40 protein-coding genes are annotated in these 42086 nt (G+C 73.4%); 17 read left to right on the top strand and 23 right to left on the bottom strand.

Translation table 11 applies throughout. From position 1 onward, the window contains the following. From E1289_RS16545 to E1289_RS16525, 5 genes are all read right to left on the bottom strand, one after another. Window positions 1–268, bottom strand: a 268-nt coding sequence (locus E1289_RS16545) for a hypothetical protein (RefSeq protein WP_207928999.1), incomplete at its 3' end; no start/stop codon positions are given. An 11-nt stretch (window positions 269–279) separates the two neighbouring features. Beyond that, entirely contained in the window at window positions 280–747 is a 468-nt protein-coding gene (locus E1289_RS16540) for a hypothetical protein (RefSeq protein WP_131981014.1), read from the bottom strand. A gap of 128 nt (window positions 748–875) precedes the next feature. Beyond that, a complete protein-coding gene (locus E1289_RS16535) occupies window positions 876–1061 on the bottom strand; it encodes a hypothetical protein (RefSeq protein WP_131981012.1) in 186 nt (61 codons plus the stop codon). Between the two features lie 78 nt (window positions 1062–1139). Further along, complete coding sequence (locus E1289_RS16530) at window positions 1140–1838, bottom strand: GPR1/FUN34/YaaH family transporter (RefSeq protein ID WP_165970500.1); 699 nt, start codon at window positions 1836–1838, stop codon at window positions 1140–1142. 295 nt (window positions 1839–2133) lie between these two features. Further along, window positions 2134–2547: an STAS domain-containing protein gene (locus E1289_RS16525; RefSeq protein WP_165970499.1), complete on the bottom strand. Its 414-nt coding sequence runs from the start codon at window positions 2545–2547 to the stop codon at window positions 2134–2136. Window positions 2548–2668: 121 nt separating this feature from the next. Between E1289_RS16525 and E1289_RS16520 the strand changes: the two genes are divergently transcribed. After that, entirely contained in the window at window positions 2669–2914 is a 246-nt protein-coding gene (locus E1289_RS16520; RefSeq protein WP_131981006.1) for a DUF2630 family protein, read from the top strand. A gap of 31 nt (window positions 2915–2945) precedes the next feature. Here E1289_RS16520 and E1289_RS16515 read toward each other — a convergent pair whose 3' ends face one another. The 4 genes from E1289_RS16515 to E1289_RS16500 all read right to left on the bottom strand — a co-directional run bounded on the left by E1289_RS16515 (window position 2946) and on the right by E1289_RS16500 (window position 6984). Continuing rightward, complete coding sequence (locus tag E1289_RS16515) at window positions 2946–5003, bottom strand: xanthine dehydrogenase family protein molybdopterin-binding subunit (RefSeq protein WP_131981004.1); 2058 nt, start codon at window positions 5001–5003, stop codon at window positions 2946–2948. Beyond that, window positions 5000–5989 carry a xanthine dehydrogenase family protein subunit M gene (locus tag E1289_RS16510; RefSeq protein ID WP_131981002.1) on the bottom strand — a complete coding sequence of 330 codons (990 nt, stop codon included), beginning with the start codon at window positions 5987–5989 and terminating at the stop codon, window positions 5000–5002. Before E1289_RS16510 ends, E1289_RS16515 begins: the two co-directional genes overlap by 4 nt. After that, window positions 5986–6525, bottom strand: coding sequence for a 2Fe-2S iron-sulfur cluster-binding protein (locus tag E1289_RS16505; RefSeq protein ID WP_131981000.1), 540 nt, complete (start codon window positions 6523–6525; stop codon window positions 5986–5988). Before E1289_RS16505 ends, E1289_RS16510 begins: the two co-directional genes overlap by 4 nt. Window positions 6526–6606: 81 nt before the next feature. Next, on the bottom strand, window positions 6607–6984 hold the full coding sequence (locus tag E1289_RS16500) for a phage holin family protein (RefSeq protein WP_131980998.1): 378 nt from the start codon (window positions 6982–6984) through the stop codon (window positions 6607–6609). A gap of 128 nt (window positions 6985–7112) precedes the next feature. On the opposite strand from E1289_RS16500, the gene E1289_RS16495 reads away from it, so the two are divergent. The 3 genes from E1289_RS16495 to E1289_RS16485 all read left to right on the top strand — a co-directional run bounded on the left by E1289_RS16495 (window position 7113) and on the right by E1289_RS16485 (window position 10145). Beyond that, a complete protein-coding gene (locus E1289_RS16495; RefSeq protein ID WP_131980996.1) occupies window positions 7113–9275 on the top strand; it encodes a germacradienol/geosmin synthase in 2163 nt (720 codons plus the stop codon). A gap of 64 nt (window positions 9276–9339) precedes the next feature. Beyond that, window positions 9340–9651 (top strand): hypothetical protein, encoded by a 312-nt coding sequence (locus E1289_RS16490; RefSeq protein ID WP_131980994.1) that lies wholly within the window; start codon window positions 9340–9342, stop codon window positions 9649–9651. A gap of 2 nt (window positions 9652–9653) precedes the next feature. Next, the gene (locus tag E1289_RS16485; protein ID WP_165970498.1) at window positions 9654–10145 is read left to right on the top strand and encodes a PIN domain-containing protein; all 492 of its coding nucleotides are present in this window, start codon (window positions 9654–9656) and stop codon (window positions 10143–10145) included. Window positions 10146–10213: 68 nt separating this feature from the next. Here E1289_RS16485 and E1289_RS16480 read toward each other — a convergent pair whose 3' ends face one another. Next, entirely contained in the window at window positions 10214–13723 is a 3510-nt protein-coding gene (locus E1289_RS16480; RefSeq protein ID WP_165970497.1) for an AAA family ATPase, read from the bottom strand. Between the two features lie 234 nt (window positions 13724–13957). Continuing rightward, a complete protein-coding gene (locus tag E1289_RS16475; protein ID WP_131980987.1) occupies window positions 13958–14485 on the bottom strand; it encodes an NADAR family protein in 528 nt (175 codons plus the stop codon). 156 nt (window positions 14486–14641) lie between these two features. Here E1289_RS16475 and E1289_RS40140 point away from each other — a divergent pair, with 156 nt between their 5' ends. Then, complete coding sequence (locus E1289_RS40140) at window positions 14642–14770, top strand: hypothetical protein (protein ID WP_279487349.1); 129 nt, start codon at window positions 14642–14644, stop codon at window positions 14768–14770. A gap of 127 nt (window positions 14771–14897) precedes the next feature. Here E1289_RS40140 and E1289_RS16470 read toward each other — a convergent pair whose 3' ends face one another. Beyond that, window positions 14898–15956 carry a LacI family DNA-binding transcriptional regulator gene (locus E1289_RS16470; protein WP_131980985.1) on the bottom strand — a complete coding sequence of 353 codons (1059 nt, stop codon included), beginning with the start codon at window positions 15954–15956 and terminating at the stop codon, window positions 14898–14900. A gap of 229 nt (window positions 15957–16185) precedes the next feature. Here E1289_RS16470 and E1289_RS16465 point away from each other — a divergent pair, with 229 nt between their 5' ends. The 4 genes from E1289_RS16465 to E1289_RS39620 are packed head-to-tail and all read left to right on the top strand — an operon-like array spanning window position 16186 to window position 20766. Then, complete coding sequence (locus tag E1289_RS16465; protein ID WP_131980983.1) at window positions 16186–17337, top strand: Gfo/Idh/MocA family oxidoreductase; 1152 nt, start codon at window positions 16186–16188, stop codon at window positions 17335–17337. Then, window positions 17334–18470, top strand: coding sequence for a dihydrodipicolinate synthase family protein (locus E1289_RS16460; protein WP_131980981.1), 1137 nt, complete (start codon window positions 17334–17336; stop codon window positions 18468–18470). The genes E1289_RS16465 and E1289_RS16460 overlap by 4 nt, the downstream gene beginning before the upstream one ends. After that, a complete protein-coding gene (locus E1289_RS16455; RefSeq protein ID WP_131980979.1) occupies window positions 18467–19267 on the top strand; it encodes a sugar phosphate isomerase/epimerase family protein in 801 nt (266 codons plus the stop codon). The genes E1289_RS16460 and E1289_RS16455 overlap by 4 nt, the downstream gene beginning before the upstream one ends. A gap of 38 nt (window positions 19268–19305) precedes the next feature. Beyond that, window positions 19306–20766, top strand: coding sequence for a membrane-associated oxidoreductase (locus tag E1289_RS39620; protein ID WP_131980977.1), 1461 nt, complete (start codon window positions 19306–19308; stop codon window positions 20764–20766). Here E1289_RS39620 and galT read toward each other — a convergent pair. From galT to E1289_RS16420, 6 genes are all read right to left on the bottom strand, one after another. Continuing rightward, window positions 20741–21874 carry a galactose-1-phosphate uridylyltransferase gene (gene galT, locus E1289_RS16445; RefSeq protein WP_131980975.1) on the bottom strand — a complete coding sequence of 378 codons (1134 nt, stop codon included), beginning with the start codon at window positions 21872–21874 and terminating at the stop codon, window positions 20741–20743. The genes E1289_RS39620 and galT overlap by 26 nt on opposite strands. 44 nt (window positions 21875–21918) lie before the next feature. Continuing rightward, window positions 21919–22152 (bottom strand): hypothetical protein, encoded by a 234-nt coding sequence (locus tag E1289_RS16440; RefSeq protein ID WP_131980973.1) that lies wholly within the window; start codon window positions 22150–22152, stop codon window positions 21919–21921. A gap of 65 nt (window positions 22153–22217) precedes the next feature. Beyond that, on the bottom strand, window positions 22218–23450 hold the full coding sequence (locus E1289_RS16435; RefSeq protein ID WP_165970496.1) for a family 2 encapsulin nanocompartment cargo protein polyprenyl transferase: 1233 nt from the start codon (window positions 23448–23450) through the stop codon (window positions 22218–22220). Window positions 23451–23464: 14 nt separating this feature from the next. After that, a complete protein-coding gene (locus E1289_RS16430; RefSeq protein ID WP_243712859.1) occupies window positions 23465–24868 on the bottom strand; it encodes a family 2B encapsulin nanocompartment shell protein in 1404 nt (467 codons plus the stop codon). After that, window positions 24865–26253 (bottom strand): family 2B encapsulin nanocompartment shell protein, encoded by a 1389-nt coding sequence (locus E1289_RS16425; RefSeq protein WP_131981020.1) that lies wholly within the window; start codon window positions 26251–26253, stop codon window positions 24865–24867. Before E1289_RS16425 ends, E1289_RS16430 begins: the two co-directional genes overlap by 4 nt. A gap of 251 nt (window positions 26254–26504) precedes the next feature. Next, a complete protein-coding gene (locus E1289_RS16420; RefSeq protein WP_131980971.1) occupies window positions 26505–27131 on the bottom strand; it encodes a hypothetical protein in 627 nt (208 codons plus the stop codon). Window positions 27132–27409: 278 nt separating this feature from the next. On the opposite strand from E1289_RS16420, the gene lpdA reads away from it, so the two are divergent. Further along, window positions 27410–28813 carry a dihydrolipoyl dehydrogenase gene (lpdA, locus tag E1289_RS16415; protein WP_131980969.1) on the top strand — a complete coding sequence of 468 codons (1404 nt, stop codon included), beginning with the start codon at window positions 27410–27412 and terminating at the stop codon, window positions 28811–28813. 67 nt (window positions 28814–28880) lie between these two features. Here the strand turns inward: lpdA and E1289_RS16410 are convergent, their stop codons facing one another. Then, window positions 28881–29840: a DUF2637 domain-containing protein gene (locus tag E1289_RS16410; RefSeq protein WP_131980967.1), complete on the bottom strand. Its 960-nt coding sequence runs from the start codon at window positions 29838–29840 to the stop codon at window positions 28881–28883. A 102-nt stretch (window positions 29841–29942) separates the two neighbouring features. Next, window positions 29943–31196 carry an FAD-dependent oxidoreductase gene (locus tag E1289_RS16405; RefSeq protein WP_131980965.1) on the bottom strand — a complete coding sequence of 418 codons (1254 nt, stop codon included), beginning with the start codon at window positions 31194–31196 and terminating at the stop codon, window positions 29943–29945. 136 nt (window positions 31197–31332) lie between these two features. Between E1289_RS16405 and E1289_RS16400 the strand changes: the two genes are divergently transcribed. From E1289_RS16400 to E1289_RS16385, 4 genes are all read left to right on the top strand, one after another. Next, on the top strand, window positions 31333–32901 hold the full coding sequence (locus tag E1289_RS16400; protein ID WP_131980963.1) for a PucR family transcriptional regulator: 1569 nt from the start codon (window positions 31333–31335) through the stop codon (window positions 32899–32901). Between the two features lie 134 nt (window positions 32902–33035). Further along, window positions 33036–33890: a dimethylargininase gene (gene ddaH / locus E1289_RS16395; protein ID WP_347813582.1), complete on the top strand. Its 855-nt coding sequence runs from the start codon at window positions 33036–33038 to the stop codon at window positions 33888–33890. A gap of 38 nt (window positions 33891–33928) precedes the next feature. Then, on the top strand, window positions 33929–35197 hold the full coding sequence (locus tag E1289_RS16390; protein WP_131980961.1) for a hypothetical protein: 1269 nt from the start codon (window positions 33929–33931) through the stop codon (window positions 35195–35197). Next, on the top strand, window positions 35194–35796 hold the full coding sequence (locus E1289_RS16385) for a hypothetical protein (RefSeq protein WP_131980959.1): 603 nt from the start codon (window positions 35194–35196) through the stop codon (window positions 35794–35796). Before E1289_RS16390 ends, E1289_RS16385 begins: the two co-directional genes overlap by 4 nt. Here the strand turns inward: E1289_RS16385 and E1289_RS16380 are convergent. Then, window positions 35756–37063, bottom strand: a complete 1308-nt coding sequence (locus tag E1289_RS16380) for an MFS transporter (protein WP_243712858.1) — start codon at window positions 37061–37063, stop codon at window positions 35756–35758. The two genes, E1289_RS16385 and E1289_RS16380, sit on opposite strands and share 41 nt — an antisense overlap. A 17-nt stretch (window positions 37064–37080) precedes the next feature. Beyond that, window positions 37081–37653: an XRE family transcriptional regulator gene (locus E1289_RS16375; RefSeq protein WP_131980957.1), complete on the bottom strand. Its 573-nt coding sequence runs from the start codon at window positions 37651–37653 to the stop codon at window positions 37081–37083. Between the two features lie 64 nt (window positions 37654–37717). Between E1289_RS16375 and E1289_RS16370 the strand changes: the two genes are divergently transcribed. Next, a complete protein-coding gene (locus tag E1289_RS16370) occupies window positions 37718–38641 on the top strand; it encodes an NAD(P)/FAD-dependent oxidoreductase (RefSeq protein ID WP_131980955.1) in 924 nt (307 codons plus the stop codon). 10 nt (window positions 38642–38651) lie between these two features. Next, window positions 38652–39689, top strand: a complete 1038-nt coding sequence (locus tag E1289_RS16365; protein WP_131980953.1) for a transcriptional regulator — start codon at window positions 38652–38654, stop codon at window positions 39687–39689. Here the strand turns inward: E1289_RS16365 and E1289_RS16360 are convergent. Further along, window positions 39661–41121 (bottom strand): wax ester/triacylglycerol synthase family O-acyltransferase, encoded by a 1461-nt coding sequence (locus E1289_RS16360; RefSeq protein WP_131980951.1) that lies wholly within the window; start codon window positions 41119–41121, stop codon window positions 39661–39663. The genes E1289_RS16365 and E1289_RS16360 overlap by 29 nt on opposite strands. 244 nt (window positions 41122–41365) lie before the next feature. Between E1289_RS16360 and E1289_RS16355 the strand changes: the two genes are divergently transcribed. After that, on the top strand, window positions 41366–42043 hold the full coding sequence (locus E1289_RS16355) for a uracil-DNA glycosylase (protein ID WP_131980949.1): 678 nt from the start codon (window positions 41366–41368) through the stop codon (window positions 42041–42043). The last annotated feature ends 43 nt before the right edge of the window (window positions 42044–42086 follow it).

Raw genomic sequence — 42086 nt, 5'->3', positions numbered from 1 at the left:
CCCCCGGTGACGCCCCCTCAAGCACCCGCACCATCGCGAGCTGGAACGGCTGGATGACCACGGCCAGCAGGGTTGTCCCCAGTGCGAGCAGGACCACCTCGGCCAGGCCGAGCCCGGAGGCCGTCTTCCACGCGTCCTCGAACCGGAGCCTCCCCCAGGCTCCCGCCCAGACGAGCGTCAGCAGCCACAGGGCCGCCGCGTAAGTCGGGAAGTATCCGACCAGGAAGAACCGCCGGCCGAACCCCGCTTCCGACGAGGATTTGATCATCGCGTCGAGCTTCACGCCACGACCCCGGCGAACGTCATCTCCCCGTGGGACCCGCACACCGGCCGGAGGCGGTCGTCGTAGAAGGACGCGTACGTCGTCGTCCCGCACATCCCGTCGGCGCACTGGAAGCGGAGCAGGCGGTAACGCGTCGACCGGCCCGGCAAGACGGAACGTTCCGCCGTCGCGAACCCGGCTCCGGCGGTCGCGGGCCTCCCCGGCTCGGCCCCGGTCCCGCACACCAGCGCCCTGGTGCTCACGGCCACGCGCTCTCCCTCGTGGAGGAGCAGCACGCGATTCAGCCGCGCATCGGTCCGGAACAGCCGCGACAGCTCGTCGGCGACCTCGTCGGTCCCGAGCGCCGGGTCCACCTCGAACTCGCGGTCGGCCGCGGCTTCGGCCAGGCCGTCCCGATCGAGGACCTCCTGGTCGATGAGGCCACCGAACCTCGCCTGGACGTCACGCAGAGCCTCGTCGTCCAAAGATCTCCCCCGGCTTCGACCACTCACGACCGGGACCAGCTTGCCATTCGCGGTGCGTCGCGGCAGGGGAGGCGATGCGATCGTGACCGGCCACTACCGGACGTTCCCCGGGCGGGGCGATCTGTGGGTCAGGGGTGTTCTGTGCGGACGTGCCGGAGGAGGGAGGAGAGTTCCAGGTGGGACTCGTGGCAGCGGTCGCAGGCCCAGACGCCGCTCGGCACCGTGAAGCCGTGCGTCACGGCGTCGTCCCGCGCGCACAGCCGGTGGTAGGTGTGGACGAGGCGCCGCCACGTCCGGCGGACCGCGGATGGCATTCCCGCTCCCTTCCCGAACCGATCACAAGGATCGGTCCAGGATAGGGCAACGGGAAAGTCAAGCCGACACGCCGGGGATCACTGGCCGCTGCGCACGCCGGGCTGGCCCTGCGCGTACTCCAGCGGCCGGGCCGCCTTGCGTCCCGGCACGTCCGTCCGGGCGCGGGTCTTGCCGAGCGGAAGGATCGTCCGCCCGAAACTGCCCTCGAACATCATCGCGGCGGCCGTGTACAGGGCGATGATCGCGGACGCGACGAACAGCCAGCCGCCGACGTTCAGCGACCAGTCCGACGGCGCGAACCAGCCCGCCGCGGTGAACCCGGCGCCCGCGGCCAGCGTCGCCAGGAGCGCGGTGATCGCCAGGTTCTGGCCGAGCGCGGCGATCGCGCCCAGGGCGGTGATCACCGCGAGGCCGACCCACCAGAAACCGAAGCCCTGGTTGACCGTCCCCGCCACGGGAGCCAGCGCCACCGGATAGACGCCGATGCTGATCAGCATGAACAGCAGGCCGAACGCCACCCAGAACGAGCCCCACATCCCGTGCATGGCGGTCGCGATCCCGTCCCGGGCCCGGTAGGACCAGACGGTGGCGACGAGCTGCGCGATGCCGCCGAACACCAGCGCGAACGGCCACAGGATCAGCGGGGTCAGGGCGTTGCCGTACCACTCGGCCTGCCACGCGCCGACCATCATGGTCGCGCCGGCGAACCCGAACAGCCCGAGGATGGACGGCGCGGCGATCGGTGCCAGGACGACCCGTGTCCGGTCCTCCCACATCGCGTGCTCGCTCCGTTCGGGGCCTCTCCCAGGCGCCGCCGGGGCGGCTCCCTCGGCGGGCGTCGCGGCCGCCTGAGCGCCGGGCTCCGGCGTTGCGGCACGCCCTCTACGCCTTACCATGAAATCCCCCTTTGTTCGGAGAGCCGTGTATTCGTGGTAACCGTGCCTGAGCAGGCCAAACGACCACAAGAACCACCATTTCCGGCGGGACGGCAGTCCTTTACGCGCAATTCGAGGGGGCATGGGAATTGCATTGCCGCCGCGCCTGCCCGGTCCGCGCGTCCTGTCCGCGTGCCTACGCCCGGGGGCGGCAGTGGACCCGCAGGCCGGGGGTCGCGCTCCAGCCGATCAGCCGGAACAGCCGCTCGATGTGGGACGACACCGAATGCAGGACGAGCATGCGGTCGCGGGCGTGCAGTTCCCGGGCCGCCAGGGTGAAGGCGCGCAACCCGGCGACGTCGACGAACTCGACGTCGGCCAGATCGACGTGGACGTCCCCGGGCACGCGGTCCCGGGCGCCGCCGAGGACGCGCGACACGTCGCGGGCGTTCGAGACGTCGATCTCCCCCGCCATCCGCAGCCAGGGCGAGGACGACCCGCCCGCGACGCGCAGCAGCGCGGTGTCGTGCTCGACGATGTCGTAGCGCGGGGAGGCCCGCCGCCCGGACTCCAGGCCGCCCTCACCGTCGGTGATCCGCCAGACCGTCATCCGCTCCTCGCCTATGGCCGGGGGCGCCGCTACCGGGGGCGGCCCCGTATATGCCAGGCTCTCATCTGTCGGCACCTTCTGAACCCCACCGGGCGGGAAAACCACCATCGGGAGCCCTTTTATGGACGAGAAGGCGATACTGCACCGCATCAGCGAGTTCATCGAGGAGGAGCACGCGCTGCGGGACGCGCACGAGCGCGCCGAGACGGACGGCGACGAGGCGCGGCAGCGGCTCCGGCAGCTCGAGGTGGCGCTCGACCAGTGCTGGGACCTGCTCCGGCAGCGCCGGGCGCGCATCGAGGCGGGGCAGAACCCGGACGAGGCGCGGGTGCGTCCCGCCTCCCAGGTCGAGGACTACCGCCAGTAGCCGGGCACGGGCGGCGGGGCCGTCCGGCGCGTCAGCGGTCCGGCAGCAGCCTGGCGGGCGTGATCGGCAGGTCGCGGACGCGGACCCCGGTCGCGTGGTGGACGGCGTTGCCGATCGCCGCGGCGGCGCCCACGATGCCGATCTCGCCGATGCCCTTGGCGCCCATCGGGTTCAGGTGCGGGTCCGACTCCTCCAGCCACACCGCCTCGATGTCGAGGACGTCCGCGCAGGCCGGGACGTGGTACTGGGCGAGGTCGCGGTTGAGGTAGTCGCCGAACCGCTCGTCCATGACGCTCTCCTCCATCAGCGCCATCCCGATCCCCATCGTCATTCCGCCGACGAACTGCGAGCGGGCGGTGACGGGATTGATGATCCGCCCGGCGGCGAACACGCCGAGCATGCGCGAGACACGGACCTCCCCGGTGTCGATGTCCACCTCGACCTCTGCGAAGTGGGCGCCGAAGGCGTGCCGGGCGTACTCCTCCTGCACCTTGACCTCGTCGGCGGTGTCGGCCGACGCCTCGACGCCCTCCGGCGGGACGGAGCCGTTCAGCCTCTCGCGCAGCGCCTCGCACGCCCGGACGACGGCGGTGCCCCAGCTTGCCGTCCCGCTCGATCCGCCCGCGACGGACGCGGCGGGGAGGGAGCTGTCGCCCACCTCCATGCGCACCCGGCCGAGGTCCGCCTTGAGCGTCTCGGCGGCGAGCACGGCGAGCGCGGTGCGGGCGCCGGTGCCGATGTCGGCGGCGGCGATCCGGACCGTGAACGTCCCGTCCGGCTCGGCCCGCGCCGTGGCCCGGCCGGGGTTGAGGCGCGCCGGATAGGTGGCGGCCGCGACGCCCGTCCCGAGCAGCCTGCGGCCCGCGCGCCGGGAGCGGGGCGCCGGGTCGCGGCCGGCCCAGCCGAACCGCCCCGCGCCCTCCCGCAGGCACGCGACGAGGTTGCGGGAGCTGAACGGCAGGCCGCTCTCCGGCTCCCGGTCGGTGTCGTTGCGGACGCGCAGCTCGACGGGGTCGATGCCGGCGGCGACGGCCAGCTCGTCCATCGCCGATTCGAGCGCGTACATGCCGGGGGTCTCGCCCGGCGCCCGCATCCACGACGGCGTCGGGACGTCCAGCCGGACGACCCGGTGCGTCGTGCGGCGGTGCGGGGCCCGGTACATGATCCGGGTGGGCGAGGCCGCCTGCTCCGCGAACTCGCGGACCGTGGACGTCTGCTCGACCACGTCGTGCACGATCGCGTTGAGCCTCCCGTCCGCGTCGGCGCCGAGCCTGAGCCGCTGGATGGTGGGCGTCCGGTAGCCGGTGGTCGCGTACATCTGCTGGCGCGGCACCGCGAACTTGACCGGGCGGCCGACCTCCCGCGCGGCCATCGCGGCCAGCACGGCGTTCGGACGGGGCGTGCCCTTGGCGCCGAACCCGCCGCCCACGTGCGGGGACACGACCCGCACCTGCTCCCGGTCAAGGCCGAAGATCCTGGCGAGCGTCCGCTGGTGCGAAGACGCGCCCTGGGTGGACTCGTAGAGCGTGAGAGAGCCGTCCTCGTTCCAGTGGGCGACGGTGGTGTGCGGCTCCATGGGGTTGTTGTGCTCGGCGGGGGTCGTGTAAGTGACGTCTACCTGCACGTCCGAGTCGCTGAACGCCGCCTCCGGGGCTCCCTGCTCGGTGTCGGCGGGCAGCCCGGCGTTGACCTCGTCGGGCCTGTAGAGGCCGGAGTGGTCGTCGCGGAACCGCACGTCCGGGGCCTCGGCCGCGTACTCGACCCGGAGCAGCCGGGCCGCCTCCCGCGCCGTCTCCAGCGTCTCGGCGACGACGGCGGCGACGAACTGGCCCCGGTAGGAGACCGTCCGGGACTGGAGGACGGCCAGCTCCCCGTTCGACCGCGACGCGAGCGGCGGCGCGTTCTCGCAGGACAGGACGGCGAGCACACCCGGAAGCCGCCGCGCGGACGCGGTGTCCACCGACACGATCTCGCCCCGTCCCGCCTCCGCCTGCACGGCCGCGAGATAGGCGGGGTCCTCCATCGGGTACTCGTAGGCGTAGCGGGCCTGACCGGTGACCTTCTCGCGGCCCTCCAGCCGGTACGTCATGTCCTCTCCCCCAGCTCGGTCTCCCCCAGTTCGGCCAGCGTGCGCACGATGAGGTTGCGCGCGAGCGGCACCTTGTAGGCGTTGTCGCGCAGCGGTTCCGCGGCGGCGAGCTCGGCGTCGGCGGCTCGGGTGAACGTCTCCTCGGTCGCCGGGGCGCCCCGCAGCACGTCCTCGGCGTTCCCGGCCCGCCACGGCTTGTGGGCGACGCCGCCGAGCGCCAGCCGCGCGTCCCGGACCGTCCCGTCGCGGACGTCCAGCGCCGCCGCGATCGACACCAGGGCGAACGCGAACGACGCGCGCTCGCGGACCTTGCGGTACGCGGCCGGCATCCGCAGCGGCGGCACCACGACCGCGGTGACGAGGTCGCCCGGTTCGAGCGTCGTGTCGCGCTGCGGCTCGTCGCCGGGGAGCCGGTGGAAGCCGCCGAGCGGGACGGTCCGCTCCCCGTCGCGGCCGACCACCCGGACCGACGCGCCGAGCGCCGCGAGCGCCACCGCCATGTCGGAGGGCTGGGTCGCGACGCACGCGTCCGAATGGCCGAGTATCGCCAGGTTGCGGTGCTCGCCGTCGCGTGCCGGGCAGCCGCTTCCGGGGTTCCGCTTGTTGCACGGCTTGGACGCGTCCTGGAAGTAGGAGCAACGCGTGCGCTGGAGGAGGTTGCCGCCGACCGTCGCGAGGTTGCGGAGCTGGCCGGACGCGCCCGCCAGGACCGCCTTCGCCAGCATCGGGAACTCCTCGCGCACGGTCCGGTCGGCGGCGAGGTCGCTGTTGGTGACGGCGGCGCCGACGACGAGGGTCCCGTCCGGGGTCCGCTCAATGCGGTCGTGGGCCAGGCCGGTGACGTCCACCAGCTTCGCGGGCTCCTCGACTCCGAGGCGCATCAGGTCTACGAGGTTGGTCCCGCCGCCGAGGTACCGGGCGCCGTCCTCGTGCCGGGCCAGCGCGTCCTCGGCGCTGGTCGCACGCTCGTACGCGAACGGCCTCACGTCCGCCTCCCCTCCCCGACCACCTCGCGGAGAGCCGCGACGATGCCGGGGTAGGCGCCGCACCGGCACAGGTTGCCGCTCATCCGCTCGCGGATCTCGGCGTCGTCGAGGACCGGCCCGGCCGCGACGTCCTCGGTGACGGCGCTGGGCCAGCCCTGTTCGGCCTCGTTCAGCATTCCCGTCGCGGAGCACAGCTGGCCGGGGGTGCAGTACCCGCACTGGAAGGCGTCCTGCTCGATGAACGCCTCCTGCAGGGCGCTGAGCCGACCGTCCCGCGCCAGCCCCTCGACGGTGACGATCTCGGCGCCGTCGTGCGCGACGGCCAGCGCGAGGCAGGCGTTCGCGCGGCGCCCATCGAGCAGGACGGTGCACGCGCCGCACTGCCCGTGGTCGCAGCCCTTCTTCGAGCCCGTCAGTCCGAGATCCTCCCGCAGGACGTCCAGCAGGGAGGCGCGGGTGTCGACGCTCAGCCGGTGCTCCGTCCCGTTCACGACCAGGGCGATGTCGGCGACGACCGGGGTCACTTCGCTGTCCATGCTCCGCCCCCTACCCCGGATCACCGGGGTGAGTCGGCGGCCGGGCGGCGCGGTCAGGGCGGCGCGGTCAGGCAGGCGCGCTCACTCGTCGTCGGAGCCGGAGAGGATCTCCACGAGCGTCCGGGCCGTGTCGGTGGGCAGCGGCGCGGGGAGCCCCCGCCACTTGCGGGACGCGGCCATCGCCGCGGCACCGGCCCCGCCCCCGTACACGGTGGCCGCGACGAACGACGCGAGCTCCGGCGGCAGCTTCTTCTCCAGCAGGATGACGTTCATCCGGTAGGTGGCGGCGGTGGCGAGCATCCCGAAGGCGCCCGCGACCGCGCCCAGCCGCAGCGCCGGGACGCGCTGCCGCATCTTGTCGATCATCTCCTGCTGGGCGGCGTCGACCACCCGCCGGGCGAGCAGCAGGTTTTGCTCCAGCGGGTCGTCCACCTCCGCGGGTTTACGCGACTCCGTCATGACCCACCTCCGTCATGACCCATCGGTACCCCAAGGAAGGCGAAAGAACCGGGAGAGCAATATGTCACCGTCGGTAACTTTGCCGGTGCTGTAAGTTGCCGACCGGACCCCGACAGAGAGGCCCGTCGATGCAACCGTTCGAGCTGCCCGACTTCTACGTCCCGCATCCCGCGCGCCTGAACCCCCACGTGGCGGGCGCGCGGGCGCACACCATGGCGTGGGCGCGCGAGATGAGGATGCTGGACGACGACCGAGATCCCGGTACGCCGGACATCTGGGACGAGCCGGCGCTCGAAGCGATGGACTACGCGCTCCTGTGCGGCTACACCCATCCCGACTGCGACGGCCCGGAGCTCGACCTCATCACCGACTGGTACGTCTGGGTGTTCTACTTCGACGACCATTTCCTGGAGGTCTTCAAGAAGACCCAGGACCAGGCGGGCGCGCGGGCCTACCTCGACCGGCTTCCGCTGTTCATGTCGCTGGACCCGCCGGAACCCGCCAACGCCGTCGAACGCGGCCTCGCCGACCTGTGGGCGCGCACGATCCCGGCCCGGTCGGACGCGTGGCGGGCGCGCTTCTCGGAAAGCACCGTGAACCTGCTCCGCGAGTCGCTGTGGGAGCTGTCCAACATCAGCACCGGCCGCATCCCCAACCCGGTCGAGTACATCGAGATGCGGCGCAAGGTCGGCGGCGCGCCCTGGTCGGCCGACCTCGCCGAGCACGCGGCGGGCGCCGAGATACCCGAGCGCGTCGTCGGGACACGGCCGCTGCGCGTCCTCAAGGACACCTTCTCCGACGGCGTCCACCTGCGGAACGACATCTTCTCCTACCAGCGGGAGACCGAGTCCGAAGGCGAGGTGAACAACGCCGTCCTGGTGATGGAGCATTTCCTGAACGTGGCTCCCCAGGCGGCCGCGGACACCGTCAACGACCTGCTGACCTCACGGTTGCGCCAGTACGAGAACACGGCCCTCACCGAACTCCCGCACGTGTTCGAGGACCACGCCCTCGACCCCGCCGAGCGGGCCGCCGTCGCCACCTACGTGAAAGCCCTCCAGGACTGGCAGTCCGGCGGCCACGAATGGCACATGCGCTCAAGCCGCTACATGAACGAGAAGTCAATCGGCATGTCGGCGGCCCGCATCCCCGCCCTGCTGAAATCCGCGCGGATCAGCCTGCCGCACGTCCCGTTCCAGAAGGTCGGGCGGACGCCGCTGCCGGAGTTCGACATCCCCTACCCCGCCCGCGTCAACCCGCACCGCGAGAGCGCCGGACGCAACGTCGTCGCATGGGCGCGCGAGATGGGCATGTTCTCCCCGCAGCCCCGGCTGCCCGTCCCGGTCTGGACGGCCGAGACGCTGACCGGCATGGCGCTGGAGATCTGCGCCGCGTCCCTGGACCCGGACGCCGGCCCGGAGGCGCTCGACCTCGCCACCCAGTGGCTCGCCTGCGGCACCTACGGCGACGACTACTTCCCCGCCCTCTACAACCGCGACCGCGACATGGCCGGCGCGAAGCTCTTCAACGCCCGCGTCCCCGCGTTCCTGCCGCTGGACTGCGGCGCCACCCCGCCCCCCGGGAACGCCTTCGAGGCCGCACTGGCCGACCTGTGGCACCGCACCGCCTCCCCCATGGACGACCGCGGCCGCCGCGAGTTCCGCGCCGCCGTCGAGCACATGGTCGAAAGCTGGGTCTGGGAACTGAACAACCACCTCCAGTCGCGCATCCCCGACCCCGTCGACTACATCGAGATGCGCCGCCACACGTTCGGCTCCGAGATGACGATGAGCCTCTCCCGGATCGAGCACTCGCACGCCATCCCGGCCCACGTCTTCCAGACCCGCACCCTCCGGGAGATCGACGCCTCCGCCATGGACGTCGCCTGCCTCCTCAACGACTGCTTCTCGTACCAGAAGGAGATCGAGTACGAGGGCGAGCTCAACAACGGCGTCCTGGCCATCGAGAACTTCTTCGGCTGCGGCCGGGACGAGGCCCTGCCCATCGTCAACGACCTCATCACGTCCCGCCGCCGCCAGTTCGAGCACCTGGCCACCCGCGAACTTCCGGCCCTGGCCGACGAACTCGACCTGGACGACACCGCCCGCACCGCCCTGACGGCCTACGTCGGCGAACTCCGCGACTGGCTCGCCGGCATCCTCAAATGGCACCGCGAAACCGACCGCTACGACGAGCGCGAGCCCCTCCCACGCATCCCGAAACCGACCGGCCTCGGTACCTCGGCCTTCTACCTGTTCGCCCGCGCGTCCCACACCGCAACACGTCCCTGACGACGGGCATCCACCGCAAATGCAAGAAGTTGCACTTCAAATGCAGGAGACTACACTTGACGGTATGGCTGCTGAGACCAGGAAGCGCAAGGGCAGGGCGGCGCGCGACCACGGCAAGGTACAGGCACAGACTCTCGGTTTCTCCGTGCACGCGGAGGACCGGCCGATCCTCGATGAACTCGTCGACTACTTCGGCGACGGGAACAGGTCGGCGTACCTGCGCGCCACCTACCGGGTCATGAAGTCGATCATGCTGGCGGAGCAGATGCGCGACCTCCAGTCCTACGGTCAGCAGCGCACCGCGGAACTCGGGATCGAGCCCGCCGACGTACCAGAGCGGATCCGGGAGTTCCTCAAGGGCGAGAAAGACGTCTGACCGTGTCGACCCCCGTGGTCTACGACATCAATGTGCTGGTGACGGCCGCGGCCACCGGCAACAGCCCGTTCCGGTCGTGGCCGTCGCCGCCCCCGACGTCCGGGAACGCCTCGGCCGACTGCCTGGGCGTCGCGAACGACGCCGCGGAATTCTCGCTGTGGCTGTCCCCGCACATTCTGCGGAACATCGAGCGGATTCTCGTGGAGCTGTTCAAGTGGGAGGAGGCGAAGGCCGGCGCCTACCTCACGGCACTCGTCGCGATCGCCGAGCACAGCGGCGGCGACGTGATCGACCCGCCGCGCACCGTGCACGACTGTCCCGATCATGAGGACAACCTGATCCTCGACCTCGCGGCCGAGGTCGGGGCACTGCTGGTCGTCAGCAACGACGCCGACCTGATCTCCATGTCGCCCTGGCGGGGAACGCCCATCCTCCCGCCAGACCTCTTCCGCCAGAAGGTGGACGGCATGCGCCGCCACGCCCGCCGCCGCTGACGCTCCCGGCTGCGCGCCGAGCCCCTCCCACGCATCCCGAAACCGACCGGCCTCGGTACCTCGGCCTTCTACCTGTTCGCCCGCTCAGGTCGCTGAGCGTCCTCCGTGCCCTCCGGTGCCGGGCGCGGGGCGGGGATCATGAGGGCGTGGCGCTCGTCGGGGGTGAGCCGCCGGAACACGCGGCTCCGGGCCCGCTCGACGAGCGCCGCGCCGTCGGTCACGGCCTCCCAGATCCGCACCGTCCGGTCCCCGGAGGCGGTGGCGATGCGGGTGCCGTCGGGCGACCAGGCCACGTCCCAGACCTCGTCGTCGTGGACGGCCGCGACGGCCAGTTCCCGGCCGGCCGGCGCGTCCCACAGCCGGACGGTCCGGTCGGTCGACGTGGTCGCGAGCACCCGGCCGTCCGGTGACCACGCCACCGACCACACCCACCCGTCGTGACCGGACAGCACGGACACCTCCGCCCCCTCCGCGGCGCTCCACACCCGGACCTCGTGGTCGCCGGAGAGCGCCGCGATGTGCGCGCCGTCCGGCGACCAGGCCAGGGCGCGGGCGGCTCCCCCCGGCACGGACAGCACCGTGAGCCGCAGGCCGGTCCCGGCCTCCCAGATGAGGACCGTCCCGTCCTGCGCCGCGGAGGCGAGGCGCGCGCCGTCGGGCGACCAGCAGACGGCGCGCACGGTGTCCTCGTGGCCGCGCAGGACGAGCGGCGCGGAGCCGTCGCGGTCCTGGAGCCGGATGGTGCGGTCGTCGGACGCGCTGGCCAGCCTGGTGCCGTCGGGCGACCAGGCCACGGCCCGCACCCAGTCGTCATGCCCGTCCAGGACGGCCTCCTCCGCGCCGTCCGCCGTCCAGACGCGCACCGTGCGGTCGCGGGAGGAGGTCGCGAGGCGGGTGCCGTCCGGCGACCACGCCACGTCCCATACCTCGTCGGTGTGCCCGCTCAGGACCCGCGGCCCGTCATCGGCCCAGACCCGCACCGTCCGGTCGTACGACGCCGAGGCGAGGACGCCCGCGGCGGACCAGTCGACCGCCGCGACCGTGCCTGCGTGCCCGCGCAGCACCGCGACCTCCGCGGCCCGCTCGGCGTCCCAGAAGCGGACGGTCCGGTCGTTGGAGCCCGTGGCCAGGCGGGAGCCGTCCGGCGACCAGGCCACCGCGCGCAGCGGCTCGCCGTGCCCGCGGAGCACCGCGAGCTCGGACCCCGCCACGGCCGGCCAGATCCGGATCGTCCGGTCATGCGAGGCGGTGGCCAGCCTGGTCCCGTCCGGCGACCACGAGACGGCCCACACCAGGCGCCCGTGCCCGTGCAGAACCCGGCCGCACGCGCCCGTCGCCGCGTCCCAGATCCGCACCGTCCGGTCGTAGGAGCAACTCGCCAGGCCGGTGCCGTCGGGCGACCAGGCCACCATCCGGACGGTTTCGTCGTGGCCTTCGAGCACGGCCGTGCACCGCCGGGTCACCGCGTCCCAGATCCGGACCGTGCGGTCGTCGGACGCGCTGGCCAGCCTGGTCCCGTCCGGTGACCAGGCCACGCCGCGAACCCATCCCCCGTGGCCGCTCAGCGTCGCCGTGGTCGCGCCGTCCGCCGGGTCCCAGATCCGGACGTCGCCGTCGCGTGACGCGGAGGCGAGGCGGGTGCCGTCCGGCGACCAGGCCACGCCCCACACCATGTCGCCGTGGCCGCGCAGCAGCGCCACCCGGGCGCGGGCGGCCACGTCCCACACGCGCACCGTACCGTCGTCGGACGCCGACGCGAGCCGCAGCCCGTCCGGCGACCAGGCCACCGACACGACCGCCGCCTCGTGGCCGCGCAGCACGGCGACCTCGGCGCCCGCGCCGTCCCAGAGGCGGATCGTCCGGTCCGAGGACGCCGTCGCGATCAGCCGGCCGTCCGGCGACCAGGCCACCGACCAGATCTGGTCGCCGTGGCCGCGCAGGACGCCGCGCACCCGGGACACCGCCAGCGCCGCCGACAGCGCCCGGCGGGCCAGCGGCGTCGGTGCGCACTCCTCGTGCGCGGCCAGGGCGAGCAGCAGGCTGTGCTCCGGGTCGGTCAGGTAGCCGGCGAGCGCCTGCCGTGCGATCGAGTCCGCCAGCCTGCGCATCGCCGCACCGTCGGAGCGGTGGGAGATCTCGACGAACTCCAGGGCGAGCGGCTCGATGGCGGCCAGCCCTTCCGCCTCGGCGACCCACTTGCGCGCCGCGGACAGCCGCTCACCGCGCAGCAGGTACGCCTCCTGGCGTCCGTAGCGGTCCCATTCGGCGGCCCACTGCTCCAGGTCGGCGATCCGGCGCAGCACCTCGGCGTGCAGGGCGATCGTCTGCCGCAGCGGCGCCCACGCGGAGAACAGCGCCTCGTGCGAGACCTCGAAGACGGCCTCGTCGCCGTCCCGCCCGCTGGTGCACAGCCGCTCGCGGACGAACGCGTCCACGACCTGCCGCCCGGCGTCGTCCAGTTCCCGGCTCGCCACCCGCCGCCGGGTCGGCCGCCCCTCGGTGAACTTGACGAACTTCACCAGGGTCTGCAGGACGGGCGGTGCCGGTTCCAGCGCCTCCAGCTCCCCCATCAGCCGGTCGGCACGCCGCGTCAGGGCGCCGTCGACCCCGCCCGCGCGGCGATAGTCCTCCAGCGTGATCGTGCCGTTCCGGCCCGCCCGCAGGTACAGCTCGTGCAGGAGGTAGGCGAGCAGCGGCAGCGCCGTCCCGTCCCCGGTGTCCTCGGCCATCTGCGCGACCAGTTCGGGCGGCTCGAACGTGACGCCCGCCCGCTCGGCGGGTTCCCGGATCACCGTCCGCAGCGCCGCCCGGTCGAGCGCCGTCACCGTGAACGGATGCCGGAACATGTCGGCGAACCCGCCGCTCAGGAACGTCGTCAGGAACTCCGCCCGGAACACGAGGACGACCCACAGTTTCGGATCGGCGTCCAGCGTGGCCCGGAGCATCCCGAGGAAGGCGTCCCGCTGATCGCCCTCCGTCAGCGTCAGCAGCTCCTCGGCCTGGTCCACGACGATCAGCACGGACCGGTTCCGCCGCCCCCGCCGCAGCCCGTCCACCCGCCGCCGGAGGCGCGCGGGCTCCCGCCGCAGCTCCCCGGCGATCTCCTCCGCGTCGGCACCGAGGACATCGGCGAGGCACTGGGCGAGACACCGGAACGGGTCGTCCTCGGGAGTCATCGACGGAACCACGATCCACCGCCGCTGCTGCACCAGCCGCGGCAGCAGCCCCGCGTGCAGCAGGGACGACTTGCCCACGCCGGACGGCCCGGTCACCGCGATCGACCGCGGCTCGCTCCCCGGCCGCAGCCGCTCGACCAGCTCCCGGATCTCACCGTCCCGCCCGAAGAAGACCCCGTCGTCGTCCTCGGTGAACGCGTCCAGCCCCGGATACGGCGACCGGTCGCCCCGCCACCCCGGCCGCGCGAGGTTCCGCCGCTCCTGCCCCTTCTCCCACGCCAGGACGAGCGGAATCAGCAGCATGCACACGACGATGACCGGCAGCGCCCAGTCCTGGACGACCTGCGTCGTCTGCGGCGATACCTGCAGCGCCAGCCCCAGCAGCGCCACCAGCAGGATCATCAAGTAACCGGGAAAGACCGGCCCCTGCCGCCGCCGCATACCCCGTCCCCCAGCCGCCAAAGCGAGATCACAAAGCCCATCTCATGCTACGTCCGGGCAAACCCGATGATCACCAAATCCGCCGGGCCGATCACGTGGCTCAGTCGCCGGAGCCGAAGACGGGCCGGCTCGCCGTCGGCGCCACCAGGTCGTCGTCGCGGACGCCGGTGTTCTGGCAGGCGTCCGCGCCCACCGTCAGGGGGTGAGGGCGTCGCGGGTGGTCATCAGGGCGAAGCCCAGGAGGTTCTGGCCCTGCCAGGCCGCGGGGTCCTCGGCGCGGGGGTCGTCGGCGGAGAGGCCGATGCCCCAGACGCGGTCAAGGGGGCTCGCCTCCACCAGGATTCGGGCGCGTGTGCCGAGGAGGTAGTCGCGCATGTCCTCGTGTTGCGCGAACTTGGCCTCGTTGCCTCTCGTGACAATGGTCGTTCGGTGCTCTTTCCATGTCCGTTCGTCGAAGTTTCTGACGCGGCGGCCGAGATCCTTCGCGCGGCGGGGATGTGGGGCGGCGAGGACGGCGGCGGCCGTTTCGCCGTCGCCGAATAGGCGGGCCTTTTCGGCCATCATGTAGTGCTCCGCGGTGGCGTAGGTCACGCCTTCCACGGTGAAAGGGGACGGCCACCACTGGCTCAGGTAGCCGGGCCCGGGGGTCTGGTGGCCCCAGAAGAACAGGAACTTCAGGCGGGTGCCCTGGTTCTGGAGGCGGATCAGCCCGGCTACGTCCATACGGGAAGGCTGCCACGAAGCGGGATCGGCGGCGACCGGGTTTCTCCCGTTCCGGAAAGGGGCGCGGCACGACGCGGTCTAGACCATTTTGCGGAAGCGGGTGGGTCGTCGGGAACATTTGCTTCGATCGGCCCGAACAGGAGGACGGCACCGAAGATGAGCACCCCTCTGGCGAACCCCCGCCGCACCAAGATCGTTGAGTGGCCCGAGCGGCGCCCCGCGGAAGCGGACTCCGAGCGCCCCGCGGAGGCCGAGGTCAGGCAAGACGATCTCGCGGCGCGTTGACCGGCCGTAGCCGGCCGATAGATGAGGACCCGTCCGGATCTCCGGGCGGGTTCTTCGTTTCCGGGCGGACGGGGAGGCGGCGCGCCCGGCGGCGTCCTGGACGGTAGGGCGGCGGGCGCGCCGCGGGTCAGCGGGGCGGGGCCGTGCTGGCGCGCAGGACGACCTCGCCGTCGACGCGGTCGATGCGGCTGCGGCGGGCGGAGGGCTCGCGGAGGGCGAGGCTCATGACGCGCTCGCCCATCGCGCCCAGCGGGAGCGCGACGGTGGTGAGCGGCGGGGTCAGGTCGCGGACGATCGGGATGTCGTCGAAGCCGGCGAGGGAGATGTCGTCCGGCACGGACACGCCGTGGTCGCGGAACGCGGCGAGCGCGCCGATCGCCATCACGTCGGTGACCGCGAACACGCAGGTCGGGCGGGTCTCCCGGCGGAGCAGGGCGGTCGCGGCCGCGTAGCCCCCGTCGCGGGTGAAGGCGGCCTCCACGATGTGCTCGGCGGGGACGGCGACGTCCGCCTCGGCGAGGGCGCCGGTGAAGCCGGCGAGGCGGTCGGAGACGGTGGTGAGGGCGCGCGGGCCGGTCAGGACGCCGAAGTCGCGGTGGCCGAGGTCGAGCAGGGCGCGGGCGAGGGCGGCGGCGCCCTCCCGGTTCTGCGGCAGGACGGCGTCGACCTTGAGGCTGCGGTGCCGGCTGAGGACGGCGACGCGGCCGCCGGTGCGCTGGTACGGGTCGAGTTCGGCGGCCATCGCGTGCTCCCAGTCGCGGTCCTCGAAGCCGGAGCCGATCAGCAGGATCGCGCGGGCCCGCTGCGCGCGGAGCATCGCCACGTACTCGACCTCGCGGGCGGGGTCGCGGAACGTGCTGGCGAGCATCACGAGCATGCCGTGCTCGGCGGCGGTGTGCATGACGCCGCGGGCGACGGCGGCGAAGTAGGGGTCGCTGACGTCGTGGCAGATCACCCCGACGGACTTGCTGGACGCGCTGGCCAGCGCCTGCGCGTGCGCGTTCGGGGTGTAGCTGAGCAGGGACGCGGCCTCCAGCACCCGCTCGCGCAGGTCGGCCCGGACCTGCGAGGTGCCGTTGAGGACGCGGGACGCGGTGGCGAGCGACACGCCGGCCTCCCGCGCGACGTCCTGCAGCGTCACGTAGGCCCGGCCGGCGGCCCGGTGCTCCTCCGCCGCTTCCGTCATCCCCGCCCCCTCGACGCGCCCCGCGCGGCGGGTCCGGCTGAACGACCCTCTTGACCGCGCGGGCGGCGGTTTCTACGGTACATCAGAAAGCGCTTTCTGAACGCGCTTTCCCGGGCACCGGCGGAGCACGCGCACGCCGCCGCCCCGGCACGCCGCGGTTCCGGTGCCCTCCGGTGGCCCGACACGGCGCGCCGACCAGGTGGAACACGACAGGTTGGGAAGGAACGGGATGGCACGCAGGTCCATCGGGATCGTGATGAACGGCGTCACCGGGCGGATGGGATACCGCCAGCACCTTCTCCGCTCGATCCTCGCGATCAGGGAGCAGGGCGGGGTCCGCACGGACGACGGCACCGTGCTGTGGCCCGAGCCCGTGCTCGTCGGGCGGAGCGAGGCCAAGCTGCGCGACCTCGCCGGACGGCACGGGCTGACGGCCTGGACGACCGATCTGGCCGAGGCGCTCGCGCGTCCGGAGACCGAGGTCTACTTCGACGCGCAGGTGACCGGCGCGCGGGCCGCCGCGATCCGCGCGGCGGTCGCGGCGGGCAAGCACGTCTACACCGAGAAGCCGCTGGCGGAGGACCTGGCGGGCGCGCTGGCGCTGGCGCGGCTCGCGGACGAGGCGGGCGTGCGGCACGGCGTCGTACAGGACAAGCTGTTCCTGCCGGGGCTGCTCAAGCTGAAGCGCCTGGTGGACGGCGGGTTCTTCGGCCGCATCCTGTCCGTGCGCGGCGAGTTCGGCTACTGGGTGTTCGAGGGCGGGTGGCAGGACGCGCAGCGTCCGAGCTGGAACTACCGGGCGGAGGACGGCGGCGGGATCATCCTCGACATGTTCTGCCACTGGCGGTACGTGCTGGACGGCGTGGTCGCGCCGGTGCGGTCCGTCCAGGTGCTGGGCGCGACGCACATCCCCGAGCGGGTCGACGAGGACGGCAAGCCGTACGCGGCCACCGCCGACGACGCCGCGTACGGGATCTTCGAGCTGGACGGCGGGATCGTCGCGCAGATCAACTCGTCGTGGGCGACCCGGGTGTTCCGCGACGAGCTGGTGGAGTTCCAGGTGGACGGGACGGAGGGTTCCGCGGTCGCGGGGCTGCGGCGCTGCCGCGTCCAGCACCGGGCGATGACGCCGAAGCCGGTGTGGAATCCCGACCTGCCGGCCACCGAGGACTTCCGGGCGCAGTGGCAGGAGATTCCCGACAACGCCGAGTTCGGCAACGGGTTCAAGGCGCAGTGGGAGATGTTCCTCCGGCATGTGGCCGGCGAGGGCGACTTCCCGTGGGACTTCTACGCGGGGGCGCGCGGGGTACAGCTCGCCGAGCTGGGGTTGCGGGCGTGGCGCGAGGGCCGCCGCCTGGAGGTTCCGGAGCTGACCCGATGAGGATCGAGCTCCCGGGAGCCGGCGGTTCGGCCGTCCCCCACACGATGGGCGAGCCGCGCGGCTACCCGCCGCCGCCCCGGCCGAGCACGTCGCGGGTGGCCTACGCGGCGGCGCACGTCGTGGCCGACCCGGACGGCGACTCGCTCGACTGGGACGCCACGCTGGCGTTCCGCCGCCACCTCTGGTCGTACGGGCTGGGCGTCGCGGAGGCGATGGACACCGCGCAGCGGGGCATGGGCCTGGACTGGGCGGCGACCCGGGAGCTGATCGCGCGGAGCGGCCGGGAAGCGCTTTCATCGGGTGGCCGGATCGTCTGCGGCGCCGGCACCGACCAGCTCCCCCCGGGCCCGGCCGCGCCGAAGGAGATCGTCGCCGCCTACGAGGAGCAGCTCGCGGTGGTCGAGTCGGCCGGCGCCGTCCCGGTGCTGATGGCGAGCCGTCACCTGGCCGCCGCGGCGCGCGGCCCGGACGACTACGCCTTCGTGTACGGGCGGCTGCTGTCGCAGGTCGCCCGGCCCGCGGTGCTGCACTGGCTGGGGCCGATGTTCGACCCGGCCCTGCGGGGCTACTGGGGTTCGGCCGATCTGGACGCGGCGGCCGACGCGCTGCTCACGCTGATCGCCGAGCACGCGCCCCGGGTCGACGGGGTGAAGATCTCGCTGCTGGACGCGGGACGCGAGATCGCTCTCCGCCGCCGCCTGCCGCCCGGTGTCCGGCTCTACACGGGCGACGACTTCCACTACCCGGAACTGATCATGGGGGACGCCGAGGGGCACAGCGACGCGCTGCTCGGCGTCTTCGACCCCATCGCGCCCGCCGCGGCCGCCGCCCTGCACGCGCTCGATGCCGGCGACACCGCGTCCTACCAGGAGATATTCGCCCCCACGGTGCCGCTCGCCCGCCACCTGTTCGAGACCCCGACCTTCCACTACAAGACCGGTGTGGTGTTCCTGGCCTGGCTGACCGGCCACCAGCGGCATTTCCGCATGGTCGGCGGGCTGGAGAGCGCGCGTTCCGTCCCGCACATGGTGCGTCTCTTCCGGCTCGCCGACGCGGCCGGTCTCTTCCCCGACCCCGGCCTCGCCGCGCACCGGATGCGCGCCTGGCTGACCGTCCAAGGAGCCGCCCGATGAGGTTCAGCCTCAACCAGTGGACGACCCGCGACTGGCGCCTGCCCGATCTGGCCATCGGCTGCGCGGCCGAAGGGGTCACGGGCGTCGGCCTGTGGCGGGAGCCCGTCGCCGAGCACGGCCTGGCCCGCACCGGCAGGCTCATGCGCGACCACGGCCTGACGGTCACGTCCCTGTGCCGGGGCGGCTTCTTCCAGGAGCGGGACGCCCTGGCCGACAACCGCCGCGCCATCGAGGAGGCCGCCGCGCTGGGCGCGCCGGTCCTGTGCCTGGTCGCCGGCGGCCTGCCGGACGGGTCCCGCGACCTCGACGGCGCCCGCTCCCGCGTCGCCGAGCTCATCGCCGAACTCGCCCCCTACGCCGGCGAGCACGGCGTGCGGCTCGCGATCGAACCGCTCCACCCGATGTACTGCTCCGACCGCTGCGTGGTCTCCACCCTGCGCCAGGCCCTGGACATCGCCGCGCCGCACCCGCCGTCCCAGGTCGGGGTCGTGGTCGACACCTACCACCTGTGGTGGGACCCGGACGTCTGGGACGGCATAGCCCGCGCGGGCGCCGCGGGCCGCCTCGCGCTGTTCCAGGTCGCCGACTGGGTGACCCCGCTCCCCGAAGGCGTGCTCACCGGCCGCGGCATGCTCGGCGACGGCCGGGTCGACCTGCGGCGCTTCCGCGCGGCCGTCGACGCCGCCGGCTACACCGGCCCGATCGAGGTGGAGATCTTCAACGACGAGCTGTGGGCCATGCCCGGCCCGGCCGCCCTCGAACTCACCCTGTCGCGCTTCGCCCAGCACGTCCTCTAGGGGGCGGGCGCGCCCGGTACAGGCTAGGTTCCTTGATCGTGGAGCCGATCGATCTGACGCCCGCCGAGCGCCGCGTGTGGCGGGCGTTCCCCACCGGAACGCCGGTCGACCTCCGGGACGGCACCGACGACGACCCCGAGGGCGGTGACGCGTGGCCCGCCCGGCGCACGCTGCGGGCCTGTGTACTGCGCAAGCTGCTGCTGAGCCCGCCGGTGGACGGCGAGGTCGCGGCGCTTCGCGTGGCGGGGGCGCGCGTCACCGGGGCGCTGGACCTGAAGTACGCGACGGTCGAGCACCCGATCGGGCTGTGGGGATGCCACTTCGAGGAGACACCCGTCCTGTACGGGGCGCGCGTCCGGCAGGTGAACCTGAGCGGGTCCCGCCTGCCGGGGCTGGACGCGGCGACACTGCGGGTGGACGGGGTGCTGCGCCTCACCGACTGCCGCGTCACGGGCCAGGTCCGGCTCGGCGGGGCGCGGCTGTCCGGTGTCCTCTTCCTTGAGCGGGCGCGGCTCGGGACGGCGGACGGGCGGGAGGAGGAGGTCCTGCACCTCAACCATTCCGTCCTTGAGGACGACGTCTGGGGCCCGGGGCTGGAGGCGCTCGGCGAGGTCCGGATGAACGGGGCGTCGGTGGCCGGGGTGGTGAACCTGGAGGGCGCCGTCCTGCGCAACCCGGGCGGGCTGGTCTTCGACGGCGCGAACCTCACCGTCGGCTCGGACCTGAACGCGACGCGGGCCCGCTTCGAGGGCGAGGTCAACGTGCGCGGCGCGACGATCCCGGGCCTGCTCGTCCTCACGCAGGCGCGGCTGTCGGCTCCGGACGGCTGCGCACTGCGGACGACGAGCGCCTCCATCGGGGAGGTGTGGTTCCGGGAGGGGCGGGTCGAGGGGACGGTGAACATGCTCCGCGGGCGCTTCGGCCTCCTCCACGTCCCGCCCGGCGCGATCGACGGCGAGGTGTGGCTCGACGGCCTGACCTACGGTTCGCTCACGCCGCGGCTTCCGGCGAAGGCGCGGATCGCGATGCTGGAGCGGGACGCGGAGGGGTACGTCCCGCACGCGTACGAGCAGCTCGCCGCCGCCTACCGGCAGGCCGGGGACGACAGGGCGGCGCGCAACGTCCTGCTCGCCAAGCAGCGGCAGCGCCGCGCGACGCGTCCCTGGTACGCGAGGCTGTGGGGCTACCTCCAGGACGTGACGGTCGGGTACGGTTTCCGGCCGGTGTGGGCCGCGGCGTGGCTCGCCGGCCTGCTCGTCGCCGGCACGACGGTGTTCGGGGCGCGGCATCCGGAGCCGCTGAAGCCCGGCGAGCAGCCCCCGTTCAACGCGCTCTTCTACACGCTCGACCTGCTGCTGCCCATCATCGACTTCGGGCAGGAGCGGGCGTTCAAGCCGGTCGGCGGGTACCAGTGGCTCGCCTACGTGCTGATCCTCACCGGATGGGTGCTCGCGACGACGATCGCGGCCGGGATCACCCGGACGCTTCGCCGGCAGTGACGCCGCGGAGCCGGGCGGCCGCGGCCTCGGGCGGGACGTCGTTGATCCAGGCCGCCATGCCCGACTCCGACCCCGCCAGGTACTTGATCTTGCCGGGGGCGCGGCGGACCGAGAACAGCTCCAGGTGCAGGCGGACGAGGTCGCGGCCCGCACCGGTGGGCGCCTGGTGCCAGCCGGCGACGTACGGGAGCGGGTCGTCGTACAGGGCGTCGCAGCGGCGGAGGAGGTCGCGGTAGAGGACGGCCAGTTCGGCGCGTTCGCCGTCGTCCAGCGCGGCGAGGTCCGGGACGTGGCGGTGCGGCATCAGGTGCACCTCGACGGGCCAGCGGGCGGCGGCGGGCACGTAGGCCGTCCAGTGCTCACCCGCGACGACGACGCGGGAGCCCGCTCGTTCGGCCTTCAGGACGTCGCCGAACAGGTCGCGGCCGGCGGCCATCGCGAGCATGCGCTCCGTCCGGGGCGTCACGAACGGGTAGGCGTAGATCTGCCCGTGCGGATGGTGCAGGGTCACGCCGATCTCGACACCGCGGTTCTCGAACACGAAGACCTGCCGGACGCCGGGGATCGCGGACAGTTCGGCGGTACGGTCCGCCCACGCGTCGATGACGGTGCGGACGCGGGAGACCGGCAGCAGCGCCATCGACGCGGCGTGGTCGTCGGTGAAGCACACGACCTCGCAGCGTCCGTCGCCGCGGGCGCGTGCCACGCCGCCGGCCGCGCCATCGGCCGCGCCATCGGCCGCGCCATCGGCCGCGCCATCGGCCGCGCCATCGGCCGCGCCATCGACCAAGGGCGGGACCGGCGGCGTGCGCACATCGAACGAGGGGAAGCGGTTCTCGAACACCGCCACCTCGTAGGACGGGTCGGGGATCTCCGAGGCGGGGCCGCCGGGGCACAGCGGGCACTGGTCGGCGGGCGGCAGGAACGTCCGCGCGTTGCGGTGCGCGGTGATGGTGACGTGGTCGCCGGTCAGCGGGTCGCGGCGGACCTCGCAGCGCGGCTCGACGGGCGGCAGCCCCCGCGGGTCGGGGACGGGCACCCGCCCCGGCGCCTCGTCGTAGTAGATGATCTCCCGGCCGTCCGACAGCCGCGCCCGTGTCCTGTGCATCTCGGGCAGACCCTACAGCGCCATCGCGGCGTGTCCGGCCACCGTCAGGGCCAGCGGTACTCGGCGTTCTCGGTGGGGACGTGGTGGGGGAGGTAGCACTTCGTCGTCACGTGCTCGTCCTTGCAGTCGAGGCACAGGTAGGTGCGGTGGCCGCGCAGGCCGCGCCCCCGCCCGTCGCAGGGCGGGCAGACGCACGGCGACCAGCCGACAATGACCCGCCCCGCGGCGAGCCGATGCCCCGCGGGGCACATGAACGGGACATGTTCACGAACCTCCACGGCTCCACCTTACTCGAACATACTGTCGATGTTCCCGGCGCCTCCTCGGGTACGGGTGGTGCCTCCTAGTGGCTGCGGTGGGTGATGAGGTGGGCGAGGGCCCGAAGTTCCGCGCCGGTGGCGGGATGGAGCCCGGCGGCGGTCAGGTCGGCCTCGGCCTCGGTGAGCAGGACGGCGGCCCGGGTGGCGGCCCAGGTGCGGCCACCGGCGGCGTCGACGAGGGCGGCGGCGCGGGACGCGTCGTCGCCGGTGAGGTCGCCGCCGCGGAAGTACAGCTCGGCCAGCTCGGCACCGGCGGGCGTTTGCGAGGTGAGGGCGGCGACGACCGGCAGGGACTTCTTCCGGCTGTGCAGGTCGGAGTGGACGGGTTTGCCGGTGACCCCGGGGTCGCCCCAGATACCGAGCAGGTCGTCCACGAGCTGGAACGCCAGGCCGATCCGTTCGCCGAAGGCGCCGAGGCGGGCGACCTGCCCGGTGGTGCCGCCGCCGTAGGCCGCGCCCAGCGCGCACGCGGCGCCCAGCAGCGCGCCGGTCTTGCGGCCCGCCATGGCCGCGCATTCGTCGAGCGTCACGTCCGAGCGTTCCTCGAACGCCAGGTCGGCGCTCTGCCCGGCGACCAGGTCGAGGACCGCCTGGGCGAGGGTGCGGACGGCGCGGGGGAGCAGCGGGGACGGCTCGTCGGCGAGGACCTCGAAGGCGGCGGCGAGCAGCGCGTCCCCGCCTAGGATCGCGGCGTTGGCGCCGAACACGGTCCACGCGGTGGGCCGGTGCCTGCGGGTGAGGTCGCCGTCCATGACGTCGTCGTGCAGGAGCGAGAAGTTGTGCGCCAGCTCGACCGCGACGGCGGCGGGCAGCGCGGCGGAGGCGGGCCCGCCGACCGCCTCCGCCGCCAGCAGGGTCAGCGCGGGGCGGATCGCCTTGCCGCCCCCGTCGGCGGCCGGCAGGCCCCGCTCGTCGCGCCAGCCGAAGTGGAACGCGGCGATGCCGCGCGCCGTGTCCGGCATCCGCTCGACCGCGTCCCGCAGCGCGGGGTCGAGCAGGCGGCGGCTCCAGCCGAGGACCTCGGCCGCCGTGCGGGCGCGGCCCGTCCGGGGCTCGTCCGGCTCCGGCCCCCGGCCGCCGTACGGACCCGGGTCGCCCGGACCCGGGTCGCCCGGACCCGGGTCGTCCTCCGGCCCCCGGTCACCCGTGTCCAGGCAGGGGTCCGAGCGAAGCTCGTCCTTTGACCGACGGTGGGTGGGGGTCGGCGGACGGTGGTCGCAGCGGAGCACGGCAGGGTCGTCTCCCCAGACGGGCATGTCGTCCCCTTTCCCTAGCGGGCGGTCTCGACGTTCTCCAGGACGCCGAGCGCGTCGGGCACCAGCACGGCGGCGGAGTAGTAGGCGCTGACCAGGTAGGTCAGGATCGCCCGCTCGTCGATGCCGGCGAACCGGACCGACAGCCCCGGGCGGACCTCGCCGGGCATCCCGGTGCGGTGCAGGCCGATGACGCCCTGGTCGTCCTCGCCGGTGCGCAGCACGAGGATGGAGCTCGTCCCGGACGGGCTGATCGGGATCTTGTCGCAGGGGTAGATCGGGACCCCGCGCCATGCCTGCACCCGCCGCCCGGACCCGCCGGGCCCGTCCACCCGCAGGACGGACGGGTACACCCCGCGGCGGGTGCACTCCCGGCCGAACGCGGCGATCGTCCTCGGGTGGGCGAGGAAGAACCGCGACTTGCGGCGCCGGGCCAGCAGCTCGTCCAGGTCGTCGGGGGTCGGCGGGCCCCCGCGGGTCTGGATGCGCTGCCGCAGGTCGGCGTTGTGCAGGAGCCCGAAGTCGCGGTTGTTGACGAGTTCGTGCTCCTGGCGTTCGCGCACGGCCTCGACGGTGAGCCTGAGCTGCTGCTCGACCTGGTCCATCGGCCCGTTGTAGAGGTCGGCGACGCGGGAGTGGACGCGCAGGAGCGTCTGGGTGGCGCTCAGGCCGTACTCGCGGGGCGACGCCTCGTAGTCGACGAACGTGCCGGGCAGGACGGGTTCGCCGGCGTGCCCGGACGCGAGCTCGATCGCCGCCTCGCCGTGCCCGGTCTGCGGCGGGGCGGGGGCGTCCCGGTACGCCTCCAGATGGGTGCGCAGCGTGTCGAACCTGCCGGTCAGCTCCTCGATCGCCGCCCGGGAGAGCGTGAGGACGGTGGTGGGGGTCAGCGCGCGGAACGTGCAGGGCCATTCCTCGCCGGGGCCGAGGAGGGCCCGGTCGCCGAAGAACCGGCCGTCGGCGAGGATGCCGGCCTCGGCTTCGCCGCCGTACTCCCCCGGGGTCCGCAGCGCGACCTTGCCGTGCGCGATCAGGTGGACCGCGTCGGCGGGGCGGCCCGCCGCCGCGATGGTCTCGCCGGGGCCGTACTCGCGCTGCTCGAACCGCCCGGCGAGCACGTCGAGGACGTCCCCGCCGGCGAGCCCGCGCAGCGGCGGCAGCTCGGCCAGTTCCGGCGGGACCACCCGGACCGCGGCGCCGTCGTTGACGAACGTGACCAGGCCGTCGCCGAGCCGGTAGGTGAGCCGCCGGTTCACCCGGTAGGTCCCCGCGTCCGCCCGCACCCACGGCAGCTGCCGCAGCAGCCACCGCGGGGTGATGCCCCGCATCTGCGGGACGGACTTGGTCGTCGTCGCGAGGTTGCGGGCGGCGCGCGTGCCGAGCGCGTGCCGCCCGCCCGGAGCCTCCTGCGGCGGTGTCACTCGCCGGCACCGCCGTGGGCGACCTCGACGGACTCCAGCATCCCGAGCGCGTCGGGGACCAGGACGGCGGCCGAGTAGTAGGCGCTGACGAGATAGGAGATGAGGGCCTTCTCGTCGATGCCCATGAAGCGGACGGACAGGCCGGGCTGGTACTCGTCCGGCAGCCCGACCTGGTGCAGGCCGATCACGCCCTGCGCCTGCTCGCCGGTGCGCATCAGCAGGATCGAGCTGGTCTTCGTCCTGCTGACGGGGATCTTGTTGCACGGGAAGATCGGCACGCCGCGCCACGCCGGGACCCGGTGGCCGCCCACGTCGATGCCCTCGGGGTAGACGCCGCGGGCGCTGCACTCGCGGCCGAAGGCGGCGATGGCCTTCGGGTGGGCGAGGAAGAACGCCGGGTCCTTCCAGACGAGGGTGAGCAGGTCGTCCATGTCGTCGGGGGTGGGCGGGCCGCCGCGCGTGTGGATGCGCTGCGACAGGTCGGCGTTGTGCAGCAGCCCGAAGTCGCGGTTGTTGACCAGCTCGTTCTCCTGGCGCTCGCGCAGCGCCTCGATGGTCAGCCTGAGCTGCTGCTCGACCTGGTCCATCGGCTCGTTGTAGAGGTCGGCGACGCGGCTGTGCACGCGCAGGACGGTCTGCGCGACGCTCAGCTCGTACTCGCGCGGCGCCGCCTCGTAGTCGACGAACGTGCCGGGCAGGACCGGCTCGCCGTCGTGCCCGGACGCGAGGTCGATCGCGGCCTCGCCGTACTCGTTGTGCTCCTGCCGGGGACTCGACCGGTACTCGTCCAGATGCGCCTGCAGGGAGGCGGACTGGCCGAGCGTCTCCTGGAAGTCGGTGTCGCTCATGCTGAGGATCGTGCAGGCGGTGACGGCCTTGACCGTGTACTCCCACTCCTCCCGGTCCTCGCCCTCCTCGGCGCCGAGCAGGGCCTGCGCGCCGAAGAAGTCGCCGTTGGCGAGCGTGCCGAGCACGGCGTCGGCGCCGAACTCGCCGGCGCCGATCCGGTTGAGCTTGCCGTGCGCGACGAGGATGACCCGGTCGACGGGGCGGCCGCGCTCCACGATGACGTCGCCGGGCTCGTACTCCTGCTGGGTGAACCGCCCGGCGATGGCGTCGAGCGTGAGGTCGTCGTCGTAGCCGCGCAGCGGCGGCAGCTCGCCCAGCTCGCGCGGGATGACCCGGACGTCGGCGCCGGTGGTCACGAACGTCACCCGCCCGTCCCCGAGGGTGTAGGTGAGCCGCCGGTTGACGCGGTAGGCGCCGCCGGCCGCCTGGACCCAGGGCAGCAGTTTCAGCAGCCACCGCGAGGTGATGCCCTGCATCTGGGGGACGGACTTCGTCGTCGTCGCGAGATTCCGTGCCGCCGCCGTGCCAAGGCTCATCTGCTGCTGGCGTTCCTGCTGTTCGGTCACGTGCACACCACCGATTCGTAGCCGTCGTGTCAGGAGGGCCGGTGTCCGGCCAACACGGAAGCTACAGACGGTAATCAAGTGATCGCAACGGGCCATGCTCCAGCTCTTCTTGACCATGGAGCCACACAAGTCGCACCAGTCCGTCACGTCCCACCGGGCTCAGCCGCGGGTAAGGCGCCACCGGGACGACGAAAGGGAACCTTCGATCACGGGGGCGGGGGTCACGCCCTCCGGTAGTTCTTCGCCGCTTCCTCGACGAGGCTGTCCGGCAGTTCGGTGAGGACGGTGGTGCGCTGCATGTCGTCATCGTCGCGCGGAGCCGCCTCCCCGTCCTTTTTCCCGTCTTCTCCGGCGGGGTCCGCCACGTCGCCGCCGGGCTCGTCCGCGATCTCGTCGGGCAGTTCGTCGGGCAGTTCGTCGGTGGCCTGCGGGTCGCCGTCCAGCAGCTCGTCGAGGGAGACGGTGCGCTGGGCGGCCTCGTCGGCCCCGGGCGGCTCGTCCTGGAGCAGGTCGTCCTCGGGGATGGACATGAGGGCCTGCGTCTCCTGCGCCTCGCGGGTGATCACACCGCTGGAGAGAACAGTGTTGCGGTGCCGGAGCGCGCCGTTCTCGCGGAGCAGGTTGTCGACCTCGGCGCGGGCCCGGCGCACGCGGCGGCTCGACCGTACGTGCACGGTGAAGCCGCCGAGGGCGAGGCCCAGCAGGAAGCAGGCGGCCGGGACGCCCACCGAGGACGGCAGGAGCAGCGCCACCACCGCGACGACGACCAGCGCGACGACCGCCCCGAGCGCGAGGGATTGCTGCTCCATCCGGTCCAGGACGGTGTTGACGCGCTTCGGGATCCGCACTCCGGTTACTCCTCCACTCGGCTCAGAACGAAGACAACGATCAGGCCAGGGTGCGATGTTCCATCACCGCGACAGGCTGCTGTTCCAGGGACGCCGCCGGCCTTCTCCGGCCGGGACGGCTCCGGGCTCGCGTCGTCCGCGCCGCCCCGCCTCCCCGGTTCACTGACCGGCGGGAGGCGTTCGAAACACTAACAGCACGTGACATCGGCCTCCCCCGCGGCACTCCGCCGCGCGACACGGGATGCGAGCACCTCCGGCGCCGAATATCGTCCATGGATATGAGCGAACATTTTGACGTCGTGGTCCTGGGCGCGGGCCCGGGTGGATATGTCGCCGCGATCCGGTCGGCACAGCTCGGGCTGAAGACGGCGATCGTCGAGGAGAAGTACTGGGGCGGCGTCTGCCTCAACGTCGGCTGCATCCCCTCGAAGGCGCTGCTGCGCAACGCCGAGCTGGCGCACATCTTCACCCAGGAGCAGAAGACCTTCGGCATCAACGTCGAGGGGCGGGTCTCGTTCGACTACGGCGTCGCCTACGAGCGCAGCCGCCAGGTCTCGGAGAAGCTGGTCAAGGGCGTCCAGTTCCTGATGAAGAAGAACAAGATCACGTCCTATGACGGGCGGGGCACGTTCACCGACCCGAACACGCTGCAGGTCGACCGGGCGGACGGCTCGAGCGAGACGGTGACCTTCGCCAACTGCATCATCGCGGCCGGGGCGCACACCAAGCTGCTGCCGGGCACGTCGCTGTCCGAGCGCGTCGTCACCTACGAGGAGCAGATCCTCAGCTCCGAGCTGCCCGGGAGCATCGTCATCGCGGGCGCGGGCGCGATCGGCGTCGAGTTCGCGTACGTCCTGCACAACTACGGGGTGCAGGTCACGATCGTCGAGTTCCTCGACCGGATGGTGCCGAACGAGGACGCCGACGTGTCCAAGGAGCTCGCCAAGCGGTACCGCAAGCTCGGCGTGGACGTGCTGACCTCCACCCGCGTGGACGCCATCGACGACTCCGGCGACAAGGTGAAGGTCACCGTCACCGGCAAGGACGGCGCCCAGCAGGTCATCGAGACCGACAAGGTGCTGCAGGCGATCGGCTTCCAGCCGAACGTGGAGGGCTACGGGCTGGACAAGACCGGCGTCCGGCTCACCGAGCGCGGCGCGATCGACGTGGACGGCCGCTGCCGGACGTCCGTCCCGCACATCTACGCCATCGGGGACGTCACCGCCAAGCTCATGCTCGCGCACGCCGCCGAGGCGATGGGCATCGTCGCGGCCGAGACCATCGGGGACGCCGAGACGATGGAGCTCGACTACGTGATGATCCCCCGCGCCACGTACTGCCAGCCGCAGGTCGCGAGCTTCGGCTGGACGGAGGCGCAGGCGAAGGAGCGGGGCTTCGACGTCAAGACCGCCAAGTTCCCCTACAGCGCGAACGGCAAGGCGCTCGGCATGGGCGAGGGCGACGGCTTCGTCAAGGTGATCAGCGACGCGAAGTACGGCGAGATCCTCGGCGCCCACATGATCGGCCCGGAGGTCACCGAGCTGCTGCCCGAGCTGACCCTGGCGCAGCAGTGGGACCTGACCGTCCACGAGGTGGCCCGCAACGTGCACGCCCACCCAACCCTGGGCGAGGCCATCAAGGAGTCCGTGCACGGCCTCGCCGGCCACATGATCAACCTCTGATCCGCGTCCCGGGCGTGCCCGCGGGTGCGGGCACGCCCGTCGCCGGCGCCGGCGGTCCGGCGGCCGGTCAGGACGCGCCGCCGGTGGAGGCCGGGGCGGGGCGGGTGAGGCGGCTCAGGAGGCGCTGGCCCTGGCGGGTGCTGATGTCGAGGCGGCGGCCCAGTTCGGTGCCGGTGATGTCGGGTTCGGCGTCGATGATGGCCAGGGCGCGGGCCTCGTTGTCGGTGGCGACGCTGCGCGGGGTCCGCGGGCGCGGGGGGTTGCGCCGCGGGGTCCTGCGCCGCGGCGGGGCCTTCTCCTTCTCGGGTTCCGGTGCCGTCAGCTCGGTGACGCGGGCGAGGGCCTCGTCGAGCATGACGCCGTCCGAGAGCATCCAGACGACGTCCGCGGGCGCCCTGGTCCGCCACTTGCGGCCGTAGTGCTCGCTCAGCAGTGCCAGGGCGTGCCGGCGGCGCTGCTCGGCGGCCAGGGCCCGCGGGTACGAGGTGATCTGCCACAGGACCATGCGGCGCCACAGCCGGAACGTGGACCAGGGGGCGAGGAGCCAGCGGGCGACGGGGACGCCCTCGCGGACGGTCCCGGCGGCGATGCCGGCGCGGCGGCGGATGGCGTGCCGGACGGCCTCGATGAACGTGATGAACAGGATCGGCATCGCGGCGTGCATCACCATGCCGGTCGCGTCGCCGTGGGCGGCCGACACGTTCAGCCACACGGTCGCGCCCGTGAAGGCGAACGCCATCCAGCGCAGGGCCGGCATCGGCATGGCCAGCCATTCCAGCAGCAGCGCCACGGAAACCAGGGCGAGGATGCCCAGGTCGACTCCGGCGGGGACGATCCACGCCTGGCCGCCGAACCACGGCTCGGCGACGTCGCGGACGGAGGCGAACGAGCCGTAGCCGCCCAGGCCGGCGAGCCCGGCGAAGAACAGCCCGCCGGTCCCGGCCAGGACCTTCTGCGCCCGGGTCAGCGGCACGGTGTTCGGCGGCACGGTGTTCAGCGGCGCGGGGGCCGTCCGCACCTCGTCCATCGGCGTTCCTCCCGCCACGGGGTCCAGATCACCCAGTGACGGTAGCGCGCCGGAACCGCCCGTCCGGACGAAAGTGCAGGAACCGCCCAAATGCCCAGGTCGTCAGCGCAGCGGGCTGAACGGCGCCAGCTCCGGCGGGCGTTCGCCGGTGACGATCTGCTCGGCGAGGAGGCGTCCCGTGGCGGGGCCGAGGGTGATGCCCCACATCCCGTGGCCGCCCGCGGCGAAGACGTGCGGCGACCGGGTCGCGCCGATCAGCGGCAGGCCGTCCCGGGTGCACGGGCGCGACCCGACCCACTCGTCGCGCCGGGCGTCCAGGTCCGCGCCGCGCAGCAGCGGGCGGACGGCCTCGACGATCGCCCTGATCCGGCGCGGGTCGAGCGGTGCCTCGGGCCGGCGGAACTCCATCATCCCGGCGACGCGCAGCCGGTCCCCCAGCGGCGTGCAGGCCACCCGCTGGGACGGGAAGTACACCGGGGCGTCCGGGACGCGGTCCACCGGCACGCTGAAGCTGTACCCGCGGCCCGCCTGGACGAGGGCGCGGACGCCGAACCGCCGGGCCAGCCCGCCCAGCCACACGCCGCTCGCGATCACGACCGCGTCGAACGACTCGAAGTCGCTGCCCGCGGTGCGGACGGCGGCGCCGCCGGACTCGTCGCGGATGTCGCGCACGGCCTCGCCCGGCCGGATCTTGCCGCCGCGGTCGCGGACCGAGTCGGCGAGCGCGTGCACGAACCGTCCCGGGTCGATGAAGCGCTGGCCGCGCAGCACGACCGCCGCGCCGATCTCGCCGGACAGCGCGGGCTCCGCCGCACGCGCCTCGTCCCCGCCGATGGCCTCGTACTCCAGTTCCTGCCCGGCCGCGCGGATGTGCTCGATCTCTTCGAGGAGGACGGTGCGCTCCTCGGCCGTCCGGTAGGCGGCGAGGAAGGACCCGGCGTCGCGGGTCTCCGCCTGCACCCCGCCCTCGATGAGCGCGTCGAAGCTCGGCAGCGCCCGGCCGTTGATCGGCACCAGGGACTCCATCGCGCGCCGCCACTTCGCGGCGGTGCTGTGCGCGGCGAAGCCCGCGAGGAACCTGAGCAGCCGCGGGCTGGCGCTCGGCGGCACGTAGACCGGCGACGACGGGCTGAGGACCGCCCGCACGCCGTAGGAGAGGACGGCCGGCTCGGGCAGCGGGGTCGCGAGACCGGGGGTCAGCCATCCGGCGTTGCCCCAGGACGCTCCCGCCGCCACGTCGTCCCTGTCGAATACCGTGACGTCGGCGCCGTGCTCCTGCAGGAACCAGGCCGTGGACAGACCGACCATGCCGGCGCCCACGACCGCGACGCTGCGCGGCCGCGTGTCGAGAGCCATGCCCTTTCATCTCCTCGTGTTCGGGGGGGATCACCTCGATGGTTACCCGGGATGTGACCGGCGTCTCTGTCCTGTTCGGCCAACCGGGGCGGGCGGCATAGTGTGAAGAGCACAAACCCCGGGTGAGGTGGACGTGATGATCAGCCTGACCGATCTCGTCGATTCCCTGGGGCCGGGACTGCTGCGGATGGTCGAGCACGGGAACGGCTCGCAGGTGCACGACGTCGTCCTGGCCGAACCGGGCGAGGCGGCCGGGCAGCCCGGCGACATCGTCCTGGGCGTGGGCGTGACCGGCCCGGCGGACGCGGTGGCGCTCCTCGAACGGGCCCACGCCGCGGGCGCGGACGGCGTCGTCCTGAAGGCCCCCCTGGCCGACGACCCCGGGGTCGTCGCCGCGGCACGGCGGCTCCGGCCCGCGCTCGTCGAACTCCAGCCGGACACCTCCTGGACGCACGTCGTGTGGCTCGTGCGCGGCGCGATCGACCGTGCCTACGCGCCGCTTCCCGGGCCGATCGGCGCGCAGGACGTCCACAACGACCTGTACGCGCTCGCCGACGCGGCCGCCGAGATCGCGGACGCCCCGGTGACCGTCGAGGACGCCCGCTCGCGGGTCCTCGCCTACTCCGGGCGCCAGGACACCACCGACCCGGCCCGCGTCTCCACGATCGTCGGCCGCCGCGTGCCGCCGCAGGTCATCGCCCATCTCCGCGCCTCCGGGGTGTTCCGCAGGCTCGCCCGGTCGAGCGACCCCGTCTTCGTCCCCGAGAGTCCCGACGGGATGCTGCCGCGCCTCGTCGTCCCGGTCCGGGCCGGGGGCGAATGGCTCGGCTCCATCTGGGTGGTGGCGCGGACGCCGATCCCGCCCGGCCGCGTGCAGCGCCTCACCGATCTCGCGTCCGTCCTCGCCCTGCACCTGCTGCGCCTGCGCGCGGAGGCCGGCGTCGCCCGCCGCGTGTCGGCCGACCAGCTGCGCGCCGCGCTCCGCGACGGCGCCCCGATCACCGCCCCCGCACCGCCGTGGCGGGTGGTGACCCTCGGCACGCTGGACGAGGCCGAGGACATCCGGCAGCGGCTCGACCTGTGGGACGCGATCACCTACCGGTTCGGCTGGCACCGTCCGCTCATCGGCGATCTCGACGGCGTGCTCTTCGCCGTCCTCACCGACCCGCCGCGCCCCCGGACCGAGGCCGACCCGGGGTCGCTGCCGTGGCTGCGCCACGTCCTGGACCGCGTCCGCTCCCACGACCACGCCCTGTACGCGGCGGCGGGCGGGGTCGCGCACTCCCGCACCGAACTCCCCCGTTCCCGCGCCGAGGCCGCCGAGCTTGACGCGCTCGTCGCCTCCGGCCACCTCCCCCCGGGGCTGATCCTGCTGGAGGACGCCTGGGACGCCGTGGTCGTCGAACGCGCCAGGACGGCGACCCGGGTCGGCGCCGGCCTGCTCGGCGGCCCGCTCCCCGGCCTCCGCGCCCACGACGAGCGCCACGGCACGGCGTTCCTGCCGACGCTCGCCGCCTGGCTCGACCACTTCGGCGACCCGAAGGGCACCGCGCAGGAGCTGGGCGTCCACCCCAACACCCTGCGCCACCGCCTCCGCAGGATGGCCGAGGTGTCCGCGCTGGACCTCGCGTCCCCCCGGGTCCGCATGGCCCTCCGCCTTCAGCTCAGCGCGCTCGGGCACCCGACGGGCCGACGCAACGAATGACGCGGCAACGGCCGTGAGACGCAACGAAATGCCTGGTCAACGCAAGGTTGGCGCATTGGATCGGGGGCGGTTCGATCCTAGGCTTTCGCTCAGTCGTTCCCTTCGGGTGTCCTCTGGAGAGATGCATGAGCGTCATGCCGGCGATGGAGCCGAACACCACCGTTTCCGAGCGCGCCGTTCCGGAACGGGCCGCGCTGCGGCGGCACTTCCTGATGTGCCGTCCGGAGCATTTCGCCGTCACCTACGCGATCAACCCGTGGATGGACCCGGCGCGCGGCGCCGACGCGGGGAAGGCCGTGGCGCAGTGGGAGGCACTGCGGTCCGCGTACGTGGCGCTCGGGCACGAGGTGAGCCTGATCGACCCGGTCGAGGGCCTGCCGGACATGGTGTTCGCGGCCAACGGCGCGCTGGTGGTCGGCGGGCGCGTGTACGGGGCGCGGTTCACGCACCCCGAGCGGCACGCGGAGGCGCCCGCGTACGCGGCGTGGCTCAGGGACAACGGGTTCCGCGACGTGCTGGAGCCGCGGCACACGAACGAGGGCGAGGGCGACTTCCTCACGCTGGACGACGTGATCCTGGCCGGGACGGGGTTCCGGACGGAGATCGCGGCGCACCAGGAGGCCCAGGAGTTCCTCGGGCGGCCCGTGGTGACGCTCCGGCTCGTCGACCCGCGGTTCTACCACCTGGACACCGCGCTGTTCCCGCTCGGCGGCGACAACGTCGCCTACTTCCCGGGGGCGTTCTCGCCCGGGAGCCGGGCGGTGCTGGAGCGGCTGTTCCCGGACGCGGTCATCGCGGGCGAGCGGGACGCGGCGGTCCTCGGGCTCAACGCCGTGTGCGACGGCCGGAACGTGGTCGTCAACGCGGAGGCGGCGGAGCTGATCGGCACGCTGCGGGACCGCGGTTTCGAGCCCATCCCGGTGGATTTGTCAGAATTGCGCAAAGCCGGCGGCGGCCCGAAGTGCTGCACGCTCGAACTCCGCGCCTGACATGCCGTGATATGGGGTTGAGCCACTAAGTTGTCCGGATGACCGACTTCCCGATCCCGGACTGGTGGCATGGGCTGACCGGTGCGCGACTCGGTGTCGACTGGCTGGACCCCGCCGACTGGGAGCCGGCCTGGCAGCACATCGAGGAGTCCGGGGCGATGAGCCCCGAGCACCTGGACGCCGAGGACGAACTGCTGCGCAAGGGCAAGCTGCTGGTCGGCACCGGCCCCGAGACGGTCCGCAGATGGACGCGGCAGCGGCTCGGCGCGGCCTGGTACGTCGACCCGGAGGAGCCGGGCGTGCTGTGGTGCGCGCCCGGCGGGTTCTACCCGGCGTGGCTGTGGGTTCCGGTGGAGCCGACCGCCGCGGGCGTCCGGGAGGCGCTGGGCGAGCCGTTCCCCGCGCCGGCGGCGGCCCGCGTGGAGCTGACCGGGTTCGTCCGCGGGTTCCTCGGCCTGCGCCACCTGGTGACGGTGCCGGACGTGCCGCCGGAGGAAGGCGTCCCGCCGTGGGAGGCCGCCGCCGCGGACGATCTCGTGGTGGCGGACGGCCCGTCCCTCGACCGGTACGCGAAGACCGTGAAGTTCCTCGACCCGCAGCCGTGGGGCAGCGCACGCCAGGAGGACCCCTACCCCGAGGAGTTCCCGGGCGGGAACGCGGCGCCCAGGCTGCTGGACCACGTGCCGACCCGGGACGGGCACCGCCTGCAGCGGCTCGGGCGCGTGCCGTCGATGACGTGGCGGACGGTGCACTCCCGCTCGCAGCTGTCCATCGAGATCCACACGCGGGAGGTCGTCTGCGCGGCCGTGCGGTACCGGCCGTCGCCCGCCGCGCACCGGGAGGTGGTGCGCCGGATCAACGAGGTGCACGACGAGCGGTACCCGGAGGACCTCCCGCTGGACGCGCTCGGCGTGCTGGCCGGCTGGGACTTCGGCGTCGAGGAGGACCTGGCCCGCAACCTCGACGACCCGGACGACCCCGATGCCGTCGGCGCCGGACTGCGCTGCCTCGCCGCGCTGTGGCACGGCGACCTGCGCCGCTGCCTGGAGCTGCGGGAGTGGGCGGCGCATCCCGACCCGGCCGTGCGGGCCAACCTTGCCGTGATCGCGCATTCGTACGGCCACCGGTTCCTGCTGCAGGAGCTCGCGCTGACCGAGCGGGACCCCGGGGAGCTGGCGGCGCTGGAGGGCCTGCTCGACCACTCGCCCGCCCCGGCCGCCCGCAACGCGTTCCGCGACGACTTCGGCGGCGCGGCGATCACGGTGGACGAGGCCGGCGACCCGGTGCCGACCTGGGAGGACGAATGAGCGGCGAGCACGAGCGGACGGTGCTCCTCGCCGAGCACGCCGACCGGGCCGCCCTGGAGTCGGCGGCGGCGCGGCACGGCTGGCCGCGGGCGGCGATCAGTACGGCCGGGTTCGCCGAGATGGAGCAGGTGGCCTGGCAGACCGCCGGCCTGTTCGTCCTCTACAGCGAGGTGCACCTGCTCGGGCACCGGGTCGTGCGCGTCACCGGCGAGAGCGAGGCCGTGGTGGAGGAGGCGCTCGGTGCCGTGCTGGAGGCGGTCCCGACCGTCGAGGTGGACGAGCTGCTCGGCGTCCTGCTGGCGATGCCGCCGGCGGAGTCGGCTCCGATGATCCGCGCGCTGAACGGGCTGCGGGCGGCCGACATCTGGAACTGCGCGAACGGCAGGCGCCCGCCCGAGGACCCGCGCTACACCGAAGCGGTGGAGCGGGCCGTGCGCCATCCCGAGCGGCAGGTGGTGCGGGCGCTGGTCGACGCGGTCGGCGACCTCATGGCGGTCCGGCCGGGGCTGGAGGTCCCGATCGTCGCGCTGCGCGACGCGGACGGCCCGGCCCGGGACGTCATCGAGGACTTCGCGGCCTTCTGCGACGCCGCCCGGTAGGCAGGCCGAGGTGGCGGCGGGCGTGGGCGCGGCTCCGCAGGACGCCCGCGACGCCGACGGCCCAGATCAGGGTCTGCACGGTCCACGCCGCCCGGAACGCCTCCGGTGTGAACTCCCCGGCCGGTGACATGGCGTCGAGGACCAGGCCGATCATCAGGATCGTGACGAGCGTGGCGAAGAAGCCGCCCACGTTGACGATGCCGGTGGCGGTGCCCTGCCGTCCGGGCGGGTTGAACGTCCGGGCGTAGTCGAACCCGATCATCGAGCCGGGGCCGCCGAGCGCGACGCACATGACGAGCACCACCAGGAGCCAGGCCGGGGCGGGCGGCGGCCAGGCGAGCACGGCCGCCCAGGCCGCGGCATTGAGCCCGACGATGCCGAGCACGAGCCACGAGCGGCGCAGCGGATAGGAGGCGACGAGCCGTCCGATGACGGGGCCGGACACGATGTTCACCAGCACGAACAGCGTCAGCAGCGTGGACGCCGTCGCGGGCCGCATCCCCTGCCCCGACACCAGGTACGGGTAGCCCCACATCAGCGCGAACGTGTTGGTGGTGAACTGGGTGACGAAGTGCGCCCACAGGCCGAGGCGGGTGCCGGGATGCCGCCAGGTCTCGGCCAGGTGGACGCCCGTCTCGCGCAGGGACGGGGCGTCGGTGCGGCCTGGACCGTTCCGGAGGACGGCGAAGGAGAGCACGGCGACGAGGACGCCGAGCGCGGCGGCCGACCCGAACGCCGTCCCCCAGCCGGGGCCGTGCAGGAGCGCGACGAGCGGGATCGCGCTGAGCACCTGGCCGAGCTGCCCGAGCTGCCCGGTGAGCTGCGTGACGACGGGGACGTACCGGTTCGGGAACCATGTCGCGACGATGCCGAGGACGCTGATGAACGTCATGGCGTCGCCCGCGCCGACCATGACGCGGGCGGCCACGGCGGTGCCGACGTCGGTCGAGACGGCCATGATCGCCTGCCCCGCCGCCATGAGCAGCGCGCCTCCCGCGACCATGCGGCGCGGCCCGATGCGGTCGAGCAGCAGCCCGACGGGGACCTGCATGCTCGCGTAGACGAGGAGTTGCAGGACGGTGAAGGACGCGAGGATGCCCGCGGAGGCGTCGAACCGGTGGACGGCGTCGAGCCCGACGACGCCGAAGGAGGTCCGGTGCAGGACGGCCACGGCGTAGGCGAGGACGCCGATTCCCCACAGGGCCCACGCGATGCGGGCGGGCTTCTGTTTCGCGGGATCGTCCAGGGGTTCCGGGAGGGTCTGCACGGATAGTCGAGTCTAGGTCATTTCTGGCGGGGTCTGGCTCGCAGGTGCATCCGCTCCCCCTGCGGCCCGAACAGGCTGAGCAGTTCGACCGGCCCGCCGGCGCCGCCGAACCAGTGCGGCAGCCGGGTGTCGAACTCGGCGGCCTCCCCCGGCTCCAGGATCAGGTCGCGACCGGCGAGGTGGAGGCGCAGCCTCCCGTTCAGGACATAGAGCCACTCGTAACCCTCGTGGACCCTCGGCTCGGTGTCGGCGGGACGCTCCGGGACGATCATCTTGAACGCCTGCACGCCGCCGGGCCGCCGGGTCAGCGGCAGCACGGTCATGTCGTTCATCCGGCGCGGGCGCGGCCTGATCCGCGGGTCGCCGACCTCCGGCGCGCCGACCAGCTCGTCCAGCGGGACGTGGTGGGCCTGCGCGAGCGGGAGCAGCAGTTCGAGGCTCGGCCGCCGCTTGCCCGACTCCAGCCGCGACAGCGTGCTCACCGAGATGCCGGTGGTCTCGGCGAGCGCGTTCAGCGTGACGCCGCGTTCCTGCCGCAGCCTCCTGAGCCGGGGTCCCACCGCGGCCAGGACGTCGTCCGTGGTCTCCATGCACATATTGCAGGATCGGCAAAGACATTTGTCAAATGCGCGGGTCGTCGCGCACGCTCGCGGCATGACGAGAACAGCGGAACGAGACGTACTGATCATCGGTGGCGGCCCGGCCGGGCTGAGCGCCGCCCTCGTGCTCGCCCGCGCCCGCCGCGCCGTCACCGTGGTGGACGCGGGCGAGCCGCGCAACGCGACGGCCGGGCACATGCACGGCTTCCTCACCCGCGACGGGATGCCGCCGGGGACCCTGCTGGAGACCGGCCGGACCGAGGTCCGCGGTTACGGCGCCGAGATCATCGACGGCCGGGTCGAGCACGCGGCCAAGGACGAGGCGGGTGAGGGCTTCGTCCTCACTCTGGACGACGGCACGCGGCTCAGGAGCCGCCAAGTGCTGGTCACCACGGGCGTCACCGACGTCCTCCCGGATGTCCCCGGCCTCCAGGAAAGGTGGGGCCGCGAGGTGCAGATGTGCCCGTACTGCCACGGATGGGAGGTCCGCGACAAGCGGATCGTGGTCCTGGCGACGTCCCCGCAGTCCGTCCACCAGGTGACGCTGCTGAGCCAGTGGTCGCCGGACGTGACGCTTCTCACCGGGAAGGCCCCGGAGGGCGAGGAGGCCGCGCGCCTGGACGTGCGCGGCGTCCGCGTCGTGGAGGGCGAGGCGCGGCGCGTCGTCGTCGAGGGCGACCGGGTCACCGGCATCGAACTCGCGGACGGCTCCGTGGTCGGCTGCGACGCCGTGTTCGTCGCCCCGGCGTTCGTCGCGAAGGACGGGCCGCTGGCCGACCTCGGCTGCGCGTTCGGCGACGACGGCTTCGTGGCGGCCGACGCGACGGGGCGGACCAGCGTCCCCGGCGTGTGGGCGGCGGGCAACGTGGTCAACCCGATGGGGCAGGTCATCATCGCCGCCTCCGCGGGCGCCATGTCCGCCGCGGTGATCAACTCCGAGCTGATCGAGGCGGAGATCGCGGCGAAGCTCGCCGCCTAGGCTGGCGGGCGTGCGGGACGGCGAGCGGGAAGACGAGGCGCGGTGGCGGGCCGGGCGGGCGGCGCTCGACGCCGCCCGCGGGCCGCTCGGTGAGACCGCCGGCGCGCTGTACCCGGACGTGCCGCGGGTGGCGGGAACGCCGCTGCTGTGCCGCGCGGAGTGGATTCCGGGGGCGCCGGTCCCGCTGGAGTCCGTCCGGCTGGAGTGGGAGCCGCGTCCCGCGCCGCCCGCCGTCGCGGATCCGCCCGACGGGCTGCCGGCCGGCTACCGCACCTACGCCGAGGCCATGGCCGCGCTCGCGCCGCCCCGGGTGTTCGAGGACCGGCCGAGCCACCGCCTCCTCGCCGCCGCCCCGCCGGTGCTGCGGCTCGGTCCCGCCCGGTACTTCGACGGCGTGAACGTGGGCGAGGCCGTCGCGCACGAGCTGGCGGCCGCCGGGGCGGACGGGCTGCCGCTGCGCGACCGGATCGGCGACCCCCGCGACCTGACCCGCCGGGCCGCCCTCCCGGCGATCACGACGGTGACCCTCCTGACATCCGGCTCGTACGTCCTGCACCGGCGGGACCCGGCGAAGGTCGCGCACGCCGGCGGCCTCCACCACGTCATGCCGGTCGGGGTCTTCCAGCCGCTCGGCGACGAGCCGCCGGACATGTGGGAATGCATGGTGCGGGAGTACGCGGAAGAGCTGCTCGGAACGGGCGAGGACTACGGGGAGGGGTTCGTCCAGGCGGAGTGGCCCTTCCACCGCGAGATGACCGCCGCCCGCGAACGCGGACGCGTCCGGCCGTACTTCCTGGGCCTCGGCGTCGACCCGCTGACGTTCGCGCTCGACCTCCTCACCGCCGTGGTCATCGACGATGAGACGTTCGGCGACCTCTTCGGCGGGATGGTGGCCGTCAACGACGAGGGCGAGGTGTCGCTGGCGCCGTTCGACGGGACCGTCCCGCATCCCGTGCAACCGGCCGGTGCCGCCGCGCTCGCACTGGCGTGGCGGCACCGGCGGGCGCTCGTGCCCGGTCTCAGTCCCCGGCGAGGGCCTCGCGGCTGAGGTCCTTCAGCTCGTCCAGCGCGTCCACCAGGTGGTCGACGATCTCCGACGGGTCGGGGACGAGGTCGCGGCAGGCGACGATGCCGACGTCCACCTTGCCGTCGTAGGAGAAGACCGTGATGTTGAGGCCGCCGGTGACGTCGGTGACGACCGAGATCGGGTAGTAGCCGAGCACCTTGGCCCCGCACAGGTAGAGCGGGAACTGCGGGCCCGGCACGTTCGAGATCATCAGGTTGAGCGGGCGCAGCGAGAGGCTCGGCGCGGCCTGGAGCGCGAACCGGGTGACGGCGCCGGCGATGGGCGCCGGAAGGAGGCCGCTCATCTCCCGCACCCAGCTCCCGGACGACTCGACGAACCGCCGCTTGGCGACGTCCATGTCCCGCCGGACGGCCGCGTACCGGTCGGCGGGGTCGGGGACGTGCGTGGCGAGCGGCGTCGTCATGACCGAGACCTGGTTGCCGGGTTCCGCCGCCGCGCCGCTGCGCCGCAGCGACACCGGGACGGCCGCGACGAGCGGGCGGTCCGGCAGGTCGCCGCGCTTGTCGAGCCACTTGCGCAGGGCCGTCGCGCACAGCGCCATCACCACGTCGTTCACGCTGCCGCCGAGGCCCCGCCTGATCTGCTTGATCTCGTCCAGGGGCAGCTCGCCGCAGGCGACGGCGCGGCGGCGGCCGATCGGCTCGTTGAACGGCGTCGGCGGGGCGCTCAGCCGCGGGGCCCGCGGGGCCGCCGGGCGGCGCAGCGCCCCCTGCACGACCGACGCCACCATCCCCATGCCCGGGATCGCCGCGACACCGGGGATCTCGGCGAGGTGCGGGGCGGTGCGCGCGACCGACAGGGCGCTGCGGACCGGGTGCAGCGCGGTCTTCAGCAGCCCGGTGCCGAGCATCCCGGCCGTGCCGGGCGCCCGGAGGGGGGCCGTCTCGTCGGCGGGGAGGTCGCGCGGCTCGGGCGACAGGTCCAGCAGCGCGGCGAGCGTCTCGGCGGCCATCACGCCGTCGATGGCCGCGTGGTGGACCTTCACGTAGACGGCCGTCCGGCCGCCCACCAGGCCCTGGATCAGCACCATCTCCCACAGCGGCCGGGAGCGGTCGAGGGGCTGCTCGTGGAGCCGCCCGACGGTGTCGGCGAGCTGCCGGTCGGTGCCGGGGGCGGGCAGGCCGACCTCGAAGATGTGGCGGGCCGGGTCGAAGTCCGGGTCGTCCTCCCAGTAGGGGCGGTCCAGCCCGAGCGGCACCTGGACGAGCCGCTGCCGCAGCGGGCGGGCGGCCAGGTGCGCGCGGCCGCGGACGAGTTCGGCCACGGCCGGCACGGTGAGCCGGCCACCGGGGCACGAGGTCGCGTCGACGATGCCCAGCCCCGCGATGTGCGCGTGGGTGGTGCCGGTCTCCGCGTTGAGGAACGTGGCGTCCACGGTGGTCAGCTGGGTCATGCTCTCGTCCGTCCGCTCGTCCTGCCGTGCCTTACCCTCTAGGAGTTATGCGCTCCGGAGGGGGCAGGTCAACGCGGGCCGATAGGAAGTAACCCGGACTTAACAGGACGTTTCACCGGGTTCATCAGCAGGTTTCAAGGACCCCTGTAAAGATTTTGCGTTCTTCCGTCCTGATGTGGTCAAGAAACTTCACAACTCTGATCAAGCGGACGACGTCAAGATCGTCGCACTAGGCTGGTGGGCCATGACGGCACGACCACTCCCGGAGATCGTCGAGGCCGGCTGGGCCACCGCACTGGCACCCGTCGCGGGCACGATCGCCGCCGCCGGCGACTGGCTGCGCGCCGAGGTCGCCGCCGGACGCCGCTACCTGCCCGCCGGGCAGCACATCCTGCGCGCCTTCACCCAGCCCTTCGACGACGTACGCGTCCTCATCGTCGGCCAGGACCCCTACCCCACCCCCGGGCACGCGGTCGGCCTCAGCTTCTCCGTCGCCCCGCACGTCCGCCCGCTCCCCGCGAGCCTGGTCAACATCTTCCGCGAGTACTGCGACGACCTCGGCCACCCCGAGCCGTCCACCGGCGACCTCACGCCGTGGGCCGAGCAGGGCGTCTGCCTCCTCAACAGGGCGCTGACCGTCATGCCCGGCAAACCGGGCTCGCACCGCGACAAGGGCTGGGAACAGGTCACCGAGCAGGCCATCCGCGCCCTCGCCGCCCGCGGCCGCCCCCTCGTCGCCATCCTCTGGGGCCGCGACGCCCGCAACCTCAAACCGCTCCTCGGCGGCGTCCCCTGCATCGAGTCGCCCCACCCGAGCCCCTACAGCGCCGACCGCGGCTTCTTCGGCTCCCGCCCCTTCTCCCGAGCCAACCAACTCCTGGAACAACAGGGCACAGGCCCCATCGACTGGAAGCTGCCGTAACGGTCGCGCGCTCCGGGGGGGGGCGGTCAGTCTTCGGGGAGGC

Origin of the sequence: Actinomadura sp. 6K520, assembly GCF_004349245.1 — a bacterium.
Classification (GTDB): Bacteria; Actinomycetota; Actinomycetes; order Streptosporangiales; family Streptosporangiaceae; genus Spirillospora.
Note: the sequence above shows the minus strand (reverse complement) of the source record. Positions and strands in the feature narration are given on the sequence as shown.

Excerpts from the sequence above, each read along its gene's own strand:
- E1289_RS16535 (WP_131981012.1), bottom strand. The coding sequence starts at position 1,061 with ATGCCATCCGCGGTCCGCCGGACGTGGCGGCGCCTCGTCCACACCTAC.
- E1289_RS16530 (WP_165970500.1), bottom strand. The coding sequence starts at position 1,838 with ATGTGGGAGGACCGGACACGGGTCGTCCTGGCACCGATCGCCGCGCCG.
- E1289_RS16525 (WP_165970499.1), bottom strand. The coding sequence starts at position 2,547 with ATGACGGTCTGGCGGATCACCGACGGTGAGGGCGGCCTGGAGTCCGGG.
- E1289_RS16520 (WP_131981006.1), top strand. The coding sequence starts at position 2,669 with ATGGACGAGAAGGCGATACTGCACCGCATCAGCGAGTTCATCGAGGAG.
- E1289_RS16515 (WP_131981004.1), bottom strand. The coding sequence starts at position 5,003 with ATGACGTACCGGCTGGAGGGCCGCGAGAAGGTCACCGGTCAGGCCCGC.
- E1289_RS16505 (WP_131981000.1), bottom strand. The coding sequence starts at position 6,525 with ATGGACAGCGAAGTGACCCCGGTCGTCGCCGACATCGCCCTGGTCGTG.
- E1289_RS16500 (WP_131980998.1), bottom strand. The coding sequence starts at position 6,984 with ATGACGGAGTCGCGTAAACCCGCGGAGGTGGACGACCCGCTGGAGCAA.
- E1289_RS16495 (WP_131980996.1), top strand. The coding sequence starts at position 7,113 with ATGCAACCGTTCGAGCTGCCCGACTTCTACGTCCCGCATCCCGCGCGC.
- E1289_RS16490 (WP_131980994.1), top strand. The coding sequence starts at position 9,340 with ATGGCTGCTGAGACCAGGAAGCGCAAGGGCAGGGCGGCGCGCGACCAC.
- E1289_RS16480 (WP_165970497.1), bottom strand. The coding sequence starts at position 13,723 with ATGATCCTGCTGGTGGCGCTGCTGGGGCTGGCGCTGCAGGTATCGCCG.
- E1289_RS16475 (WP_131980987.1), bottom strand. The coding sequence starts at position 14,485 with ATGGACGTAGCCGGGCTGATCCGCCTCCAGAACCAGGGCACCCGCCTG.
- E1289_RS40140 (WP_279487349.1), top strand. The coding sequence starts at position 14,642 with ATGAGCACCCCTCTGGCGAACCCCCGCCGCACCAAGATCGTTGAGTGG.
- E1289_RS16470 (WP_131980985.1), bottom strand. The coding sequence starts at position 15,956 with ATGACGGAAGCGGCGGAGGAGCACCGGGCCGCCGGCCGGGCCTACGTG.
- E1289_RS16465 (WP_131980983.1), top strand. The coding sequence starts at position 16,186 with ATGGCACGCAGGTCCATCGGGATCGTGATGAACGGCGTCACCGGGCGG.
- E1289_RS16460 (WP_131980981.1), top strand. The coding sequence starts at position 17,334 with ATGAGGATCGAGCTCCCGGGAGCCGGCGGTTCGGCCGTCCCCCACACG.
- E1289_RS16455 (WP_131980979.1), top strand. The coding sequence starts at position 18,467 with ATGAGGTTCAGCCTCAACCAGTGGACGACCCGCGACTGGCGCCTGCCC.
- galT (WP_131980975.1), bottom strand. The coding sequence starts at position 21,874 with ATGCACAGGACACGGGCGCGGCTGTCGGACGGCCGGGAGATCATCTAC.
- E1289_RS16435 (WP_165970496.1), bottom strand. The coding sequence starts at position 23,450 with ATGCCCGTCTGGGGAGACGACCCTGCCGTGCTCCGCTGCGACCACCGT.
- E1289_RS16425 (WP_131981020.1), bottom strand. The coding sequence starts at position 26,253 with ATGAGCCTTGGCACGGCGGCGGCACGGAATCTCGCGACGACGACGAAG.
- lpdA (WP_131980969.1), top strand. The coding sequence starts at position 27,410 with ATGAGCGAACATTTTGACGTCGTGGTCCTGGGCGCGGGCCCGGGTGGA.
- E1289_RS16410 (WP_131980967.1), bottom strand. The coding sequence starts at position 29,840 with ATGGACGAGGTGCGGACGGCCCCCGCGCCGCTGAACACCGTGCCGCCG.
- E1289_RS16405 (WP_131980965.1), bottom strand. The coding sequence starts at position 31,196 with ATGGCTCTCGACACGCGGCCGCGCAGCGTCGCGGTCGTGGGCGCCGGC.
- E1289_RS16400 (WP_131980963.1), top strand. The coding sequence starts at position 31,333 with ATGATCAGCCTGACCGATCTCGTCGATTCCCTGGGGCCGGGACTGCTG.
- ddaH (WP_347813582.1), top strand. The coding sequence starts at position 33,036 with ATGCCGGCGATGGAGCCGAACACCACCGTTTCCGAGCGCGCCGTTCCG.
- E1289_RS16390 (WP_131980961.1), top strand. The coding sequence starts at position 33,929 with ATGACCGACTTCCCGATCCCGGACTGGTGGCATGGGCTGACCGGTGCG.
- E1289_RS16385 (WP_131980959.1), top strand. The coding sequence starts at position 35,194 with ATGAGCGGCGAGCACGAGCGGACGGTGCTCCTCGCCGAGCACGCCGAC.
- E1289_RS16375 (WP_131980957.1), bottom strand. The coding sequence starts at position 37,653 with ATGGAGACCACGGACGACGTCCTGGCCGCGGTGGGACCCCGGCTCAGG.
- E1289_RS16370 (WP_131980955.1), top strand. The coding sequence starts at position 37,718 with ATGACGAGAACAGCGGAACGAGACGTACTGATCATCGGTGGCGGCCCG.
- E1289_RS16360 (WP_131980951.1), bottom strand. The coding sequence starts at position 41,121 with ATGACCCAGCTGACCACCGTGGACGCCACGTTCCTCAACGCGGAGACC.
- E1289_RS16355 (WP_131980949.1), top strand. The coding sequence starts at position 41,366 with ATGACGGCACGACCACTCCCGGAGATCGTCGAGGCCGGCTGGGCCACC.